Raw genomic sequence first — 57028 nt, 5'->3', positions numbered from 1 at the left:
GGATCTGTTCGGCGAGTTCGGTATGTTCCGTCTTTTCAAGCCGCTCCTGCCAGTTCCTGAAGTTCTGCACGACATCGAACAGCGCCTTGCGGGCCTTGGGCTTCAACTCGTCCGTTTCGACCATCTCGGCTGCGGCCTGCAGCATCGGAATGTCGCGGGCGCGTGCGGAATCGTGCAGGTAGCGCACGGTCGTGTCGCCAAGCCCGCGCTTCGGCGTGTTGATGATGCGCTCGAAGGCGAGATCGTCCGCCGGCTGGCAGACGAGGCGGAAATAGGCCATGGCGTCGCGAATTTCGAGCCGTTCGTAAAAGCGAGGGCCACCGATGACGCGGTAATTGAGGCCGAGCGTGACGAAGCGATCTTCGAACTCGCGCATCTGGAAAGACGCGCGCACGAGGATTGCCATGTCGTTCAAGGCGTGTCGCTTGCCGTCCCCATCGCCACGCTGCAGCCGCTCGATCTCTTCGCCGACGGCGCGGGCTTCCTCTTCGCTATCCCAGGCGGCGTGAACGATGACCTTTTCATCGTCCGGATCGACGCGATCGGTGAACAGCGTCTTGCCGAGCCTGCCTTCGTTATGAGCGATCAGATGGCCTGCTGCGCCCAAAATGTGTTCAGTGGAGCGATAGTTGCGTTCCAGCTTGATGACCTTGGCGCCTAGAAAATCCTTTTCGAAACGCAGGATGTTATCCACTTCCGCACCGCGCCAGCCATAGATCGACTGGTCGTCGTCGCCGACGCAGCAGACATTCTGCGGCACGCCCCGCGGGCGCTGGGCGAGCAGTCGCAGCCACATATATTGAGCCGTGTTGGTGTCCTGATACTCATCGACGAGAATGTAGCGGAATTTCTCGTGATATTCCTTGAGAAGGTCCGGCGTCTTGCGGAAGATCGCGATCGGATGCAGTAGGAGATCGCCGAAATCGCAGGCATTGAGTGTTCTCAGACGCGCCTGATAGGCGGCGTAGAGTTCGCGGCCCTTGCCGTTGGCAAATGCGCGCGCATCACCTTCCGGAATGTCGTGCGGCAGTAATCCCTTGTTCTTCCAGCCGTCGATCATGCCGGCAAACTGTTTTGCAGGCCAGCGCTTGTCGTCCAGACCTTCTGCCTGGATCAGCTGCTTGATAAGGCGCACGACATCATCGGTATCGAGAATCGTGAAGTCCGAGCGCAGGCCCACCAGTTCCGCGTGGCGTCGAAGGATCTTTACGCCGATCGAATGGAAGGTGCCGAGCCAGGGCATGCCTTCGACGGCGCCGCCGACGAGGACGCCGATACGTTCCTTCATCTCTCGCGCGGCCTTGTTGGTGAAGGTAACCGCAAGAATCTGGCTCGGCCAGGCGCGGCCGGTTTCCAGGATATGGGCAATACGGGTGGTGAGGACGCGGGTCTTGCCCGTTCCTGCCCCTGCCAGCACCAGAACCGGGCCGTCTACCGTTTCTACGGCTTCGCGCTGTTCCTGATTGAGGCCCGAAAGATATTCGGCGGCTTGTCTTGCGCCACCCCGCGCGGCAAGGGCGCGTGCCGCAATGCCCGAACCACCTGACGTCCCGCTCTGCTGGGGCGGCTGGCGATCGGATGGGACTTGCGGCTTGCGCGGCGCTGCTTCCGGTTCTTCGTCAAAGAACGGAATATCGTCGAAACTGTTACTCATGCGGCCAATGTAGTGATTCGAGGCGGAAAGGCCAGTCGATGTTCTCTTTTCATTCCCATGTTTGCGGAGGAAAGAGGTCTGCCATTCCGCAACGTAACGGATAACACGCGGAATTCATTCAGGTTGACGACAGGAACGGATGATTTTCGTTTTGCAACGGGCGGCGCGATTTCATTCTGACATAAGCGTGAAATCCCGTGATGTTACAAATCGGTAAGGCAGTGGCACGACCATTGCTTGTTGTTCGGGAAACGAGGATACTCCTCACACCCAAATCATACTTCATGAGGACTTGCATGCGGATCTGGAACCAGCTTCTCTTGTCGGCAGCGGTTTTGCTCGGAGGCCTCTGTTTCTGGGTGTATCTGTCGGCCGATGCTGGCCGAACGCTCATCTCCATGGGAGTGCCGGAAGCGATCGTTTCCGCCATCAATTCGAAAGCCGGTGAACCGGTATCCGCAACAATCGCCGGCAGCGGGCAACGCTCGCAAGAGGCAGGTAGCAACCGGCAGAATTCCGCGGGCGGGCAGGCCGTGCTTGTCGCTACCCGGCCGGTGGGAACAGGTATCGTAAACGATAGCCTGTCCGCTATCGGTGATGGCGAGGCGATCCAGTCGGTCATCGTGATGCCGCAGGCCGCGGGTACGATAAACGAAATCCTTGTGAAGTCAGGTGATCGTGTGAAGAAGGGGCAGATCCTTGCCCAGCTCGACGATGACGAACAGATCATTTTGCGCGACCAGGCGCAGGTGCTTTTGCGCAGCGCAACGGAAAAGTCGGACAGCTACAAGAACCTGAAAAGCTTCTCCCGGCTTGAAGTCCTTGATGCGCAGATTTCTGAAGAAACGGCGCAACTTGCGCTGACCAATGCGCAGCTTGCCCTGAAGCGGCGTTCGGTTGTGGCGCCAATCGATGGAATTGTCGGCATAGTCGCCGTCAATATCGGTGACAATGTCACGACGTCGAGCAATGTTGTGACGATCGACAACCGCTCCGAGTTGCTCGTCGACTTCTGGGCGCCGGAGCGGTTTGCGGTGCAGATAAAGACGGGAATGCCGGTAGAGGCGACGTCCATCTCGCGACCGGGGAGCACCTACAAGGGTTCGGTCGAAGCCGTCGATAACCGTGTCGATCCCGCCAGTCGCACAATTCGCATCCGCGCCAAAATTCCGAATGGTGACGATGAGTTGCGAGCCGGCATGTCTTTCGGCGTTACCATGCGTTTTCCGGGCGAGACCTATCCCTCTGTCGATCCGCTGGCGATCCAGTGGGACACGCAAGGTTCCTTCGTCTGGCGTATCGAGGACCACAAGTCGGTAAAGGCTCGGGTCAGGATTATTCAGCGCAACCCGGACGCCATTCTCGTCGCAGCGGAGCTTAATGAAGGCGATGCAATCGCGACGGAGGGCCTGCAGCGTGTTCGTGAAGGTGGCGCCGTCCGTATTGCCGGTGAAAAGCCACCGGAGGTTGCCAGCCGATGAGCGAGGATAAGAGCGGGCAGTCCAACGAGACGCAGCAGGGTGGGGCACAGGGACAATCCGGCAAGCAGGGCTTTACTGCGCTTTTCGTGCGTCGCCCCATCCTTGCCGCCGTCCTCAATACCTTGCTCGTCGTTGCCGGCCTTGCCGCTCTTGTGGGTGTCGAGGTGCGCGAATTGCCGGATGTCGATCAGCCGGTGATCAGCGTTCGCACGACTTATGACGGCGCCTCTGCGCAAACCATGGACCAGGAGGTGACCGATGTCATCGAAGGGGCGGTAGCGCGTGTCAGCGGCCTGAAGTCGATCTCGTCTATTTCCGATTTCGGCCAGAGCCGGGTTACGCTCGAATTCAACGATACTGCCGATCTGGCGGTTGCGGCAAATGATGTACGTGATGCGCTCGGCCGCGTCACAAACCAGCTGCCGGAAGATGCCGACGAGCCGCGGATCATCAAGGCGGACAGCGACAGCCAGCCGATCATGCGCCTCGCCGTCACCTCTTCCACCATGTCGATGGAGGAGTTGACGCTTCTCGTCGAAAATGAGGTTTCCGACAGGTTGGCGGCCGTCGATGGCGTTGCGGATGTCGAACTCTATGGCGACCAGGAAAAGATCTTTCGCGTCGATGTGAACCAGACGGCGCTCGCAAGCCGTGGCCTGACGATCGCGGATCTTTCGAATGCATTGTCCACGGCTGCGATGGACGTGCCGGCCGGGTCGCTGGAATCCTCTACACAGGATATTGTTGTCCGCGCCACCGCCAACCTCACCAAGCCCGAGGATTTCGAAAACGTCCTGATCAACGACAATGTCCGCATTCGCGATGTTGCCACCGTGATGCTTGGACCGGATGATGGAACGACAGCGCTTCGGTCGAACGGTGTTCAGGGCGTCGGTCTCGGCGTGCTTCGCCAGGCGCAGTCCAACACGCTCAGCATTTCCGAAGGCGTGCGTGCGGCCGTTGCAGACTTGTCGAAAAGCCTGCCGGAAGGCACGCGAATTGCGATCACCAGCGATGATGCGGTGTTCATTCAGGGAGCGCTTCACGAGGTGGAGATCGCATTGGCGCTCTCCGGTACGATCGTCGTGTTGGTGATCTTCCTGTTCCTGCGCGACTGGAAGGCAACGCTCATCCCTGCGCTGACCATGCCGGTCGCGCTGATCGGCACGCTGGTGGCGATCTATATGGTCGGTTTCTCGATCAATATCCTGACGCTGCTGGCTATCGTTCTGGCCACCGGCCTTGTCGTCGACGACGCAATTGTCGTGCTGGAAAATATCGTGCGACGAAGAGCCGAAGGCATGGGGCCGCGCGCCGCTGCCGTGATCGGTACGCAGGAAGTGTTCTTTGCCGTTCTTGCGACGACTGCCACGCTTGCGGCGGTCTTCATTCCGCTTTCCTTCCTTCCCGGCCAGATGGGTGGATTGTTTCGCGAATTCGGCTTCGTGCTCGCTTTTGCCGTCGGACTTTCTTCGATTACGGCGCTGACACTCTGCCCGATGCTCGCCTCGCGGATGCTCAATAAGCCGATCAAGGAAAAGCATGACGGGCTGCTCGGCAGGTTCGGTACGCTGTTTGCCAATTTCTACCGCACGACGCTGCATGCTTGCCTCAACGTGCCGGCCGCAGTCGTGGTTGTCGCCATTCTCTTCGGCGGTGCCGGCTATATGGCCTTCAAGACGATCAAGAGTGAGCTGACGCCACCGGAAGACCGGGCGATGGTTTTCCTTCGGGCTACCGCGCCTGAGGGCGTGAGCCTGAAATATATGCGCGACAAGCTGCAGCAGGTGGAAGAAAAGCTTCAGCCACTGGTCGATGCCGGCGAGATCCAGAATATATATTCGATCTCGGGGCAGGGGGGAGCCAAGAACAATGGCTTCATGGTTCTGACGCTCGCGCCCTGGTCGGAGCGTGACCGTAGTCAGGCTGAGATCGTCAAGGATATCAATGCTGCGACGGCGACCGTGCCGGCGCTCAGGGCCTTCGCCCAGCAGCAGAACAGTCTTCGTATTCGCGGCGCCGGCAACGGTCTGCAGATGGCGCTGGTCGGCACCAGCCATGAGCAGTTGACCGCGGCGGCAGCGAAGCTGGTGGATTCGCTGCGCGAGACCAATCTCTTCGATACGCCGCGACTGAACGACGAACCAAACCAGGCGCAGATTTTCGTCACCGTCAATCGCGAACGTGCGTCCGATCTCGGGATCAACATCAAGGATCTCGGTACGGCCGTGCAGTCGCTGCTCGAAGGGCGTTCTGTCGTTGACGTCTTCGTCGATGGCGAGGCGATCCCGGTCAAGCTCAAGTCGACGACGAGGCCGATCGATGATCCGACGGATCTCGAAAGCATCTTCCTGAAGACCAAGGATGGTCGGATGGTGCCGATGTCGACTGTCGCGACATTGGAGGAACGCGCTGTTTCGCCGACATTGCGGCGTGAGCAGCAGCTGGCCTCCGTATCCTTCTCCGCAGGCCTCAAGGATGGTGTGTCGCTCGGTCAGGCGGTTCAGGTCGCTACCGAACTGGCTCAGCCGCTGCTGCCGCAGGGATCGCGTCTGATCCCGCTTGCGGAGGCGGCGACGCTCAAGGAAAATTCCAGCGGCATGGCGCTGACCTTCGGCTTTGCCATCGCCATCATCTTCCTCGTTCTCGCTGCCCAGTTCGAAAGCGTTTTGTCTTCGGTCATCATCATGTCCACCGTGCCGCTGGGGCTTGCATGTGCTGCCTTTGCGCTGGTGCTGACGGGCTCCAGCCTCAATGTCTATTCTCAGATCGGCCTAGTGCTGCTTGTCGGGGTGATGGCCAAGAACGGCATTCTGATCGTCGAGTTCGCCAATCACCTGCGAAACGAAGGCGCCAATTGCCGTGAGGCGATCGAACGGGCCTGCAGCCTGCGTCTGCGGCCGGTGATGATGACAATGATCGCAACCGTGATCGGTGGCCTCCCGCTGGTTCTGGCGCAAGGCGCCGGTGCCGAAGCTCGTATCGCGCTCGGTTGGGTGATTGTCGGCGGTCTCGGGTTTGCCACGCTGGTGACGCTCTACATCACGCCGGTTGCCTATTTGCTGCTCGCCCGCTTCGCCAAGCCGCATGCGCATGAGGAAGCCCGTTTCCATGACGAGCTTGAGAATGCGAAAAAGGGCCGGGCGAATGACAGCAAGCAGCCACCTTTGATGGCGGCCGAATAGGAGCCGTCACGAAGGCCGTCTCCCGTACCGGGTTGACCGCCTTTCGGCTGGACAAACAAGGCACTGTCTCCTAACCAATTTCCTGCTCAGCATGCAGGAGAATTCGACATGGCAATTCGGGACGTTCAGTCTGGAGCGCGCAACGAGGACGGTATCAACACAGTTCTCGGGATTTTGAAGCAGGCGTTCGGGGATCGTTTCCAGACCGGCCAGTCGTTTCGTGAGCAGCATGCTCATACGACCACCTATCTGCCTGCGCAGCTTCCGGATGGTGTCGTTTTCGTCGAGACGAGCGAGGACGTGAAATCCGTCGTCAAGACCTGCGCGGAGCACCATGTTCCCGTCATCCCGTTTGGCGTCGGCTCTTCGCTGGAAGGCCAGGTGAATGCGCCGTCCGGCGGAATTTCGGTCGATTTTTCCCGGATGAACAAGGTGCTGCGCATCAGCCCCGAAGACCTCGATGTCACGGTCGAACCCGGCATTACCCGCGAAGAGCTTAACCGCGAACTGCGCGATACCGGTCTCTTCTTCCCGATCGATCCCGGCGCCAATGCCACGATCGGTGGCATGGCTTCGACGCGTGCGTCGGGAACGAATGCGGTGCGTTACGGCACGATGAAGGACAATGTCCTGGCGCTCACGGTGGTCACTGCAAATGGCGAGGAAATCCGTACCGCGCGCAGAGCGAGGAAGTCTTCGGCCGGATATGACCTGACGCGGCTTTTCGTCGGCGCTGAAGGCACGCTCGGCGTTATTACGTCCGTGACGCTCAAGCTGCAGGGCATCCCCGAAAAGATCGGCGGCGGCGTCTGCGCATTTCCGAGTGTCGAGGCTGCCTGCAATGCCGTCATCATGACGATCCAGATGGGCATTCCGGTGGCGCGTATCGAACTTCTGGATGATGTGCAGATCAAGGCCTGCAATGCCTATTCCAACCTCTCCTATCCGGAAAAACCGACGCTGTTTCTGGAATTCCATGGAACAGAGGATACGGTCCGCATCCAGTCGGAACAGTTTGCCGAAATCGCTGCCGACTGCGGCGGCGACGAATTTCAGTGGACCGCCAACGCCGAGGAGCGCACCAAGTTGTGGAATGCGCGGCACAATGCCTATTGGGCGGGGCGCGCCCTCGACCCGTCTCTGAACGGTTTGTCGACGGATGTCTGCGTGCCGATCTCAAGACTTGCTGAATGCGTTGCCGAAACCCAGGCTGACATTCAGAATTCCGGTCTTCTCGCGCCGATCGTCGGCCATGCAGGAGACGGCAATTTCCATGTTCTGGTGCTTTTCAACGACAAGGATCCGGCATCGGTCGCCAATGTCGAGGCATTCACCGAGCGGTTAAGCCGCCGCGCTCTGGCCATGGATGGCACCTGCACGGGCGAGCACGGCGTTGGGCAAGGCAAGATGTCCTATCTCGACGAAGAGCTAGGCGGCGCGCTCGATGTGATGCGGACGGTCAAGAAAGGGCTTGATCCCGAAAACATCTTCAATCCCGGCAAGATCTTCCGAATGGCGCAGGCGTGACTTGAACACGCTGGTCGATCGGTTAGTGTGAACAAAAAAGGAGAACCGGGACGGTGTTTGGACGCGTGATGGTAGCAATCGGCGGCTTGATCGTCGTGGTGCTTTTTGCCGCGCTGCTTGCGCCGTTTTTCCTCAACTGGTCCAGCTTTCGTGTCGAGTTCGAAGAGCAGGCGAGCCGCATGCTCGGCAAGAAGGTTTCGGTGCATGGTGATGTCGACGCCCGAATACTGCCGTTTCCGTCGATCACCATGCATGATGTTCGCGTCGGTCAGGATGTCGATGGAAAACCGCAGGCACAGATCGCCCGCTTTTCCATGGATATGGAGCTTGCGCCGTTTCTTTCCGGTGAAGCCCGGATTTTCGACATGCGTATCGAGGATCCGACAGTGCATGTCCGGGTCCTGAAGGACGGCACGCTCGACTGGATGCGCGGAAGCAGGCCGGCTATCCCCACCCGTGTCGTGGTGATCGAGGACGTTCATATCAGCAATGCGGCGGTCGCCGTCATTGATGAGCAGTCCGGGCGGTCCCGGAATATCACAGGGTTGACGGCTGAAATGTCGGCCGCGTCGCTTGCCGGTCCGTGGCGTGGCGATGGCAATGCTGTTCTGGACGGAGAGGAAGCCCGGTTCAGTCTTGTTACCGGTGCCGTCGACGTCCAGACAAAACGACTGCCGCTCAGGCTGCGGCTCTGGCCGGAGGAAGAACCTCTCGAAGTCAATCTCGACGGCGAACTGGCTCTGGCTGACAACGTGCCGACCTATAGCGGCAGCTTCACCGCGAATGTTTTGCAGGAAGAGGATGAAACGGAGCCGGTCACGCCGCCGCCGCCCGGGCCGCGTGTAAAAGGCGGTTTCGAAATCACCAATGACCGGATACGCGTCGCCGAATACCGGCTCGAGGTGGGCGCGCTCAACGAGCCTTATGTCGTGACCGGAGAGGCGACACTCGATACCGGCAGCAAGCCCGAATTCCTGCTGACTGCCGAAGGGCAGCAGATCGATGTGAACAAGCTCGGCCAGCAGGGAATGCGTGGCAAGACGGGTCGCGACGCGGCCGCTTCCGCGCAGCGCCGGCTGCAGGCTTTCGTGGATATGGCGGCCTCCATACCCATTCCGCAGGTTCCCGGCCGGGCCAGCCTCAAACTGCCCGCTGTCATTCTCAACGATACCACGATCCGCGATATCCAGCTCGACGTGCGCCCGGCGGATGGGGGATGGACGGTAGATCGTGCCATCGCGACCCTTCCGGGACGTACGCGGACGGAAGCAAAAGGCGTACTGGTTCTGGAAGGCAGCCCTTCATTCAAGGGCGACATGCTTTTTGCCTCAACTCAGCCGTCCGGACTGGCAGACTGGCTTTCCGGTCGTGTCGATCCTGCGATCCGGCAGCTTCGCACGGCCGGTTTTTCGGCAAAGGTTGACCTGACGACCGATATCCAGCGTTTCGACGATCTGGAACTTGCGATCGGGCCGGCGACGCTTAAAGGAAGCATGGAACGGCAGTCTCAGGGCACCCGTTCGTCTCGACTATCCGTCGATCTTGCGGGCGATGAAATCGATCTCGATGCGATGAGGGCGCTTGCCTCGCTGGTAACCGGTGAGGACGCCGGCCATAGCGTGCTGGACCATCGGCTGGATGCAAAGCTCAAGGCAGAGAAGTTTGTCGTGTCGGGTGTGGTCGCGGAGAATGTCGATACCGCCTTCACCATGGCGCGCGGTGTCCTGTCTCTTGGCCATCTTTCTGTCGGCGACATCGCCGGTGCGAAGCTCTCAGCTCAAGGGCAAGTGCAGGGCTCTCTGCTCGACTATCGCGGAAATGCGAAGGTTCATTTCCAGTCTTCGGATCCGACGGCATTCATGGCCATGCTGAAGCAGCAATTGCCTGCTCATCCGGTTCTCGATCGGCTGAGCGCCAATGCTTCTTTCTATTCCGACGCGGATTTGACCGCAGATCTCAGTATCGGTGAGCAGACAGATGGAGCATCGGTGAAGATTGCCGGGATCAGCAATGGCAGTAAGATCGAGGCCGATATCGAGCTGCCGACGCTGTTTAATCTGACAGGTGGAGACGCCATGACGATTGCGGCGTCGCTGGATAATCCCAGATCGGAAATTCTGCTCGGCCAGGCGGGGCTCGCTATTTTGCCCTTCGGCGGTGACGGGCAGGGCAGGCTGACACTCAATGTCCAGAAGTCTTCCGATCAACCCGCCCGCACGATGCTTGCTTTCACCACGGATCGGACGTCGCTTGCCGCCAGCGGCGATATTTCGCTGATGGCCGATGATTTCGCCGAAGGGCGAGGGCATGTCGAAGTGACGAGCCAGGACATCGAGCCCTATCTGCTTTTGAACGGTATCGGAATTCCGCAGTTCGGCGGCGGCTTGCCGATCGATCTCCAGGCTGATTTCGCGCTGACCGACACCTCGATCGATATTACGTCGCTGCGCGGGAATGCGGATGGTAACGTTGTTGAAGGCAGGCTTTCGGTCGATCGTGGCTCTCCCAAGCTGAAGGCCGATGGTGCGCTTTCTGTTGATACGCTGGATCTTGCCTGGCTTGGCGAAGCCGTCTTTGGTCCCGTGACTAATCCCGAAAATGGCGAGCTGCTGGCTGATCCGTTCTCGCTGCCTGTTTTCGGTGACAGCGAAGTTTCGCTGGACTTGAAGGCCAGGAATTTCCATGCGGGCGAGATCGGGAGCATAGCGAAATTCTCGACCAAGCTCATGCATCGGGGAGGCGGCATTTCTCTCGACGACGCTTCCGGCGAATGGCAGGGCGGAAAAATTGCAGGGAAAATGCTGATCTCGAATGGGAACGGCACCGGTATCCTGCAGACGAAACTGCATGTCGAAAATGCCGATCTGTCCTCCCTCATCTGGCGGAATGGCGATCGCCCGATTGCCCTCGGAAAGGTCAGCCTGGATGCATCGGCGGAAGCAAGTGGCGGCAATATGCGCGATCTCGCAGCCGCTCTCAGCGGATCGGGAGAGATTCAGCTTTCGGGCCTGACGGTTCACGGTATCAATCCCGACCTGCTCAAGCGCATGATGGCGTCAGCGGATGCCACTAAGGGAGAGTTGAAGGAAGCCAATGTCAGCAGGCAGGTAGCCGCGCTCGTGCATCAGGGCGATTTGGCTCTCGGGCAGGTGAATGTCCCATTCTCCATAAGTGGCGGCGAAATGCGCATTCAAGAGATCAGGCTTTCGTCTGCTGGTTTGAGCTTGGCGGCCGAAGGCAGTGCCGGTGTTTTCGAACACGATATGAACGCCTCGATCGCGCTGACCTATGATGCTGGTGATGAGGCTGTCGCCGGGGGAGATCCCACGGTTCGCCTGGTCTATTCGGCCGATCGGACTGAGCCGAGAAAACGGATCGATGTCGCCGCGCTTACGAATTTCCTGTCGATGCGCGCCTATGAACAGGAGCGGCGTCGCGTGGAAATGCTGCAATCCAGCGTGCTTGAAAAGCAGCGTCTGCGCCGCGAGGTCTCACTCTACAATTTCAATGCGACGGAGCGTGCGGCGGAAAAAGCCCGCGCCGAGGCCGAAGAATTGCAGCGTCAGGCGATGGTCGAAGCGGCGAGAGCTGCGGAAGAGGAGCGGAAGCGCAAGGCAAACGAACTTCAGCTCAGCGTGCCGCCGACCAATGAAAACCTGCAACCAGGCAATCAGGCTATCAGACCTTTTGGTGAGGGAAATCTGCCGAGCATCAGCCAGTAGAAACTAAGCGCGTGCTTTCGCTATATGCTCCACATCGCCCGGCATGTCGTTGCCGGTTTCGGGAGTGGTCCCCTTCAGATACCGCAGGACGTAAAGGCGCAGTGAGGAGGAAAGGTTGCCGAGACCGCCGCGCTGGTCGTCGATTTCGGTGATGAGGCCTGCGAGGCTCATGCCTCGTTCCTTGGCGATCGCCTTCAACTCGCACCAGAATTCATCCTCAAGGGAAAAACTCGTTCGGTGCCCGTGCAGGGTCGCGGAATGCTTGTGAATCAAGAGTGGCTCCGTGATCGTCATGACCAGAGGCCCCTATAAATTTGGCAGAACGGTGCGCGTCAAGCGACCCAAATAGGCACAGCTAACAGGCTCTTAATGTCCACTTAGTCTGGCTCTTTTCGGGGCTTTTCCAGCTTTCCCTGATTTAGAGCTGTCTCAGCTTTTTCATTGATCGCGCTCGTCAGCGACTTCTCAGCCTTGGTGCGGCCATGGCTGAGGCGGTTCTGTTCCGCACTCTTTTCTTTTTCCGAGCGCGCCTTGGCCTTCTTGAACTGCCGGAGATTGACGACGTCACCCATGGAACGGTCCTCCGCCGATCTGGCGCCTACTGTTTCTTTCTGAAGGAATCGAGCGATACGACCGACCCCTCCTTCTTTTCTTCACCCGTGTCCTTCGCGGGTTCGGAGGGTTTTGCAACGGCCTCGACCGGGATCGCTGTGATTTCCGCGGAGGATTCTTCTTCCTCGGTCAGCGGAACCTCGAATTCCAGTTCGAAATTCACGGAAGGGTCATAGAAGCCGCGAATGGCGTTGAAGGGAATGACCAGCCGTTCGGGCGTATCCGAGAAGGACAAGCCGATCTCGAACTGGGTATCGGTAATCTTCAGATCCCAGAACTGGTGCTGCACGACGATCGTCATCTGCTCGTTGTACTTCGCCTTCAGGTGCTGCGAGATGCGCACACCGGGAGCACCCGTCAGGAAGGTGATGAAGAAATGGTGGTCGCCGGGCAGGCGGCCCGTGGCCGCAACCTCTGTCAGAACCTTGCGAATGACGCCACGCAACGCATCCTGTGCCAGAATATCGTAACGGATATGATCCTGAGCCATGCGGTCCTGTCTTTCCCTTTTAACGTCTTTTAGTAAGACGCGTTATGCCATGCCATTTCAACGGGTGGAAGTGCCGATCCGTCGAGTCAGTTCTATGATTGTATTCCATGAGAAAGGGAAGGTGAAGGCTTCTGTTGCCAGGTGCCTTCGGACCCCGCCTTACGGGGCTAACCGTAAGGACTTAGAGCGGAATTCCCGCACCGCCATTAGGCAGCGAGAGCGTATTCCTTAGCGTTGTTGTCATTTGCAACTACACTTGTGACCCGATAACGGCGGTATCATGCCGAGCAAAAGTTCGATCTTTACGCCCTTGTCGATCCTATTTCGCCCCCATCATAAAGTGGCCGTCAGAGGCCAATTTGTGGTGGAGGCGCCGGGTACCGCCCCCGGGTCCAATAGGTTTATTACACCGACCGTTTATCGCCATATCCGGACCGAAGTCCGGCACCGCTGATATAGGTGTTTGTGAGCCCATTGAAAAGGGGGCTTGTCATATTGGTGTGACGATCGTGAAAAGCCGGGAAAAGCCGCAATGCGTCACCGGGAGGTGATTGGTGTCCGGTCGGCATGCTATTATGTAAGTCCGAAATTCAGGAATCGGCGGTAGCACCCATGAAACAGTATCTCGACCTTCTCCGGCATGTCATGGAAACCGGCAGCGACCGTGGTGATCGCACCGGCACCGGCACGCGTTCCGTTTTCGGATATCAGATGCGTTTCGATCTGTCGGAGGGCTTTCCGGTGCTGACGACGAAGAAACTGCACCTGAAGTCGATCATCCACGAACTTCTCTGGTTCCTGCAGGGCGACACCAATATTGCCTATCTGAAGGAAAACGGCGTCCGTATCTGGGACGAGTGGGCCGACGAGAACGGCGATCTCGGTCCGGTCTATGGCTATCAGTGGCGCTCCTGGCCAAAGCCGGATGGCGGCCATGTGGACCAGATCGCGCAGCTGATCGAGGGGTTGAAGACCAATCCCAATTCCCGCCGTCATATCGTTTCCGCCTGGAACCCCGCGCAGGTGGATGACATGGCGCTGCCGCCGTGCCACTGCCTGTTTCAGTTCTACGTCGCTGACGGAAAGCTGTCCTGCCAGCTTTATCAGCGTTCTGCAGATATTTTTCTCGGCGTGCCCTTCAATATCGCGTCCTACGCGCTGCTGACCATGATGGTGGCTCAGGTGGTGGGGCTGAAGCCGGGCGAATTCGTCCACACATTCGGTGACGCGCATATCTACGCCAATCATATGGAACAGGCGCGGCTGCAGATGACGCGCGATCCCAAGCCTTTGCCAACGATGAAGATCAATCCAGAGGTCAGGGATATATTCGGCTTCACGTTCGAGGATTTCGAACTGGAGAACTATGTCGCTGACGCGCATATCAAGGCGGCGGTGGCAGTCTGATGGCGCGGGTTCCGCTTGCCATAGTTGTTGCCGTTTCCCGCAACGGTGTGATTGGCCGGGATGGCGATATGCCATGGAAGCTTTCGACCGATCTCAAGCGCTTCAAGGCCATGACATTGGGCAAACCGATGATCGTCGGCCGCAAGACGCTCGATTCCTATGGCGGCAAGCCGTTGCCAGGCCGCCCCCATGTGGTGGTGACGCGAGATATGACGCGGCAAATCGAGGGCGTACAGATCGCTGGATCGTTGCATGAGGCGATCGACAAGGCTCGGGCGATTGCACTGGATATTGGTGCCGACGAAATCGGTATCCTCGGAGGAGGTCAAATCTACCGGCAGGCGATCGATGTCGCGGATGTGCTCTACATCACTCATGTCGAAGCCGACATTCCGGACGGCGACACGGTCTTTCCGGATATCGATTCCGAGATCTTCGAAAAAGTGTCCGAGGAAGCGGTTCCGGCCGGTGAGAAAGACAATTATCCTACCCGCTTTGCCATTTACCGCCGAAAAATTGCGGCAAACTGAAACATTTCGTTACCGTTGACTTGGAAGTTATTGAAGTCGCGTTGAAAGCTGGGCTTCTGATACCTATAACGGGCGGGAACCCTCGCTGCTCTTCGAAGAGTTGCGGCGCGAGGGAAGGGAGACACTTACAAAGAGGTTTTGATGCCCTGGAGCAATCAGAATGGCGGCGGCGGCCCATGGGGCGGCGGCGGCGGTGGCGGCAACAATCAAGGTCCATGGGGACAGGGACCAAACCGTCCGCGCGGTAACGGCGGCGGTGGCAATGGTGGCCCGCCCGATATCGAGGACATCATAAGGCGCAGTCAGGATCGGCTGAAGGGTATCGTACCCGGCGGCTTCAATGCTGGTGCGATGATTATCTTGCTGCTCGTCGTTGCAGCTTTCCTGGTCTTCCAGTCGATTTATACGGTGCAGCCGGATGAACGCGGCGTGGAACTCCGGTTCGGCAAGCCCAAGGAAGAAGTTTCCATGCCGGGCCTGCATTATCATTTCTGGCCGCTGGAAACCGTTGAGATCGTCAAGGTTACCGAGCAGCAGCAGAATATCGGCGCTCCTCGCGGATCAAATTCGAATGTCGGCTGGATGCTGACCGGCGACCAGAACATCGTCAATGTTCAGTTCTCTGTTCTGTTCACCGTCACCGATCCGAAGGCGTATCTGTTCAACCTCGAAACGCCGGCAGCAACGCTGCAGCAGGTGGCTGAAAGCGCCATGCGCGAAGTTGTCGGACGTCGCCCGGCGCAAGACATCTTCCGCGATAACCGCGAAGAGATCTCGACCGAGGTTCGCAACATCATCCAGGGCACGATGGATACCTATGGTTCTGGTATCGCAATCAACGCCGTGCCGATCGAAGATGCGGCACCGCCGCGTGAAGTGGCCGACGCGTTCGAAGAAGTGCAGCGCGCCGAGCAGGACGAAGACCGTTTCGTCGAAGAAGCCAACCAGTATGCCAACCAGAAGCTTGGTCAGGCCCGCGGTCAGGCGGCTCAGGTTCGGGAAGAGGCTGCGGCCTACAAGGATCGTGTCGTCAACGAGGCACAGGGTGAAGCCCAGCGCTTCGTCTCCATCTACAACGAATATGCGAATGCGCCGGACGTAACCCGCCGCCGTATCTTCCTTGAGACCATGGAAGCGGTCCTGAAGTCGTCCAACAAGATCATCATGGATGGTCAGCAGCAGGGCGCAGTTCCATATCTTCCGCTCAACGAGATGCTCCGCAATCCGGCCACGCAGCAGGGAGGCAGCCGATGAATTCCAACCGACTGCCAGCCATTCTCGTCGGCCTCGCCGTTATCCTTTTCCTCGTCTACTCGTCGGTATTCGTGGTCAATGAGCGCGAACAGGCCATCGTCGTCCGCTTCGGTGAAATCCAGGACGTGAAGCAGGAACCGGGGCTCTATTTCAAGCTGCCGTTCGCCTTCATGGATGCCGATCGCGTTCAATATGTCGAAGACCGCTCCTTGCGCTTCGATCTGGACAATATCCGTGTTCAGGTTCGTGGCGGTGCGTTCTATGAAGTCGATGCTTTCGTGGTCTATGCGATCTCGGATCCGCGTCGCTTCCGCGAAACGGTCTCGGGTGACCGGGAATCGGCAGAGTCCCGTCTCAGCACGCGTCTCGACGCTGCCTTGCGCCGGGTCTACGGTCTGCGCAATTTCAGCGCGGCGCTTTCTGACGAACGCGTCTCGATGATGCAGGAAGTTCGGGCTGACCTGAACAGTGCGGCCGAAAGCCTTGGTCTCACGATCCGCGACGTTCGTATTCGCCGTACCGACCTGACGCAGGAAGTCTCGCAGCAGACCTTCCAGCGCATGCGCGCAGAACGTCTGGCCGAGGCCGAATTGATCCGCGCTCGCGGTAACGAAGCCGGCCAGCGTCGCCGTGCTATCGCCGATCGTCAGGTTGTCGAGTTCGTTTCGGAAGCGCAGAGGGATTCGGAAATCCTTCGCGGTGAGGGCGATGCCGAGCGTAACCGGATCTTCGCGGAAGCGTTCCAGCGCGATCCGAGCTTCTTCGAGTTCTATCGCTCGATGCGGGCCTATGTTTCGGCTCTCGGTGACAGCAACACGACCATGGTGCTTTCGCCGGACTCGGACTTCTTCAAGTTCTTTGAAACACCGAATGGGGTAAGCGCCCCAAGGGCAGGAGCTGCGGCTCCGGCTCCGGCAAACTGAACCAACACAGAAGGGGCGGCATTTGCCGCCCCTTCTGCTTTTTGTGTGCAGCATTTGCGTGCCTCACGAAAAGGTAATTTCCCGCAAAGCCAATCCAACCTATTCTTTGCCGAAACTCTGCCCGATTCAGCCGTTCCTATGGGCGGTTCGACCAAGCCTCTGTTGGGGCATGAAGCAGACAAGTCAAAAAATGCGAGGAGGCCAGATGGCTGAGCAGGTTCTATCGTCCTGGAAGCGCTTTGCCGCAGGAGGCATGGCGCTGGCTGTCGCGGCCGCGCCGATGCCAGGCTGGGCGCAGACGCAGCCCAATGTCCAGACCCAGGCTCCGTCCGCGCCGTCGCAGCAACGGCCGAGCGCACCGGGCGGAATGCTGCCTGCGCCGGCTCCGCCATCGACCTCCTTCAATCCGCCGCCTTCTCCACCCGCGAATATGACGCCTGCCGGACCGGCATCGATTGCCGATCTTTCCGAAGGCCTGCTCGATGCAGTGGTCAATATTTCCACCTCGCAGAGTGTGAAGAGCACAGGCAACGGCCCGCAGCCGCCGCAAATCCAGGAAGGATCGCCTTTCCAGGAATTTTTCGACGACTTTTTCGATGGTGAGGGCGGGCAGCAGGGCAATAAAAAGGTTTCCTCGCTTGGCTCCGGTTTCGTCATCGACCCGGCCGGATATGTGGTGACGAACAACCACGTCATCGAAGGCGCCGACGATATCGAAGTCGTGTTCCCGAATGGCTCAAAGCTGAAGGCGACCTTGATCGGCACAGATACCAAGACCGATCTTTCCGTGCTGAAGGTCGAACCCAAGGCGCCGTTGAAGGCGGTTCCATTCGGAAATTCGCATCGTATGCGGATCGGCGACTGGGTCATGGCGATCGGCAACCCGTTCGGGCTTGGCGGATCGGTGACGCTCGGGATCATTTCCGCGCGCGGCCGCAATATCAACGCCGGTCCTTACGACAACTTCATCCAGACGGATGCGGCCATCAACAAGGGTAATTCCGGCGGCCCGCTGTTCAACATGCGCGGCGAAGTCATCGGCATCAACACCGCAATCATCTCGCCTTCGGGCGGTTCGATCGGCATCGGTTTCGCCGTGCCGACGGAGATTGCCGAGAATGTCGTGCGCCAGCTTATCGAGTTCGGTGAGACAAGGCGTGGATGGCTCGGTGTGCGCATCCAGCCGGTCACCGATGAAGTCTCCGAAAGCCTGGGGCTTGACCGGGCGAGAGGCGCACTCGTTTCGGGCATCATCAATGACGGGCCGATCAAGAATGGCGAGATCAAGGCCGGCGATGTGATCGTCAGCTTCGATGGCGAGCCGATCAACGAGATGCGGGATCTGCCGCGCATCGTTGCCGAAAGCCCGGTCGGAAAGGAAGTCGATGTCGTCATTCTTCGCGACGGCAAGGAACAGACGGTCAAGGTGACGCCGGGCCGGCTTGAAGACAGCGTCCAGTCGGCAGAGGACGACAGCGAGGATCCGCAGGCTGAAGGTTCGCCGGAAGCAGACGACGGCAGTGATCAGAGCGCTGAGCAAAGCAAGGAGCCGGTGCAGGCCTATGGCATGACGATCGCCGTACTCGACGAAGAGCGCCGCAAGAGTTTTGAAATCGCGGAAAGCGTCGAAGGCGTGGTGGTGACCGAGGTCGCAGCAGGGTCGCTTGCCGCCGAAAAGGGCGTGAAGCCGGGCGAGGTTATCGTCGAGGTGGCGCAGGATTTCGTCGAGCAGCCGAGCGACGTCACCAGTCGCATGGATGCACTCAAGGCGGAAGGGCGCAGGAACGCTCACATCATGATTGCCGACAAGGCCGGCAACCTGCGTTTCGTTGCGATCCCTCTCGACTGATCAGGTCAGGCAGGCCGATTGGCCTGCCATTCATCTCGCGAGACGGTATAGACGACATGCCGTTTCAGATGTGGGTGGGTGTCGGGAACGCGTGGGTGGTTGAAATCCCGATCCTGTTCTCTCCGCATGCCAAGCCGTTGCATTACATTGGTCGAACGTTGGTTGGCCGCCACCGCGAAGGAGACCACTTCATCAATATCCGGGCGGGAGAATGCCTTGTCCAAAAGTGCTCCCGCCGCTTCGTTGATATAGCCGTTTCCCCAAAAACGGGTCGCCAGACGCCAACCGATCTCGATTGCCTCGTTCGGAAATATGCCGGGTAAGTTCGGATGGGAGAGGCCGCAAAACCCGATGGGTTCATCGGTGTCCTTGAGGACCACAGCGTAAAATCCCAGCCCGTCGCTGGTCATCATCCCATTCAGTTTGCCAAGGAAGGCGTCGGCTTCCTCATGGCTTCGCCGGAAGGGAAAAAATTCCATCACCTTGGGGTCGGCATTGATTTCGCGAAAGAGGTCGCGGTCGCTTTGCAGCCATGTGCCAAGGATCAGGCGTGGCGTCTCGGCGATCGTGACCCGTTCCATCATTCGCTGACGAAGTCGCTTTTCCGATAGCCCTGGATATAAAGCAGGGCGGTCAGGTCGGCATGATCGATGCGCATCTTTGCCTGTTCCGCCACCGTCGGTTTGGCATGGAGGGCAACGCCCGAGCCGGCGATCCCCAGCATCCCGAGATCGTTGGCGCCATCGCCAACCGCGATCACGTCGTCCGCCGTAATGCTGAGCTTGGTCGAGATCTCTTCCAGCGCATCGACCTTCGCCTGCTTGCCGAGGATCGGTTCGGCAACCTCACCGGTCAGAATGCCGTCCTTTTCGATCAGGATGTTGGCGCGGTTTTCGTCAAAGCCGAGCATGGCGGCGATCCGGCTGGTGAAGACGGTGAAGCCGCCGGAGACGAGGGCAGCGTAATGTCCCTTCGATTTCATCGTGGCGATCAGTTCGCGGCCGCCGGAGGTCAGCGTGATGCGTTTTGCAATCACGTCGTCGACGACCGTGATCGGAAGTCCCTTGAGCAGGGCGACGCGTTCACGCAAGGCAGGCTCGAAGGCGATCTCGCCGTTCATGGCGCGGGCGGTGATCGTCGCCACCTTGTCCTTCAGGCCGACGACATCTGCGAGTTCGTCGATGCATTCCTGACCGATCATGGTGGAATCCATATCGGCGATCAGAAACTGCTTGCGTCGCGTTTCCGCCTGCTGGACGACGACATCGATCGGCGCACCTGCTATCAGCGTGCGAAGTCTGGATTCTACGGTTGCAATCTCTTCATCGTCATGAAGGGCAATGTCGCAGGCAATGCCATCGGCAAGCCAGTAGAGGCCCGATGATTTGACGACTTCGGCTGCCTGCTCTGCGAAGGCGGATGTCAGAACCGGATTTGACGGATGGGCAATGAGCGTGGCAACGAAAGCCATATGGAAAACCTTGTGCAAGACATCGACGCGATCCTGATAACCGGGCCGACGGCCAGCGGCAAGTCGGCACTGGCCGTGCGGCTGGCTCAAGCGCGAAATGGTGTTGTCATCAACACGGACAGCATGCAGGTCTATGACACGCTGCGCCTGCTGACAGCGCGGCCATCGGACGACGAGATGGAGGGGATACCACATCATCTTTACGGTCATGTGGCTGCGACGAAAGCTTATTCGACGGGAGAGTGGCTGAGGGATGTCGGTTCGCTGCTCACTGAGATTCGCGCCCGCGGCCAGATGCCGGTCTTTGTCGGTGGCACAGGCCTCTATTTCAAGGCGCTGACCGGCGGGCTTTCCGACATGCCGGAAATCCCGCAGGAAATCCGCTGCGAGGTTCGGTTGAGGCTGAAGCAGGAAGGTCCCGAACCGCTTCACGCCGAGTTGGCGCAGAAGGATGCAGCGGTCGCCGAGACCCTGGAGGTGCGGGACGGACAGAGGATTGTTCGTGCGCTGGAAGTGCTTCAAGCGACCGGCCGCTCGATTCTGGCGTTTCAGGGCAAGCAGGGGCCGATGATCATTGATCCGGTAAGGGCGCAGAAATTCGTCGTTCTGCCCGAGAGGTCCATTCTTCATGATCGCATCAACCGGCGCTTCGAGAAGATGCTCGATCACGGGGCGGTCGATGAGGTCCAGGCACTGCTCAAGCAGCAGCCATCCGCCGATCTGCCGGTGATGAAGGCGATCGGGGTTCGCGAGATCGCCGAGATGCTGGATGGAATAATGTCGCGAGACGAAGTGATCGAGCGCAGTTCCGCTCTGACTCGTCAGTATGCAAAACGGCAGATGACCTGGTTCCGCAATCAGATGGACGACAGCTGGAACCGCATTGACGGCTCGCCTGCTTCCGTTCAGTCCTTGTCGTAAAGGCTGGTCAGCGGCTTCTTCAGCAGGCTTTCACGGAACGAGCCTTCCCGCTTCACGAACGGGTTGGGTCTGGCAACCGGTTCTGAAGGGGCTGCGGGACGTTCACGCCACGCGGCTCTGTTCTCCGGTGGAGGAGCAGGCTCAGTTCTGATCTGCCTGGGCAGCATGTCCGGGCGATAGGGTTCGGCAGACGGATTTGGTTTTGTTTCCGCTAGGCCAGTAGGCCCGATTTCCCGTTTCCAGCGATCAAGCTCGGCATCGCTTGCCGGAGGAAAGTCGCCATTGCTGCCCGGGATGAAAGGTGCTGCAGGCATTGCGCCGGCAGCTTCGGCGGCGAGATAGCTTTGCTGGAAGGTGCCGATATCCGGTCCGCCGCTGATCGAGCGCATGCGCGACACGATGGTGCGTAGATCAACAGTATCCGGCGTTTCTTCCTGATTTTTATCGACGATACCATGGGCTTTGGGCAGGTGACGGGCATCGACATGGCTGAATTGCATTCGCATCGGTACCGCGATCGCTTCGCCGAATGCAATTGCTTCGCCATTGCCGATCGAAGACAGGAAGCTGGTGGTCGATATCGACGAATTCGGGATCGCCGAACGGATGATCTCCTGGTCGCGATCATTTGCCAGGCGCATGGCAAACAGCGTCGAGCACTGCGAGAGAATCGTCTGGTCAAGCTCGCCAGGGCGTTGGGTGATGACGCCAAGCGAGACGCCGTATTTCCGGCCTTCTTTGGCAATTCGGGCAATTGCCTGACGGGTCGGGATGAAGCCGAGGCTAGGGTCGGCCGGGACGTAACGGTGCGCCTCTTCACAAACCACCAGCATATGGATTGCGCCATTGCTCCATAGGGCGATTTCAAAGGCCATCCGGCACAGGATAGAAGCGACCGAATTTACGACTTCCGAGGGGATGCCAGCAAGCTGGAATGTCGAAATCGGGCGGTCGTCTCCCGGAATGCGGAAAATATGCGCGATGGTCTCCATGATCGTATCGTGGATCGTGTTGTTGGAGAACATGAAGTGATAGCGCGGGTCGTTGATGGCAGAGACGATGCGCATCTTCAACGACCGGAGAAACGGTTTGTCGGTGCGACCTTCGAGACGACCTATGCGATCATCGATCAGGGCGAGCAGGTCGGCCATGCGATAGGGAACCGGCGTGTCGGCCGTGACCGAGCTTTTTTCTGCGGTTCGCTTCGTCAGGCTGGAATCGCTGCCGCGGAATGCTCGCTTGGCTTCCGGGATGAGGTCGCGCAGCATGTCCATTTCTTCAGGTACCGCAGGGCGTCCGCGGAACACGACCTCGGCAAACTCTTCGAGCCGCATCAGCCAGAAGGGCAGGTCCAGAGTGTCAGTATCGATCGTTACCGAATGTTCGGGAAAGGCGGCGGCAAATTCGTTATGCGGATCAAGGATCAGGACCCTGAGCTTCGGATCGGCCTCGATGGCCTTGTGCAGAAGCAGCGATACGGCTGTGGACTTGCCGACGCCGGTGGAGCCGACTACGGCAAAATGTTTGGACAGCATTGTCGGCACATGGATCGATGCATCAATGCTTTCGTCCTGTGTCAGCTTTCCGATGACGCATGTCTCGCTTTTGCCGGGGTCGTAGATCTTTACGAGATCCGCCGCGCGTATCCGGTGCGCCACAGCGCCGAGATAGGGATATCTCGATATGCCTCTGGAGAACTGTTCACGTCCATCCGGGTCGACACGGACCTCGCCTAAAAGTTCGGCTTCGATCTGGAATTTTGTGTCTTCGTTTTCGGACCAGTCACGCACACCGGTCTGCATAGAATAGGCCAATGCCACGACGCGGTTCTTGCCGACGTCAATGGAAATGAGCCGGCCGACGGACCATAATTCGGTGAGTTCGGTTTCCCCGCGCTCTGCAACTGCTGCGATGGTCGCGTGAGCGCCGTTGCATGAAACGACACGCCCGAGAAAGCGGTTTCCCGGCTTCATAGGGTCTCGACGATCGTGCTCTCCATTTGCGGGAGGGCGATGAGTGTCGTCATTTAACAAAACAGGGCCCCTGTCATTGGGGTAAAAAGATCAGTGTCCGTCTGGCGTACTGAAAATGCAAATTATGGCGTGCGGCTTAACAACTGGTGTAGGTTCTGCCGATGAAGCTGTCAGGCGAACCTGAAAATAGGACTTGGGCGGTTTTTTTGGCCAAACGCCGCGTTGACGAATGTGCATTATGCGGCTAACACTCAGCCCCATGAAAAATTCGATCGCTCTTATTGTGGTGGGAACGCGCATGGGCAGGATGGTGTAACCATCCGGCGATAGCCACCCATGCGCGGCAAGACAGGCTCCTCAAAGGGGCCTTTTTTTATGCCTTGTTTTCGGTCGAACATCTCACTTCAAAGGACCGGACACAAAATCTCCAGCAGCAATCCCGGCCATTGCAGATATAAAAGGCCAGACATCAGGAGGACAGGACATGACGGACACGGCGGATAACGGCAACCGGATGACAGGTGCCGAAATCGTGCTTCGCGCCTTGAAGGACAATGGCGTCGAGCATCTCTTTGGTTACCCGGGCGGCGCCGTGCTTCCGATCTATGACGAGATTTTTCAGCAGGATGATATCCAGCACATTCTCGTCCGTCATGAACAGGGCGCCGGCCATGCGGCTGAAGGTTATGCCCGTTCCACCGGCAAGGTCGGCGTCATGCTGGTCACGTCCGGCCCCGGCGCCACCAATGCGGTCACGCCGCTGCAGGACGCGCTGATGGACAGCATTCCGCTGGTTTGCCTGACCGGACAGGTGCCGACCACGCTGATCGGCTCCGATGCGTTTCAGGAAGCCGATACGGTCGGTATTACACGCCCCTGCACCAAGCATAACTGGCTGGTAAAGCACGTCGATGATCTCGCAGGGATCATTCATGAAGCCTTCCGTATCGCCCAGACCGGCCGTCCCGGCCCGGTTGTCGTCGATATCCCGAAGGACGTACAGTTCGCCACCGGCACCTATGTTCCGCCTTCGGAAACGCTCGCAGCCAAGAGCTATAAGCCGAAGGTAAACGGTGATCTGAAGGCCATCCAGGCGGCTGTTGAGCTGATGGCGACAGCCCGTCGTCCAATCCTCTATACCGGCGGTGGCGTCATCAATGCCGGCCCGGAAGCCTCCAAGCTGCTGCGCGAACTGGTGGAGTTGACCAATTTTCCGATCACTTCGACCCTGATGGGCTTGGGCGCTTATCCGGCATCGGGCAAGAACTGGCTCGGAATGCTTGGCATGCACGGTTCCTACGAAGCCAATATGGCCATGCATGACTGTGATGTCATGGTCTGCATCGGTGCCCGTTTCGATGACCGTATCACCGGCCGCCTGAATGCGTTTTCACCGAATTCGCGCAAGGTTCATATCGATATCGACCCGTCTTCGATCAACAAGAATGTCCGCGTCGATATTCCGATCATCGGCGATGTCGGTCATGTTCTGGAAGACATGGTTCGCCTGTGGCGCGCATTGCCGAAGAAGCCGGAAAAGACGCAGGCTGCCGAATGGTGGTCGTCGATCGAAACCTGGCGAGCAAGAAAGTCGTTCTCCTACAAGAATTCGAACGACGTCATCATGCCCCAATATGCTTTGGAGCGTCTTGCTGCGGCGACAAAGGGGCGGGACACGTTCATCACCACCGAAGTCGGCCAGCACCAGATGTGGGCAGCACAATTCTTCGGCTTCGAGGAACCGAACCACTGGATGACCTCGGGTGGTCTCGGGACGATGGGCTACGGCCTGCCGGCAGCGCTCGGCGTACAGGTTGCGCATCCGGATGCGCTGGTCATCGACATTGCCGGTGACGCATCGATCCAGATGTGCATTCAGGAAATGTCCTGCGCCATCCAGCATAACCTGCCGGTCAAGATCTTCATCCTCAACAACCAGTACATGGGCATGGTGCGCCAGTGGCAGCAGTTGCTGCATGGCAACCGCCTGTCCAATTCCTATACCGAAGCGATGCCGGATTTCGTCAAGCTGGCGGAAGCCTATGGCGCGGTCGGCATGTATTGTGACGATCCGAAGGAGCTCGACGACAAGATCGCCGAGATGATCGCCGTGAAGGCGCCGGTGATCTTCGATTGCCGCGTCGCCAATCTCGCCAACTGCTTCCCGATGATCCCGTCGGGCAAGGCGCATAACGAGATGCTGTTGCCGGACGAGGCTTCCGACGAAGCCGTCGCGACCGCGATCGATGCAAAGGGCCGCCAGCTCGTCTAAGGCGAGCCGGCATTCCTGACGAAACTCCAAGGAAAATGGACCCAAGATCATGAACGCACATCAGCAGCCGACCGGTTCCGCCTATTTCATCAGCCCGGAGACAGCCAAGGTCGAAAGCCATACGCTATCGGTTCTAGTCACCAACGAACCGGGCGTTCTCGCCCGCGTCATCGGCCTGTTTTCAGGTCGCGGCTACAATATCGAAAGTCTCACTGTTTCGGAGACGGAACACGAGTCCCACCTATCGCGCATTACGATCGTCACCAACGGCACGCCGACTGTGCTTGAGCAGATCAAGGCGCAGCTTGAGCGGATCGTGCCGGTACACCGCGTCGTCGATCTCACTGTGCGCGCCGGCCAGCTTGGTCAGGAGCGCCCGATCGAGCGTGAAGTGGCGCTGATCAAGGTGGCCGGGACGGGCGAAAGTCGCGCCGAAGTGCTGCGCCTCGCCGACGCCTTCCAGGCGAAGGTCGTGGATGCGACGGTTGGTCATTTCATCTTCGAAATCACCGGGAAATCTTCGAAAATTGACCAGTTCGTCGGCGTTGTGAAGCCGCTCGGGCTGATCGAGGTCTGCCGCACCGGCATCGCCGCGATGAACCGCGGCCCGCAGGGCATGTAACGGGATTGGACAAAGTCGGCCGTCCAGAGTAGGCGATAGTTACTCGCCTCAAACCTGGACGGTCGTTGCCTTGAAATATGATGATCCCGGCAAGATCGGGGGAAAGCCCTGGCTTGCCCCGGTCGGAACGTCGCTCGGAGCCATGCGCTGGCTTCGCAAGGATATGCCGTGGGTCAAGGACTATCTCGGACTGCCGGAGATGCAGACCTGTCTTGCCCCCGGTATCGGCGGAACTATCGCCTGGGGCGGACGCATCGTCGCGAAAATGACTGAGACGATCGCCACCGTGCGCCGCCTGCCGCATTGGCGGCTTGAGGATGGATTTCTCCGCTCCGTACAGCTCGGAAAATCAGGCGTTCTGCCGTTCTCCATCGTTGCCGACGATCTGGCCCTGTCAACCGACGCGTCCAAGGCGTCCCGCCTGGAGAGGCTTATCGCTGAGATGTCGGACGATGGCGGTCAGGAGGCGAGGGATGTGCGCGATGCTCTCGTTCTGCACGGTCTCTCCAAATATAACCATCTTCCCCATCGGGAGCCGAAATTCGAGCAGAGCGGCAAGCGAAGAATTCTTCTTATCGATCAGGTGAAGGGGGACGTATCCGTGCCGCTCTCTCTGGGGTCGTCGGCATCCTTTGCATCCATGCTCGATGATGCGCTTGCAAGCGGCGCGCAGTGCATTGTCCGCACGCATCCCGATGTCGTTGCCGGTTATCGGAAGGGCTATCTCACCGAGATGGCCGCGGGCAGGGCGGGTGTCACGCTCTCAGCAGAACCAGTATCGGCCGCGTCGATCCTGAAGGTCGTCGATGAAGTGTGGACCGTTGCGAGCCAGTTCGGTTTCGACGCTCTCCTGCGCGGCGTTCCGGTGCGCTGTTATGCTGCGCCTTTTTATGCCGGCTGGGGGCTGACCGAGGACCATATGAGCACGCAAGCCCGGGAAACCGTCTCAAGGCGTCGTAGCATGACGCGCGGTATCGACCAACTTGTCGCTGCGTCCTTCATTCACTATCCGATCTATCGTGATCCAGAGACGCGGAAGGCGTCGGATGTGTTTCAGGCGATTGATGCGATCGTCGCCGGGCAGCAGCGTCTCTAGATTACAGCATTTCCAACGGGCGCTTGCGCAGTGGAGGAGGGAATACCTTATCCAAGGCTGCCCAGTCCTCTTTGCTGATCTCCAACCCGATCGCTCCCGCATTCTCCTCCACCCGGTGAGGATCGCTGGATTTCGGGATTGCGATCGTGTTTGGCGATCTCATGACAAAGGCGAGGGCAATTTGCGCGGGCGTTGCCTGATAGGCCTTGGCGATACGGATCAGTTCCGCATTGCGTAAAATTCGGCCCTGTTCGATCGGGGAATAGGCCATGATCGGGATGCCACGTTTCTGACACCAGGGCAGGAGGTCGTATTCGATACCCCGGCGGGAGAGATTATAGAGGACCTGATTGGCCGCACAGTTCTTTCCATCTTCTACATCCATCAGGTCCTGCATGTCCTCGACATCGAAGTTGGACACGCCCCATTCGCGGATCTTGCCCGATCTGCGCAAGGTTTCTAAACCTGCCACTGTCTCTTCGAGGTCGTGTTCGCCGCGCCAGTGAAGAAGGTAGAGGTCCAGCCGGTCGGTATTCAGGCGTCGAAGGCTCGCTTCACAGGCATCAATGACGCCTTGGTAACTGGCATTGTAGGGATAGACCTTGCTGACGAGAAAGACCTCGTCGCGGCGTCCTTCCATCGCCCTTCCGGTGATGATTTCGGCACCGCCTTCTCCATATATTTCGGCCGTATCGATCAGCGTCATGCCGAGATCGAGCCCGCGCTTCAGGCTCTCGACCTCCTGTTCTGCTGTCCGGGCATTCTCGCCCATCTTCCAGGTTCCAAGTCCGAGCGAGGGTATTTTTGTTCCGGAGGGCAAGGTAGCGTGTGGGATGGCTGGCATAATCTTTGACCTCAAGCTGGCATCAGGCATCAATCTAAGGGTTTTTAGCTGCATGCCAAGCTGTCACCTTTTCGCATTCGCGCGCGGCCCGTGCCCACGGATAACAGAGATTCTCTGTCGTATCCCCGGCTTTGATTCATCTTTCGTTCTTTTCTGTTGCGCTTTCATCGAGAATCCTGCCAAGTCCCGGACATGCAATTCGCACCGCAACAGGATGAGGCCCTAAAGGCTGTTTCGCGCTGGCTGAAAGACGGGCGTAGCCAGGTTTTTCGGCTGTTCGGTTATGCCGGCACGGGCAAGACGACGCTTGCCAAGCATTTTGCCGAGCATGTGGATGGAGACGTTCTGTTTGCGGCCTTTACCGGCAAGGCCGCACAGGTGCTGCGTTCCAGAGGTGCCCGTAACGCCAAGACCATTCATTCGCTGATCTATCGCCCGCGTGGTGAAGAGGCGGTTGAGGACGAGGAAACAGGCAAGACCTCGATCGCACCGATGTTTGCCATCAACCGGCAGAGCCCGGTCGCCAAGGCTGCTCTCATCGTCATCGACGAATGCTCGATGGTCGACGAGGCACTCGGCAAGGATCTGATGAGCTTTGGTACGCCGATCCTGGTTCTTGGTGATCCCGGCCAGTTGCCGCCGGTTTCTGGAGGCGGTTTCTTCACGGAGCAGGAGCCTGACTATCTGCTGACGGAAATCCATCGCCAGGCGCAGGACAATCCGATTATCCAGCTCGCCATGCAGGTGCGTGAGGGCCGCGAGATCATGTATGGCGATTACGGCAAGGCACAGGTCATTTCTCGCGATGAGGTGACCCAGGATCTGGTTCTCAACGCCGACCAGGTTCTTGTCGGCACGAACCGCACACGCAAGCGCTATAACCAGAGACTGCGCGAACTCAAAGGTTTTACCGCCGATTACCCGCAATCGGGCGACAAGCTGGTTTGCCTTCGGAACGATCAGGTCAAGGGCCTGCTCAACGGCTCGCTCTGGCAGGTGATGAGCGCCTCGCGCGAAACGGTGAAGCCCGGCATAAATCTGATGATCCGGCCGGAAGACGATGACATGGATCGCGGTGCGGCGAAGATCAAGCTTCTCAAGGCCGCATTCGAGAGCGAGGAAGAAATTCCGTGGTCGATGCGCAAGCGTTATGACGAGTTCGATTACGGTTACGCGCTGACCTGCCACAAGGCTCAGGGCTCGCAGTGGAACAATGTCGTCTTGTTTGACGAGAGTTTTGCATTTCGCGATACGCGCGAGCGCTGGCTCTACACGGCAATCACCCGTGCGGCCGAGACGTTGACGATCGTAAGGTGAGGGGCGAGAGACTTGTCGTGCCTGCTCTTGTTCTGTGGTCACGGTGGTCGTTGACAATGAAACGGGGACACGGCAAAAGCGTTGGTACCGCAATGCCACGATATCGTTGAATTGGTGGGTGGTATTTTCAGGCAGATAGGATGTCTGAATTGCGGACGGATTTATGGGGTTGGTGAACTCATGGCTGCTAAGATTTATCGTCCTGCGAAAACTGCGATGCAGTCCGGCAAGGCCAAGACCCGTCTGTGGGTTCTTGAGTTCGATCCTGAAACGCCGCGTAGTATCGACCCGATCCTGGGCTACACATCGTCCGGCGACATGAAGCAGCAGCTTCGGCTGACATTCGAGACGCAGGAACTGGCGGAAGCCTATGCGCAGCGCGAAGGCATCGAATACCGGGTGATCCTGCCGAAAGACGCAAACCGGCAATCGTTGTCCTACACGGACAATTTTCGCTTCAACCGCCAGCAGCCCTGGACACATTGATTTTCAGCGGCATTTATTGCCGCCTAAAGGCCCCTTAGCTCAACTGGATAGAGCAACTGCCTTCTAAGCAGTAGGTCGCAGGTTCGAGTCCTGCAGGGGTCGCCACTCTCTCTCGTCCATACCGAAAACATAGGTAACAGGTGCCTGCGGCAGCAGCCCTGCGCCCAAGAGGCATGCCGTCATGTGATGCTTCGCTATGATCGGCCGATGTTCATCGTATGCGCGTTGGATTGCCGAACAGGGGAACCGGATAAACGTAGTCCCCTTTGACCGAGAAGCCCTTGCGGTAAAGGCAAGCCCTGAGCGCAGTCTGATTGTAGAAATTGCCCGCAAACGGATGGCCTCGTGGCGGTGTGGAAGCCTCCAGGGTACAAGATTCTCTTGCAATCAAGAATCGATCTTCGACATCGGTGCCTTTCACGATGCCCACGCTGCCATAGGTTATCGAGGCAGCGGAAGCGCTGCCAATGAACGCTGTAGAAAAGGCGATCAAAAACGTCGGCAAAAATGTGAGCTTCATCGTGCTGTCTCCCTCAGATCGGCGGACGGCAACGGCTTAATGTTGATTTTGTTCCCGGCATGACGAATTTTTACCCGCGCTTGTTCGCATATGCGAAAGAGCTTTTGGAATTTCGCTGCAGCGCATTTTGAGATATCATATTTTTCATCGGTTCCGTTGCGTCACGCAGGGGAAGGTAGATTTGGCGCTGGGAGCAGGAGTTCCCGGTTTGGCGCCTTCATTACACTGAAATGGTTTTTCACGGGCCGCACGCGGTGGCCCGGACCTTTGCATTGTTTTTGAGCCTTCGAGTGGGGATACATATGAACAGAGATTTTCTCGCTGTCATAAGCGGGGTTTCGCTCGCGGTCCTCTTTTCAAGTGCGAGTTGGGCGGATGAGCGCCCACTGATCTGGCAGCCCATCAAAAACTCCGACACAAGTTATTCCGTCAAGCTGGGTTTGCGATTGCCGGTCCGCCTCGAAACGGAGGCTGGCTTTAATGTTGGTGTCGATTCAACGAAGACCGGCGAGGTGGTGAATACGCCGCTCAAGTTCTGGAGCAGGATCAGGACGGCCGATACAAAACGGTCTGCATACCGGATGAGCCGCGATATCCGGGTCAATATGGATGGGAATGCGGGCAATGCCGCCATCAGCATGAATTACTACGAAAAGCAGATCGCCACGCCGACATTCAATATGGAACGCGAAGCCACCTATGTGGTTCGCTACGATGGCGTTCAGAAAAACTGGACTGGGCTGGATACTAGCCAAACCATCAAACTGAGGCAGCGCGAAACCGGCACCGCGTTCGTGGCCGTTGCCAATGGTTCGGCGAATTTTTCAGCGGTCGGTGCCAGTTTCGGGATAGAGCAACCTGTTGGAGAGAACATTACTCTTAGCGGTCATGTGAACCGGAACTTCACGGACGCGGTGACCGTGTCCACCGTGAACGCCAGATATTCTTACAAGTGGTGAAACGACAAAGGGCGCCTCAGGCGCCCTTTGCATAGTCTGCTCCAGCTATCTTTTAGTGCAGGATCTGGCTGAGGAACAGTTTGGTGCGCTCATGCTGCGGATTGTCGAAGAATTCCTGCGGCGAATTCTGTTCGACGATCTGGCCCTGGTCCATGAAGATGACGCGGTTGGCGACCTGGCGGGCAAAGCCCATTTCATGGGTGACGCAGAGCATGGTCATGCCTTCTTCGGCAAGGCTTACCATCGTGTCGAGCACTTCCTTGACCATTTCCGGGTCGAGCGCCGAGGTCGGCTCATCGAACAGCATGATCTTCGGCTTCATGCAGAGCGAACGGGCAATCGCCACGCGCTGCTGCTGGCCGCCTGAAAGCTGGCCCGGATATTTGTTGGCCTGCTCCGGGATTTTCACGCGCTTGAGGTAGTGCATCGCCACTTCCTCGGCTTCCTTCTTCGGCATCTTGCGAACCCAGATCGGCGCCAGCGTGCAGTTTTCCAGGATCGTCAGATGCGGGAAGAGGTTGAAGTGCTGGAACACCATGCCAACTTCGCGGCGCACTTCGTCGATCTTCTTCAGATCGTTGGTCAGCTCGATATTGTCGACGAGGATGTTGCCCGACTGATGTTCTTCCAGGCGGTTGATGCAGCGGATCATCGTCGACTTGCCGGAACCGGACGGTCCGGCGATGACGATGCGCTCGCCCTTCATCACCTTCAGATTGATGTCGCGCAGCACGTGGAAATCACCGTACCACTTGTTCATGCCGATGATTTCGACCGCGACGTCGGTGGAGGAGACGGTCAGTTTTTTGGTTAGGGCTTCAGCCATTGTTTTCCCCTTTAAGTCTTGTTGCGGCTAGTGCTTGTGGCCGGTGTCGAGATGCCGTTCCATGAAGGCGGAATAGCGCGACATGCCGAAGCAGAAAAGCCAAAATACGAAACCGGCAAAGATGTAACCCGTCACCGGCGTCACCGGTGTCGCCCAGTTCGCGTCCGACTGGTTGAGCGTCACGATGCCGAGAAGGTCGAACATGCCGATGATCGAGACGAGCGACGTGTCCTTGAACAGGCCGATGAAGGTGTTGACGATGCTTGGAATGACCAGCTTGATTGCCTGCGGCAGGATGATCAGCCGTGTTTTCTGCCAGTAGCTCAGCCCGAGTGAATCTGCGCCTTCGAACTGGCCTTTCGGAATGGCCTGCAGGCCGCCGCGAATGACCTCCGCCATATAGGCGGACGCGAAGATGGAGACACCGATCAGGGCGCGCAACAGCTTGTCGAAGGTCCAGCCATCGGGCAGGAACAGCGGCAGCATGACACTTGCCATGAACAGAACGGTGACAAGCGGAATGCCGCGGATTACTTCGATGAAGACGACGCAAAGCGTCTTGATCACCGGCATCTGCGAGCGACGACCGAGTGCCAGGATGATGCCTAGCGGCAGTGAAACGGTGATGCCGAAGAATGACAGGATCAGTGTCACCATCAGGCCGCCCCAGAGCTGGGTTTCGACATGCGGAAGACCGAAGCCGCCGATCAGCAGGAAAAACGAAACGAAGGGAAGGATGATGAACAGCGCAAGCGCGTTCCATCCCTTGTGCGGAGCCTTCGGGATCAGCATCGGAACGAGCAGGATGACGAAGAGGACCGCGACGAGAATTGGTCGCCAGCGTTCATCGGCCGGATATCGTCCGAACATGAATTGCTGGAATTTTGCCTCGACGAAGGCCCAGCAGGCGCCGGACTGACCATCAGGCAGCACGCCGCCCTGAATGACGGTGGCACAGGCCGTACGGTCCGAGCCGGTCCAGACGGCATCGATGAACAGCCAGTTGATTATGCCCGGCACGGTGTAGGCGAGCAGGGCAAGCGCAAGAATGGTCAGCAGCGTGTCCTTCGGCGTTGCGAAGAGCTTGGTGCGGAACCAGTGCGAGGCACCGCTTGCGCCGAGCGGTGCCGGTTGAGGCGCCAGCATGTCCTGGCGCACGAAAGTAGCAGAGTTACTCGCCATGTTTATCTCTCCACCAGCGCCATTTTAGCATTGAACCAGTTCATGAATATCGCCGTGGTTATGGAGATGGACAGATAGATGGCAAGGAAGAGGGCGACGATCTCGACGGCCTGACCGGTCTGGTTGAGCATCGTTCCGCCAACCGCATAGATGTCCGCAAACCCGCAGGCGACCGCGAGGGAGGAGTTCTTGGTGAGGTTGAGATACTGGCTTGTCAAAGGCGGGATAATGATGCGCAGTGCCTGAGGCAACACGATCAGCCGGGTAATGGCGTTCGAGCGCAGGCCAAGAGCGTTGGCGGCTTCAGTCTGGCCTTTCGGCACGGCCTTGATGCCCGAACGTACAATCTCGGCGATGAAGGACGCGGTGTAGAAGGACAGCGCCAGATAGAGCGAGATGAATTCCGGGCCTAAAACCGCGCCGCCGGTAAGGTTGAAACGACCGGCTACCGGATAGTCGAACGTGATCGGTGAGCCGAGCGCAAGGAAGGTGAGAAGCGGCAGGCCGAAGATCAGGCCAATACCTGTCCATATCGTATGGAACGGTTGGCCAGTGCGCATCTGTCGCTGTTTTGCCCAACGTGCCACGAGCACGGTCGCTGCGATGCCAACCAGAAACGCCACCGCGATTGCCCACGAACCGTCACCGAAGATCGGCTTGGGCACGAAGAGGCCGCGGTTGTTGAGATAGGTCTGGAAGGGCAGGTTGAAGGATTCACGCGCCTGCGGCAGCACGGCGATGACGCCCTTGTACCAAAACAGGATAACCAGCAGCGGCGGGATATTGCGGAAAAACTCCACATAGACCTGCGCCAGCTTGGCAATCAGCCAGTTCCGTGACAGGCGGGCGATACCGACAATGAAGCCGATAATCGAAGCGGTAATGATGCCGAGGACGGCGACCTGCAGCGTGTTCAGGATGCCAACGAGCAGAGCGCGGCCATAGGTCGAATCGCTGGTATAGGCGATCAACGACTGGCCGATGTCGAAGCCGGCGCGTCCTTGAAGGAAACCGAAGCCGGAGGCAATGTTTGCCTTCTGCAGATTGTTGATCGTGTTCTGGGTGACCGTCCACACGAAGAGGACGAGAAGCGCCAATGTCAGGACCTGATAAAAAATCCCGCGTACTTTCGGGTCATTGATCAGGGAGGAAGTCCGCTTGCTGGTGCCAGGTGTTTCGGAATTGAGGGCCATACCGGCCATAAACGCATCCCCTTGGTTTATATGTCTCCTTTTGGAGACTTTTTTTGCCCTTGCGGGAATTTCGGATGCATGGAGGTGGATATATCCACCCCCATGCCTATGCTGGATGCCGGCCGATTAACGGATCGGCGGAGCGTACTGAAGGCCGCCCTTGGTCCAGAGGGCGTTCAGGCCGCGCTCGATCTTGAGCGGAGTGTTCGGGCCGACGGTGCGGTCGAAGACTTCACCGTAATTGCCGACCAGCTTGACGACGTTGTAGGCCCATTCGTTGGTCAGACCGAGGTCGGTACCGATCTTGCCGCCTTCTTCGGAGCCCAGCATACGCTTGACGTCCGGGCTGCCGCTGGTCTTCATCTCGTCGACATTCTTCGAGGTGATGCCGAGTTCTTCAGCGTTGACCATGGCGTAGTGAACCCACGACACGATGTCGAACCACTTGTCGTCACCCTGGCGAACGGCCGGGCCAAGCGGCTCCTTGGAGATGACTTCCGGCAGAACCATGTTCTCGTCCGGGTTCTTCATCTTCAGGCGGATAGCATAGAGGCCAGACTGGTCGGTCGTGTAGACGTCGCAACGGCCGGAATCGTAGGCCGTGGTGGCGTCAGCTTCCTTTTCGAAGACGACCGGGTTGTACTGAAGGTTGTTGGCCTTGAAGTAGTCGGCGAGGTTGAGCTCGGTCGTGGTGCCGGTCTGAACGCAGACGGCAGCGCCGGACAGCTCGAGCGCGGACTTTACGTTGAGGCTCTTCTTCACGATGAAGCCCTGGCCGTCATAGTAGTTGACGGTACGGAAGTTGAAGCCGAGCGACGAGTCGCGGCTGATCGTCCAGGTGGTGTTACGGGTCAGAACGTCGACTTCGCCGGACTGCAGTGCCGGGAAACGGTCCTTACTGGACAGCGCAACGAACTTGGTCTTGCTGGCATCGCCAAAAACGGCTGCGGCAATGCCGCGGCAATAGTCGACGTCGATACCCGACCAGTCGCCCTTGTCGTCAGGGTTAGAGAACCCCGGAATACCCTGGCTCACGCCGCATGTTACAACTCCCTTCGCCTTAACGTCATCGAGCGTGGCCGCAGAAGCTGCCGAGGCCAAGCCAAGGACTGCAGCGCCAATCGCGGTTGACAGAAGCGTCTTTTTCATTTTCCCAACCTTTTTGTTTGTAGTTTTATGTTTCGGTGACACCGAACCGCTCCCCTAGATATCTTTCGAACACGGCCGGCCGCACGCTAGCCTAAAATGGGACGTGCGTTACCATCTCATTCGCAAAATCTTTGAGGGTCAAGTCTCACCAGCATGAATTGCGTTTGAAATGAGGTAAAATTAATTTTTTTGCTTATATTTCCGGCGTTTGATTACTGGTTGTGCATTTATTGCTGAAAACTGCGGCTTTTTCTCTACCTCTGATCTATGCTCAGCTTTTCGTGCGGATGCCCTGCGCACTTGACCTATTTCACCTGCGGCGCGACAAGAGTGCTTTCCCGCCTCAGAGAGTTTTTCTACGAAATGGCCAAGAAATCTTCCTTGCTCGGTGCCGCCGGCGCCAACACGCGTCTTGCACATATTGGTAACAATCCCAGAGATTATCACGGGTTCGTCAATCCTCCGGTCGTTCATGGTTCGACCGTATTGTTTCCTGATGCCGAGGCGATGGAAAAGCGTACGCAGCCATACACTTACGGAACGCGTGCTACCCCGACTACCGATGCTTTATGTGCTGCATTCGATGAGCTTGAAGGGTCTGCCGGCACGATCCTGGTGCCGTCGGGACTGGCCGCCATTTCGATACCGTTTCTCACTTATCTGTCTGCCGGCGACCACGCGCTGATTGTCGATTCGGTCTACACGCCGTGCCGCAATTTCTGCAATACGATGCTGAAGCGCCTTGGCGTCGAGGTTGAATATTATGACCCGGAAATCGGTGCGGGTATCGAGGCACTGATCAAGCCGAATACCAAGCTCGTCCATACGGAAGCGCCGGGGTCAAACACGTTCGAGATGCAGGATATCCGTGCGATTGCCGATGCGGCACACAAGCATGACTGCGTCGTCACGATGGACAATACCTGGGCAACACCGCTTTATTTCCGTCCGCTCGATTTCGGCGTGGATGTGTCGATCCATGCAACGACGAAATATCCGTCGGGCCATTCCGACATCGTCATGGGCTCGGTATCTGCCAATGCCAAATGGTGGCCGCAACTGGAAGAAGCGCGCATCCTCATGGGTATCTGCGGTGCTCCGGATGATTCCTACATGATCCTGCGTGGCCTGAGGACTATGGGTGTTCGTCTTGAGCATCATCAGAAAAGCGCGCTCGCCATTGCTCAGTGGCTGGAGGGGCGTGATGACGTGGCGCGTGTCCTGCATCCGGCATTGCCGAGCTTTCCCGGACACGACATCTGGAAGCGCGATTTCAAAGGCTCTACCGGCATATTCTCCTTCGTACTCAAGGCTGACGCAGCAAACGCCAAGGCGAAAGCGCATGCGTTCCTCGATGCATTGAGCTATTTCGGTCTCGGCTATTCCTGGGGCGGGTTCGAAAGCCTGGCTCTTCAGGTCAATCTGTCCGATCGCACAATCCGTAAGCAACCGGCAGAGGGGCCGGTCATTCGTCTGCAGATCGGCCTGGAAGATGTCGCCGACCTGCAGAAGGATCTCGAACAGGGATTTCTTGCTGCCCGCGCCGTCTGATCAGTCGACGCGGTAGCCGTAAAGCCAATCCAGATCCGCCGCGAGTGATTGCGGCGGACGCAGGGACAAGACGATATCACGGCCGATGCGGATTGAACCGCGGGCGTGATAGGCGAAGCGGTTGAAGTTGCCGCGCGACTTGACCTTGCCGGCGCGTTTCACCCGCAGGCTTTCGAAGTTCGCCAGGGCCTCGGGGAGGGTGGAAGCCTTCTTTACCTCGTTGGCCAGAACATAGCCGTCTTCAATTGCCATGACAGCGCCCTGGGCGGAGAAGGGCATCATCGCGTGAGCGGCGTCGCCAATGAGTGCTAGATCGCGGCCGTTATGCCATTTCCCGGATGTTACTTCATGCAACGGCCAGAATGTCGGCCGAGGCGTTTGGGTAAGGAGTTGGATAATATTCGGATGCCAACCGGAAAATTGCTGGATGAGCATGTCGCGCTGGGTTTCGCTCGCCTGGGCTTCCCAAGTTTCACCTGGGCTTATTCCGGCCGCAATCGCCACGATGTTAAAGGCTCCCATTTCAGAGAGTGGGTAGGCGACAAGATGGGTCGACGGTCCCAGAACCGCCGTGACACAATTTCTCGGGAGCCAGTCGGGTGCTTGGTCTAGGGGAACTGTAAAGCGCCAGGCTATATTGCGAGAGAAATCCGGCTGCGGGGCGTTGTCGATGGATGCCCTTGCATTCGACCAGACGCCATCTGCGCCAATGATCAGCGGATAGGTGTTCCCGGTGAGATCCTTGAGCGAACGGGGCAGGCTTCCGCGAATGGGGGTTGCGAGAGTGACGGTGCAAAGCGGGTTCCGCTCGACAGCCGCGAGTAGCGTGTTCTGCAATGTCGCCCGGTGCAGCACGCCGTAGGGAGCCCCCCAGCGTTCTCTGGCGAAGCGCCCCATCGGAACATGAGCCAGTTTCTTCAGCGTACCCCCTGAGACGAGGCGGATTTGTTCCGGCTCGGTCCAGATATTCTCCAGTTCATCAAGTACGCCGAGTTCACGAAGGATTGCCGATGCGTTCGGGGATATTTGCAGGCCCGCGCCTACCTCCACGAGTTCGCTTGCCTCTTCGAAAACATCGCAAGCCATGCCGAGGCGGGAAAAACTCAATGCTGCCGCAAGGCCGGCCATGCCGGCGCCCACAATCGCTATCCTGTCGAGATGCATTGGCCTACTGCCTGAAACGCGCGCTTACGCTGCCTTGACCTGAAAAACGCAGCCCGGCGGGTCCGTCTGTTCGGCCTTCAGGCCGGGGTTGTAACGATAAAGCGTCGAGCAATAGGAGCAGACCTTTTCGCTGTCATCGCCGAGGTCAATGAAAATATGCGGGTGGTCGAAGGGGACCGAGGCGCCGGTGCACATGAACTCCTTCACGCCAATCTGGATAACCGGATATCCGCCATCGTTTTGAAAGTGAGGAATGCTGTGGCCAGCCATGATCGTCTCCCTGCCTTTTGATTTCGGCGGACATTATCTTCCTAAGTCTCGAATGTGTAGGGGGGAAACGCTGGCATTTTTTGCCCAGGCGGGTTCTTTGGTGGTCGTCGATCCATTATAGAGCGGGCAAAACAAAGGATCGCCCGATGAATTTGAATGCGCCCGCCTTCTCGTCTTTCGTTCATGACGGAATCAATCTTCGCTATTTTGATGAGGGTGAGCCGTCCGGTGAGCCGGTGCTTCTCATTCATGGCTTTGCATCGAGCGCGCTCGTCAATTGGGTGCATCCCGGTTGGCTTAAGACGCTCGGAGATGCTGGCTATAGGGTCATCGCTCTCGATAATCGCGGGCATGGCGGAAGCGACAAGCCGCTGGATGCCGAGGCCTATCGCCCGTGGGTGATGGCAGACGACGCAGTGGCGCTGCTTGATCATCTGCGTATTCCCGAAGCCCATCTGTTCGGATATTCGATGGGGGCAAGAATTTCCGTTTTTGCTGCTCTTGCCCATCCCGAGCGGGTTCGTTCACTGGTGCTGGGTGGTCTCGGCATCGGCATGACAGATGGCGTCGGCGACTGGGACCCGATTGCAGACGCCTTGCTTGCGCCGGATGCCGACGCAATCACGCATGAGCGCGGCAAGATGTTCCGCGCCTTCGCGGATCAGACGAAAAGCGACAGACAAGCGCTTGCGGCCTGTATCCGAGGCTCGCGCGATCTGGTCGCTCGATCCGATATGGCACGGATAGAGGCGCCCACGCTGATCGGCGTCGGGACGAAGGATGATATTGCCGGCTCGGCGCAGGAACTGGCCGACCTGATGCCGGATGCCCGAGCGCTTGATATTCCGAACCGTGACCATATGCTGGCCGTCGGCGACAGGGTGTTTAAGAAGGCCGTGCTAGAATTTTACGCGGAACTGGCCGGAGAGTAGCAACTTCTCTGATGTCTTCGATCAACGGAATGCGATTTTGCTCGCATTGGCGTTCAGACAATCTTGTTCTATATAATAGGCTGACAAGGCCTGCAGGTGACTATGGAGTGAGGCATGCCCTCAAGAGTGGATATTCGCATCAAGGAGCCCGTGGCGACGGTCGATCCCATCTGGGATACGTTGCAGCAGGAAGCCCGGCTTGCCATCGAGCAGGATCCGCTTCTTGCTGCCTTCCTGTATTCCACAGTGCTGAACCATCGTTCGCTGGAAGAATGTGTCGTTCACCGGATTTGCGAGCGTCTCGATCATCCTGATCTGCAGGCGGTTCTGCTGCGCCAGACATTCATGGAAATGCTGGATGACTGGCCGGAATGGGGTTCCATCCTGCGGGTCGATATCCAGGCGTTTTATGATCGCGATCCGGCATGCCTGCGCTTCCTGGAGCCGGTGCTCTATTTCAAGGGTTTTCACGCGATCCAGACGCATCGGCTCGCCAACTGGCTTTATGCTCGTGGACGCCGTGATTTTGCGCTCTATCTGCAGAGCCGTTCTTCCAGTGTCTTCCAGACGGACATCAATCCGGCAGCAAGGATCGGCAAGGGAATTTTCCTCGATCACGCAACCGGTCTCGTCGTCGGCGAGACTGCGGTCGTCGGCGACAATGTCTCGATCCTGCATGGTGTGACGCTGGGCGGTACGGGCAAGGAAGGTGCAGATCGCCATCCGAAGATCGGCAATGGCGTGCTTATCGGCGCGGGCGCGAAGATACTCGGCAATATCGAGATCGGGTCCTGCTCGCGTGTCGCTGCCGGCTCGGTTGTTCTGAAACAGGTTCCGCCGAAGTCCACGGTTGCCGGTGTGCCGGCGAAGGTGGTCGGGGAGGCTGGCTGTTCGGAGCCGGCGCGGGTGATGGACCAGTTGCTGATGTCCGAGGACTGAACTCCTGCCGGTGAGATAAACGCTGGTGGAATACATATCGAAGCCGGGAAGCCCAAGGCTTGTCGGCTTTACTTTTGCCGCGGTCGCATGCAACAAGCCCAGCAACGTGAATAGAAAACGGAGATTGTCGTGAAGCCCGACGAAATCAAAAAGATCGACGCTTATTTCAAGCGCCTTCTGAACCCGCAGATCGTCGTCAAGGCACGGCCGCGCAAGGACGATTCGGCTGAAGTCTATCTGGGCGAAGAGTTTCTCGGTGTCGTCTATGTCGATGACGAAGATGACGAGCGTTCCTACAATTTCTCGATGGCCATCCTCGACGTCGATCTCGACTGAGCATTCGTGCCACAAGCATTCCGGCGGGCCGCTTTGGCCCGCTTTTTGTTTCTGCCTTTGGAAAAGCCGTTCTCGCATTCGCCTCTTGTAACGTGGTGATCGCGATCCCATTAATAAGGAGCGGCCTTATCCGGTCGTCTCTGTGAGATTAACCCCACACCGCGATTTCATGCCTTCGTCACTGACAATCGTCAGGTGCGGTTGCTTGGCGTTTGCATCCGATGGGCTGATGGGTGTTAATTTTTGCAGGTTGGAGGGGTCTCTGGCGGAATAGTGATTGCGCCGCCGCAAAGGGGGCTTAAAATCCGTGTCCAATGGACTAAGTTAGTAAGACTGGAGTCCGGCAGGCCACAATGTTCAAAATGGTCGTCGGCACCTGGGGATGATGAATGATGATCGCACTGCCGATCTCGATGGAAAAAGAAAAAGATGGTGACGGGGATAACGCCAACCGCGGAACCTCGGTCATCACGCGTACGAAGCCCAAGACGAAACGTCCGAACCTGTATCGCGTACTCCTTTTGAATGACGACTACACCCCGATGGACTTCGTCATCCACATACTGGAGCGGTTCTTTCAGAAGGACAGGGAGGCTGCCACGCTTATCATGCTCCACGTTCATAACCATGGAGTGGGTGAATGCGGCATTTATACCTACGAAGTAGCGGAAACGAAGGTGAGCCAGGTCATGGATTTCGCCCGCCAGCATCAGCATCCGCTGCAGTGTGTCATGGAAAAGAAGTGAGGAACCCGACGTGCCCACATTTTCGCCTAGTCTTGAAAAGGCGCTGCATCAGGCACTGACCTTCGCCAACGAGCGGCATCACGAATATGCCACGCTCGAACATCTGCTTCTCGCGTTGATTGATGACGCGGATGCGGCGGCGGTCATGGGCGCTTGTAACGTCAACCTTGAAAACCTGCGCAAGACCGTTGCCGACTATGTCGATAACGAACTTGCCAACCTCGTGACCGGCTATGACGAAGACTCGAAGCCTACCTCCGGCTTTCAGCGTGTCATCCAGCGGGCCGTCATCCATGTCCAGTCTTCCGGTCGTGAAGAAGTAACTGGTGCCAATGTGCTCGTGGCGATCTTCGCCGAGCGCGAAAGTCATGCCGCATTCTTCCTGCAGGAGCAGGAAATGACCCGTTACGACGCGGTCAACTATATCTCCCACGGTATAGGCAAGCGCCCGGGCTCCTCCCAGTCCCGTACGCCGCGCGGTTCCGAAGAGCCGGATTCCGAGGCCAAGCCATCGCGTGGCGGCGGAGATCAGGACGAGGGTGCAGCCAAGAAACCTCAGGATGCGCTCAAGGCCTATTGCGTCAATCTGAACGACAAGGCCAAGGACGGTCGCATCGATCCGCTGATCGGGCGTCATTCCGAGGTCAACCGTACCATCCAGGTCCTGTGCCGTCGCTCCAAGAACAACCCGCTCTATGTGGGTGATCCGGGCGTGGGCAAGACTGCGATCGCCGAAGGTCTCGCCAAGCGGATCGTCGAAGGCAAGGTGCCGGAAGCGCTCGCCGATGCGACGATCTTCTCGCTCGATATGGGTACGCTGCTTGCCGGCACCCGTTATCGCGGCGACTTCGAGGAGCGCCTGAAGCAGGTCGTCAAGGAACTGGAAGATTTTCCGGGTGCGGTTCTGTTTATCGACGAGATCCACACCGTTATCGGTGCGGGTGCAACGTCGGGCGGGGCGATGGATGCGTCCAACCTGTTGAAGCCGGCTCTGTCCTCCGGGCAGATCCGCTGCATCGGTTCGACCACCTACAAGGAATATCGCCAGTTCTTCGAAAAGGATCGGGCGCTGGTCCGTCGCTTCCAGAAGATCGACGTCAACGAGCCGTCGATTGTCGACGCGATCGAGATCATGAAGGGCCTGAAGCCCTATTTCGAGGACTACCACAAGCTTCGCTATACCAACGAGGCGATCAAGTCGGCCGTCGAACTGTCGGCCCGCTACATCTCCGACCGCAAGCTGCCGGACAAGGCGATCGACGTGATCGACGAGACCGGTGCGGCGCAGATGCTGCTGCCGGCCTCCAAGCGCCGCAAGCTGATCACCGAGAAGGAAATCGAGGCAACCATCGCGACGATGGCGCGGATACCGCCGAAAACCGTTTCCAAGGATGACGAGGCTGTTCTCGCCAATCTGGAAAAGGAATTGCGGTCCGTCGTCTACGGTCAGGATGCCGCGATCGAAGCGCTTTCGACGGCGATCAAGCTGGCGCGTGCAGGCCTGCGCGAGCCGAACAAGCCGATCGGCTCCTACGTCTTCTCCGGCCCGACAGGCGTCGGCAAGACGGAAGTTGCCAAGCAGCTTGCAGCCTCGCTCGGCGTGGAACTGCTGCGGTTCGACATGTCGGAATATATGGAACGCCACACGGTCTCCAGACTGCTCGGCGCACCTCCCGGCTATGTCGGGTTCGATCAGGGCGGTCTTCTGACCGATCAGGTCGATCAGCATCCGCACAGCGTGCTGCTTCTCGACGAAATCGAGAAGGCGCATCCGGATATCTACAATATCCTGCTGCAGGTCATGGACCACGGTTCGCTGACCGACCACAACGGCAAGAAGATCGACTTCCGCAACGTCATCCTGATCATGACGACCAATGCGGGCGCTTCGGAAATGGCCAAGGCCGCCTTCGGCTTCGGCTCCTCCAAGCGCACCGGCGAAGACGAAGAGGCATTGAACCGCCTGTTCACGCCGGAATTCCGCAACCGTCTCGACGCGACGATCCCGTTCGCGCCGCTGCCGACGGCCGTCATCCATCAGGTCGTGCAGAAGTTCGTCATGCAGTTGGAAACCCAGCTGTCCGAACGCAATGTCACGTTCGACCTGCACGAGGACGCGATCGCCTGGCTGGCCGACAAGGGTTACGACGAGAAGATGGGCGCCCGCCCGCTTTCCCGTGTGATCCAGGAATACATCAAGAAGCCGCTTGCCAACGAGATCCTGTTCGGGGCTTTGCGCAAGGGTGGTGTGGTTCGCGTCACTGTCGGCAAGGACGAGAATGGCAAGGATAAACTGGTGCTCGATTCCATTCCGGAAGCCGTGCCGGTGAAGCCGAAGCCTGAAGCAGAAGTGGAAGAGGCTGCCGAAGAGGCAAAGGCCAAGGTTGCAAAGCCGAAGGCGGCCAAGAAGTCGTCCCCCAAGGGCAAGGATGGCGGCAAGGGCGCAGCAGCCAAGGCCAAGGCGGACGACGACGGTGACGTGATCGCCGAAGACGCGCCGAAGCCGCGCAAGGGCAGCACCGTTCCGCGGGTGCCGAAAGCGAAGTAATCGCTCTCATATCGATTGAATAAAAGATGCCGGGCTTGTCCCGGCATCTTTGTGTTTGTAGGCATGTTTGATCAACAGCAAATGGAATGCCTATGTCTGCAGAGCAGCGCGATGAGCCCGGCAACTTGAGATGGTTCCTGACGGGCATGCGCGGCGTCATCTCGCTTCCCGCGATCATTCTGATGACGTCCTATGTCGGGTTTGCCGCATTCGCACTGCAGGCGGGGCTGACGCGCTCTGAAGCCGTGGTCATGACGCTCGGTGTCTGGGCCCTGCCGTCGCAGATGATCCTTGTCGGCTCGATGCTCGGTGGGGCGAATATAGTTGCGTCGTTTCTTGCCGTCACCCTGTCCGCCATCCGGATGATGCCGATGGTGGCTTCGATCGTTCCGGAGATGCGGACGCAGAAGACGCCGGTATGGCTGCTTCTATTCCTGTCGCATTTCATTGCGATCACGTCCTGGGTGTTTGCCTCGACGCATTTGCGTGACGTGCCCCGCCAGAACCGGGTCGCCTTTTTCGCCGGTTTCGGCCTGACGCTCACCTGCACCAATGCGGCGATCGTCGGCATCAGCTACGGCATCGTTTCGCAATTCCCGCCGGTCGTCGCGGGTGCGCTCTTCATGCTGACGCCGGTCTATTTCATCTCGTCGATCTGGGCGAGTTCCAGGCAGTTCGTGGTGAAGCTCGCCTTTATCATCGGCATTGTCGCAGGACCGCTCTTGGCGCTTGTTGTCCCGCAATTCGATGTGCTGATTGCCGGCCTCGGCGGAGGAACGGTTGCCTATCTGATCGATCGATACCGGCGACAGCGTCGGCGTGCCGTTGAGGAGGCCGCGTGATGCTGGAGGAGTACTGGACCTATATCCTGATCATCGTTGCAGGCTTCATCGCAACGGATTTCTGGCGCTGGCTCGGCGTACTGGCCGGCAACAGGCTGAATGAGGAATCCGAGGCGCTCAACTGGGTGAGGGCGGTTGCGACTGCGCTCGTCATGGCCGTCACCGCCAAGCTGATCGTCTTTCCGACGGGAGTATTGGCCGATTCGCCGCTCTGGCTTCGGCTTTCTGCCGCGGGTATCGGCTTTTGCGTTTTTCTGGCGACAGGCAAGAAGGTGGCGGTCGGCGTCATCGTGCCGATCGCCATTCTCGTCGCCGGTCTGTTTCTGCTCGAAACCTGATCAGGCACCGAGTGCGTCGACAACCTTCTTGGCGTTGGCGGCGAGCACGCCATGGTCTTCCATCTGGCCGGTATGCGGCTTCAGGCTGGCGCCTTCGTAGCGCGGGATGATGTGGAAATGCAGATGATAGACGGTCTGGCCGGCGGCCGGTTCGTTGAACTGCGTGACTGTGATGCCATCGGCGTCAAAGGCTTCCTTGGCCGCATTGGCAAGCTTCTGCACGATCGGGATCACCTTGGACAGGGTGGCCGGATCGGCGTCGAGAATGTTTCGCGACGGCGTCTTCGGTATCACCAGCAGGTGACCCGGCGATTGCGGCATGACATCCATGAAGGCCAGTGTGTCGGCATCCTCATACACGCGGTGGCAGGGGATTTCGCCGCGCAGGATTTTTGCGAAGATGTTGCTGTCGTCGTAGCTCATGGAAGTCCTCTCCTAACTTTAAAATCAATCGTCCTGCTGCCGCTCGCCCTTGCGGAACGGGCTATGCTCGGACAGGTATTCGTTCATGCCGTTCACCTCCTGCCGCTCGCGCTCCAGATAGTCGGCAATGGCGCGGCGCAGGCTCGGATGGGCGATGTAATGCATGGAATGGGTGGTGACGGGAAGATAGCCGCGAGCGAGCTTGTGTTCGCCCTGCGCGCCGGCTTCGACGCGCTTCAGCCCCTTGGCAAGCGCGAAGTCGATGGCCTGATGGTAGCAGACTTCGAAATGCAGGAAGGGATGATCCTCGATACAGCCCCAGTGGCGGCCGTAAAGCGTATCGCCACCGATGAAGTTGATCGCGCCGGCGATATAACGACCATCGCGCTTTGCCATGACCAGCAGGATGTCATCGGCCATGTGGCTGCCGATCAGCGAATAGAAGCTGCGGGTGAGATAGGGCCTGCCCCATTTACGGCCACCGGTGTCCATGTAGAAGGCGAAGAACTGGTCCCAGATATCCTCGGTCAGGTCGGCGCCGGTCAGCCAGTCGATCGAGATTCCGTTCTCCAGCGCAGCACGACGCTCCTTTTTCAGCGCCTTGCGTTTGCGTGACGCCAGTGTTTCGAGGAATGCGTCGTGATCGGCATAGCCTTCGTTGATGAAATGAAATTGCTGGTCGGTCCGGTGGAGGTAGTCGGCCTCTTCGAATGCCTCGATCTCGTTTTCCGGCACGAAGGTGACATGTGCCGACGATATTCCGAGTTGCCGTGTCACCTCCTGGAGACCAGCCGCAAGCGACGCCTGCATCGTCTCGCGATCATAGTTGGAAGCGACCAGCAGGCGAGGGCCAGTGGCTGGTGTGAAGGGGATGGCGCATTGCAGTTTCGGATAGTAGCGCCCACCGGCCCGCTCGAAGGCGTCGGCCCAGCCGTGGTCGAAGACATATTCACCCTGGCTATGGCTTTTCAGATAGGCGGGGATTGCGCCGATCAGCGTGCCTTCTTCTGTCTCGAGTAGAAGGTGATGCCCATGCCACCCGGTCTTGGCCGTGGCTGAGCCGGATTGTTCCAGCGACGAAAGGAAGGCATGCGACAGAAACGGGTTGTAGGGAACCTCTGCGGAGGAGCTTTCCCGTGAGGCACCCGAAAGCCGCGACCAGCTTTCAGGGCTGATCGCGGCAAAGGATTGTTCGATGCGGATCGTGAGGCTTGCGGTCATTCCTGAATATTCATGGCTTCCCAAGACGCCCCGCAGGAGGCGGGACGTATAACTTCAACGCTTACGCACATTTGCCATCGAAGATCATGTCGACCGTAAATGGGTTTCGCTAGCGTGCGGTAACCTCACGCGGCTCGAACCCCTCGAAGGTTATCTGATCGCCATGAAGATAGCTATGCGTGAGCGCGTTTTCATCCCTGACCGTCCATGTAATCACCGGAGTTCCGGCACGTCTCTGAGCGGTGATGAAGGAGTTCGGGAGATGTGGCCAGTGGTAGGAAATGAAGTCCAGGCCAAGCTGCATGGCTTCGTCATGCTGGAAGAATTCCTCGGGCTTGTCGCCCATGGCGGTGAGGCCGAGCGGGTAGGGCGCCCCGGCCTTCTTGAGATCACGCAGGATATGATGGTCGAAGCTCATCAGGGCGACCTTGCCCTGATAGCCTTCCAGTACGTCCAGCACGTCCTCGACAAAGCCGTTGTCCTCTTCCGCTGTGCGTCCCTTGATCTCGATGACGAGAGGCACGCGACCGGCAACGAGATCGAGCATCTGCTTCAGGGTCGGAATCTTGTCGGCCGTACCGCCGACCGCGAGAAGGCCAAGCTCGGAAGCTGTTCGCTCCCGCACGTCGCCCTGGATACCGCAAACGCGTTCAAGTTTGTCGTCGTGAAAAACCATGGGAATGCTGTCGGCGGAGAGCTGGAGGTCGCATTCAATTGCAAAACCCGCGTCCACGGCTCGGGAAAAGGCGGAGAGCGTGTTTTCCCACACAGTCTTGTTCATGTCGTGATAGCCGCGATGAGCTACGGCTAAGTCCTTGATCCAGGATGCGGAGGTCATGCTTCGATCTCGATGACGGCTTCAATTTCAACGGCAGCATTGAGCGGCAGCGCGGCCATGCCGACGGCGGCACGGGCGTGTTTGCCGGCTTCGCCAAGAACGTTGGCAATCAGGTTCGACGCGCCGTTGGTGACGATATGCTGATCGGTGAAGCCGGGAGCGGAGGCGACGAAGCTCGACAGCTTGATGACGCGCTTGATCTTACCGAGGTCGCCGCCGAGTGCGGCCTTCGCCTGCGACAGGATGTTGATGGCACAAAGTTCGGCTGCGCGGCTCGCTGTTGTCACATCGACGTCGCTGCCGACCAAGCCCTTGATCTCAAGCTTGCCATTTTCGGTCGGCAACTGTCCGGAGATGTAAAGCATGTTGCCGCTGATGACGTAGGACACGTAGTTGGCGGCAGGTGCCGCTGCCACGGGGAGGGTGATTCCAAGTTCCTTCAGGCGGCTTTCAATGGCATCGGACATTTCGGTCTCCGGTTTGTTGTCAAGCGTACAAAAATCCTTCATCAAGGTCATAACCTTGGCTGATGGCGTTCTTATAACACCCGCGCCCGAGTCCAACAGGAGAATATGAATGCTGCGCACGAGCCTCGCGCTGTTCCTCGTCACCAGTGCCGGTGTCGCCTCCGCTGCGCCGATCAGCGCCGATAGTGCTGCGCGCCTGCTTATTCCTCACCGGGCGGTCTACGACCTCAAGCTCAAGGATGCGTCAGAGCGTTCGGGTATCGAGGGCATGTTTGGCCGTATGGTCTATGAATTCAACGGCTCTGCCTGCACCGGATTCACGACCAATTTCCGGTTGGTCACCAAGATCAGCACGGGCGAAGAGACCCGCGTCAGCGACCAGCAGACCAAGACGTTCGAGGATCTTTCCGCAAAGCAGTTTCATTTCGAGACCAAATCCTACACGGATGAACAGCTCGACAAGAGCGTGACCGGCGATGCGAGCGAAGGTGAGGGGGGCGTCAAGGTCGAGCTGCAGGGCTCAGGCAGTAGGGAAGTCGATCTGCCGGCGAGCGCCTTTCCGACCAGCCACATGCTCGACATCATCCAACAGGCCAAGGACAACAAACGCATTTTCGAGACGCGTGTCTTCGACGGTTCGGAGAATGGCGATCAGTCGCTTCTGACCTCTACCGTGATCGGCAAGGCGGAGACGCCGCAAAAGGGCGATGCGGAAGCTGGTGCAGCCGGCGAGTTCGCCAAGGCGCCCTATTGGCCGGTGACAATCGCCTATTTCAACGACGGAGCCGCCGGCGATCCGATGCCGGTCTACAACATGTCGTTCAAGCTCTACGAAAACGGCATCACCCGTGATCTGACCATGGATTACGGTGATTTTTCGCTGGAAGGCAGTTTGGTGAAGCTGGAACTCCTGAAGACACAACAGGATCCGTGCCCCGCCGTTCCGCGCTAGACGAAAGCTTTCCCTCAGCCTGCCACATGCGGTCGCAGTGCCAGATGTGCGTGCTGCAATACTCGACACCCTGTTAGATTCGTGTCTGTAGTTGCGCCGCAATAAGGAGTGATTCATGGCATTGATCGGATTTAAGAATACCCACAATCAGGAGGTCTACATCAATCCGGCGCAGATCCTTTACGTGATGCCCTTCGAGGAAGGGGTGACGATCGTCACGTTTGCTGCGGTCAACGGCGCAGGGCAACCGCATACGGTCTATATTCGTGGCAGTGTCGAGCAAGTCCGCCAGAGGCTCGGGGCGAAAGCCTGACGGATTTTGGACGCGTCGTGCGGCGAAAGCTGCACAGCAGCGCTTGCAATTTTCTACAATCGCCTGTATGGGCACCCGCATTCCACACGTAAGGCATGGGATCGTCCGGGAGAAATCCGGGCTTTTCCGCCGGTGGCATTCCTCAAGAGAGGGTTGCTGTTCGCCTTGCGGAGGTTCAACCGGAAAAGGATAACTAGGCATGGCATTGCCCGATTTCTCTATGCGCCAGCTTCTCGAAGCAGGCATCCACTTCGGCCACCAGACGCACCGCTGGAACCCGAAGATGAAGCCGTACATCTTCGGCGACCGTAACAACATCCACATCATCGATCTGGCTCAGACCGTTCCGATGCTGTCGCGCGCCCTTCAGGTCGTGTCCGACACCGTTGCTCGTGGCGGCCGCGTTCTGTTCGTTGGCACCAAGCGTCAGGCTTCCGAGCTGATCGCTGATTCGGCCAAGCGTTCTGCCCAGTACTACGTCAACTCCCGCTGGCTCGGCGGCATGATGACCAACTGGAAGACCATTTCGAACTCGATCCAGCGTCTGCGCAAGCTCGACGAGATCCTGTCTTCGGAACAGTCCGGCTACTCCAAGAAGGAGCGTCTGAACCTTGAGCGCGAACGCGAGAAGCTGGACAAGGCTCTCGGCGGTATCCGCGACATGGGCGGCGTTCCGGACCTGATGTTCATCATCGACACCAACAAGGAAAAGATCGCGATCGACGAAGCCAAGCGTCTCGGCATCCCGGTCGTTGCCATCATCGACTCGAACTGCGATCCGGACCTCATCGACTTCCCGATCCCGGGTAACGACGACGCTTCGCGCGCCATCGCTCTCTACTGCGACCTGATCGCACGCGCTGCCATTGACGGCATCGCTCGCCAGCAGGGCGCTTCGGGTCGTGACCTCGGCGCTTCCGCTGAAGCTCCGATCGAGCCGGCTCTCGAAGGCGAAGCTGAAGCCTAAGGCCAAGGTCGGGACGGTTCATCCGTTCCTGCTTTTCCAATTCGACCGAGGCCAGAGAGACGATCCCTGGCCTCGGTTTGTTTAAAAGTCCTGTTCGCCCACGCTCCATCGGATCGCGGTTGAAGAGCAGGCCGGCGGTGATCTTCATCACCCTGTCATACTTCCGGGTACATTCGTTCCCAAAACCTTGAGTTCGCCGAGGTTTTTTCGGCGGCACGCAACAAACCGACAAGAGGCTCACAATGGCTGAAATCACCGCTGCACTGGTGAAGGAACTGCGCGAAAAGTCTGGCGCAGGCATGATGGACTGCAAGAAGGCGCTGATCGAAAACAACGGCGACATCGAAGCGGCAATCGACTGGCTGCGCGCCAAGGGCATCGCCAAGGCCGACAAGAAGTCTGGCCGCACCGCTGCCGAAGGCCTGATCGGCGTTGCTTCTGCCGGCACCAAGGCTGTTGTCGTTGAAGTCAACTCCGAAACCGACTTCGTTGCCCGTAACGATGCCTTCCAGGCCATGGTTCGCGGCATTGCAGACGTTGCCCTTTCCACCGACGGCACCGTTGAAGCCGTTGGCGCAGCCATCTACCCTGAGACCGGCAAGTCGGTCGTCGACACGATCAAGGACGCTGTCGGCACGATCGGTGAAAACATGAACCTGCGCCGTTCGGCTGCTCTCGAAGTGGAAGATGGCGTTGTTTCCACCTACATCCACAATGCTGCTGCCGACCGTCTCGGCAAGCTCGGTGTTCTGGTTGCCCTGAAGTCGACCGGCAACAAGGAAGCGCTCAACGCAATCGGCCGTCAGGTTGCCATGCACATTGCTGCAACGGCTCCGCTCGCTGTCCGCGCTGAAGAAGTTGATGCCGCCGTCGCCGAGCGCGAACGTCACGTCTTCATCGAGCAGGCTCGCGAATCCGGCAAGCCGGAAGCCATCATCGAGAAGATGGTTGAAGGCCGCATGCGCAAGTTCTTCGAAGAAGTTGCCCTGCTTTCGCAGGCTTTCGTCATCAACCCCGACCTGACTGTCGGCGAAGCCGTCAAGGCTGCCGAAAAGGAAGTCGGCGCGCCGATCGAAGTGACCGGCATGGCCCGTCTTCTTCTCGGCGAAGGCGTTGAAAAGGAAGAGACCGACTTCGCTGCAGAAGTCGCTGCCGCTGCAAAGGGCTGATTTCGTCGCCTAATCCAGTGAAAACTCCAAGGGCACCGGTGACAAGCCGGTGCCCTTCGTGTATCCGCAAGCCGTTTGATCTCTCCGTTCCGTCTTGCTTTTTTCAAGGAGCCGTCATGTCGTCTCAGCCCATATACAAGCGCGTTTTGCTCAAAGCCTCCGGTGAGGCTCTGATGGGCAGTCAGGGTTTTGGCATCGATGTCACGGTCGTCGACCGTATCGCTTCCGACATTGCCGAAGCGCGTCGCATAGGTGTCGAAGTCGGCGTCGTTGTCGGCGGTGGCAACATCTTTCGCGGTGTTGCTGTGGCCTCCAAGGGTGGCGACCGTGTGACCGGCGACCACATGGGCATGCTCGCCACCGTCATCAACGCACTGGCGCTCGCAACATCACTACGCAAGCTCGACATCGATACGGTGGTGCTTTCGGCCATTGCCATGCCGGAAATTTGCGAAAGCTTCTCGCAGCGCCAGGCGCTTCACCACATGGCGCAGGGGCGCGTGGTGATTTTTGCAGGCGGCACCGGCAATCCGTTCTTCACGACCGATTCGGCTGCAGCGTTGCGCGCCGCCGAAATCGGCGCCGAAGCGATCTTCAAGGGCACGCAGGTCGATGGCATCTATTCCGCCGACCCGAAGAAGCAGCCCGATGCAACCCGCTTCGATACGCTGACCCATAGTGAGGTTCTTGAAAAGGGCCTGGCTGTCATGGATGTTGCAGCAGTCGCGCTTGCTCGTGAAAACCACATTCCGATCGTCGTCTTCTCTATCCACGAGGCAGGCGGCTTCACCCAAATCTTGACCGGCGGTGGCCGCAAGACCATCGTATCCGACAACTGATAAACGATCGCGGCCTGCTTCAAGACAGGGCTGGTCCGCCAAGAACAAGACGGGAGTTCCAACCATGAGTGGATCAGTCGATCTCAACGACATCAAGCGCCGCATGGATGGCGCCATCAACGCGTTCAAGAGCGATATCGCTTCCTTGAGAACCGGCCGTGCTTCGGCAAACGTTCTCGATCCTGTGATGGTCGAAGCTTATGGTTCGCGCGTGCCTCTGAACCAGGTCGCGAACATCACTGTGCCGGAACCCCGCATGCTCGGCGTCTCCATCTGGGACAAGTCGATGGTTGCTGCCGTTGAGCGCGGTATTCGTGAATCTAACCTCGGTCTCAACCCGATCGTTGATGGCCAGAACCTGCGTATCCCTCTGCCGGAACTCAACGAAGAGCGCCGCAAGTCGCTGGTCAAGGTTGCCCACGATTACGCGGAAAAGGCAAAGGTCGCTGCTCGCCATGTTCGCCGTGATGGTATGGAAGGCCTGAAAAAAGCCGAAAAGGATGGCGTAATCGGTCAGGACGACAGTCGTTCGCAGTCGGAAAAGGTCCAGAAGATGACCGACGATACGATTTCTGAAGTCGACCGCTTGCTTGCGGATAAGGAAAAGGAAATCATGCAGGTCTAGGTTGGGAAACTTTTTTTCCTCCCTTGGCCGTTGAAGGAATTGCATAGGACATGCTGACGCCAGATATTGCGATCATTCCGCAGCACGTTGCCATCATCATGGACGGCAATGGCCGGTGGGCTAACAAGCGTGGCCTTGCCCGGACGATGGGGCACAACAAGGGTGTCGAGGCGGTCAAGGAGACCGTCAGGGCGGCGGGTGAACTTGGCATCCGCTATCTCACCCTGTTTGCGTTCTCGTCCGAAAATTGGAACAGGCCGGAAGCCGAGGTCAGCGACCTTCTCGGCCTGCTACGCCGTTTTATTCGTCGCGATCTGGCCGAGCTTCATCGCGAAAACGTGCGCATCAAGGTTATCGGCGAGCGCGAAAGGCTGCGTGGGGATATTCTTCCGCTTCTTCTGGAAGCCGAGGAAACAACGCGCAACAATACCGCCCTTACGGTCGTGATCGCATTCAACTACGGTTCCCGAGACGAGATCGCGCGGGCAACCACGCTGATTGCACAGAAGGTCAAGGCAGGTCTGCTGGATCCGGCGGCGATCACTCCCGAGATGATTAGCGATCATCTCGATACTGCGGGAATACCTGATCCGGACCTCATCATCCGCACCAGCGGCGAGGAGCGCCTTTCGAATTTCCTGCTCTGGCAGGCGGCCTATTCCGAGTTCGTGTTCCTGCCTGACTATTGGCCGGACTTCAATCGCGGGCTTTTCGTCGAGGCACTCAAGATTTATGCGGCGCGAGACCGGCGCTTTGGCGGCTTGTCTGCGAGACCTGCGGCGGTCGTCGGCTAATGGCAAGCGAGCTCAAGCTTCGGATCATATCCGCGATCGTGCTTGCCGTGGTTGTTCTGGCTGCGACCTGGATGGGCGGCTGGGCGTTCAATCTTGTGGCCGCGGTGATCGCTCCGCTGATCTACTATGAATGGTCGACGATGACCCGTCTCGCCGAGCGGGACTTCAAGGCAAACGCCTTTGGCTGGTTGATCGTCCTGCTCATTGCTCTCGATATAGCGGTGGGGGGAGGTGATCTCTCCATGCCGCTGCTCTGCGGCGGTGCAATCACGGCAGCGATCCTGGTTCTGCCCGGTCGAGGTCCTTGGTGGATCCCGGGCGGTATCGTCTATGCGGGTCTGAGCGGCATTTCTCTTGCGGCGATCCGTGGGGACAATCAGGCCGGGTTCGTGGCGATGCTCTTCATTTTCGCCGTTGTCTGGGGGACTGACATCCTGGCATATTTCGTCGGTCGTGCTATCGGCGGACCTAAGCTTGCGCCGCGAATTTCTCCCGGCAAGACATGGTCCGGTGCGATCGGCGGAACAGTGGCGGGTGTAGCTGCAAGCGGACTTCTGACGCTCGGCGTGTTCTCGCGGGTTTCCCTGTGGACGATGGCGCTTGCCTTTCTCCTGTCTGTCGCCAGTCAGCTTGGCGATCTGTTCGAATCCTTCATCAAGCGTCGCTTCGGCGTCAAGGACAGCAGTCATTTGATTCCCGGACACGGTGGCGTGATGGACAGGGTAGACGGCTTGGTTTTTGCCTCTTTTGCCGTATTTCTGTTGACGCTTGTGGACACGGCCATGAAGGGCCATGTTAGCAATTCTGTCGCAGCCTTCATCTTCGGTCTGTAAGAGCGGCGACCAGCCTTGGTATTGTGAAGCGGAAACATTGATGGCCATCCTTGGTTTCATAACGGGCTATATCATCCCGTTTATCCTCGTTCTTTCCCTGCTCGTCTTCGTCCACGAGATGGGGCACTATCTTGTGGGGCGGTGGAGCGGGATCCGGGTAACCGCCTTTTCGGTCGGCTTCGGTCCGGAATTGGTCGGTTATACCGATAGCCACGGGACACGCTGGAAACTGTCGGCCATTCCGCTTGGCGGCTATGTGAAGTTCTTCGGCGACGAGGATGCGTCGAGTCTTCCTGACGCCTCGAGTGTTGCGCATATGAGCGAGGCCGACAGGGCTCAGACGCTCGCAGGGGCAAAGCTTTGGAAGCGCGCGGCCACCGTTGCGGCGGGTCCAATCGCGAACTTCATATTGGCGATTGCCATTTTTGCGGTCCTGTTTTCCGTTTACGGGAAAATGATTGCCGATCCGGTTGTCGCAGAGGTGCGTCCAGACAGCGCGGCTGCTGAAGCCGGGGTTCAGCCGGGCGATCGGCTTGTTGCGCTTGATGGATCCAAGGTCTCCACCTTCGACGAGGTGCGTCGCTATGTGAGTGTGAGGCCTGAAACTTCGATCGTCGTCACGGTTGAGCGTAACGGCCAGGACCTCGATCTGCCGATGGTGCCGAAGCGCACTGAGATCGACGATCAGTTCGGCAACAAGGTGGAACTCGGCCTGATCGGCATCGTCACCAATGAGGAGCGCGGCAACTTCCGGCTTGTAACCTTCTCTCCGCTGGAGGCGGTCGGTGAGGGCGTGAAGGAGACCGGCAATATCATCACCGGCACATTCCGCTATCTCGGCAACCTGGTGACGGGCAAGATGAGGGCCGACCAGCTGGGTGGCCCGGTTCGTGTTGCGCAGGCCTCCGGGCAGATGGCGACACTGGGCTTTGCGGCCGTCATTCAGCTTGCCGCCGTCCTGTCTGTTTCTATTGGACTTTTGAACTTAATGCCGGTTCCAGTGCTTGACGGCGGCCATTTGGTTTTCTACGCAATAGAAGCTGTGAGGGGGAAGCCCCTGGGTGCCGGAGCCCAGGAGATCGCATTCCGTATCGGTCTTGCGATGGTACTCAGTCTGATGGTGTTTGCCACCTTCAACGATATCACCAACCTTATTGGCTAAGCGAGCTGCGGGTGAATAAACCGATTATTCACCATGTTTACAATGTTGCGTGGCCTCAGAGCCACGCTTCAAAAGGAAGTAAATAGAAATTAACGCGATAGCTTGCTTGTAGGGCAAAAGAAGGTAAAACGACACACGTGGCCGGAGTCGGGCTCCACCCGCCGAGGGACAACGGGAAAAGGTAAGAATTGAAAATGAAGGCTGGTTCAAAGTTTTTGAACGCGGTTTCGGCGTTTGCGCTGTCTGCTAGTGTTGTCGCGTCGGGTTCTGGCGTTATGGTGCTCGCAAGTGCTGCGAGTGCTGAGGCTGCTGTCATCCGCAGCGTTCAGGTGCGTGGCGCGCAGCGCGCCGGCGAAGAAGCTGTTCGCTCCAACCTCACGATCCAGCCTGGTGTTTCCTTTTCCGGTGCTGACATTGATGAGTCGGTCAAGCGTCTCTACGCAACCGGCTACTTCTCTGATGTAAAGATCAGCGTCTCCGGCAGCTCGCTTGTCGTGACTGTCGCCGAGAACGAACTGGTCAATCAGGTTGTTTTCAACGGCAACCGCAAGATCAAGGACGACAAGCTTTCCGGCGTCGTCCAGACGCAGCCGCTCGGCCCGTACAGCCAGGCGATCGTGAATGCTGATATCGAGCGCATTCGTACCGCCTATTCGCAGATCGGTCGCAGCGACGTCGAAATCACCACCCAGACCGTCAATGTCGGACAGGGCCGCGTCAACGTTGCCTTCGTTATCAACGAAGGTGATCGTACGAAGATCGCCGATATCAATTTTGTCGGTAATCAGGCTTATGGCGATGGTCGTCTCAAGGCGGTTATCGTCACGAAGGAATCCGGTCCGCTGTCGTTCCTGACCCGTAAGGACGTTTATAGCCCGGACAAGTTGCGCGCTGATGAAGATGCGCTGCGCCAGTTCTACTACAATCACGGTTACCCGGATTTCCGCATCATTTCGTCCGATGCGCAGCTCGATGCGGCAACCAACAAGTACACGATCAACTTCACCGTTGAAGAAGGTCCGCGCTATCAGTTCGGCGATATCAATGTCGAGTCGAGCGTTGAAGGCGTTTCCGGCGAAGAGTTGCAGGGTCTCGTCGAGACCAAGCCGGGCGCTGTTTACGACAGCCGTGAGATCCAGAAGTCGATGGAGGCTATCTCCAAGCAGGTTGCTTCGAAGGGCTATCCTTTCGCACGTGTGACCCCGCGCGGTGATCGCAACCTGCAGACCAATACGATCGGCGTTTCCTATATGGTCGATCAGGGCGAGCGCGCCTATGTCGAGCGCATCGAAAT

53 protein-coding genes, 1 tRNA gene and 1 other RNA gene (2 of these 55 cut by a window edge) are annotated in these 57028 nt (G+C 58.3%); 35 read left to right on the top strand and 20 right to left on the bottom strand.

Annotation, left to right across the window (positions count from 1 at the left end; translation table 11 throughout):
• Nucleotides 1–1654, bottom strand: partial view of an ATP-dependent helicase gene (locus JNB91_RS07255; protein ID WP_220324845.1) — the 5' portion only. Its footprint begins 860 nt before the window's first position; 1654 of the gene's 2514 nt are visible here — the first part of the coding sequence; it begins with the start codon at nt 1652–1654; the stop codon falls past the left edge of the window.
• Nucleotides 1655–1950: 296 nt separating this feature from the next.
• On the opposite strand from JNB91_RS07255, the gene JNB91_RS07250 reads away from it, so the two are divergent.
• From JNB91_RS07250 to JNB91_RS07235, 4 genes are all read left to right on the top strand, one after another.
• Nucleotides 1951–3135, top strand: a complete 1185-nt coding sequence (locus JNB91_RS07250) for an efflux RND transporter periplasmic adaptor subunit (RefSeq protein WP_220324844.1) — start codon at nt 1951–1953, stop codon at nt 3133–3135.
• Nucleotides 3132–6320 (top strand): efflux RND transporter permease subunit, encoded by a 3189-nt coding sequence (locus tag JNB91_RS07245; protein WP_220324843.1) that lies wholly within the window; start codon nt 3132–3134, stop codon nt 6318–6320. The genes JNB91_RS07250 and JNB91_RS07245 overlap by 4 nt, the downstream gene beginning before the upstream one ends.
• Before the next feature lie 108 nt (nt 6321–6428).
• Nucleotides 6429–7847 carry an FAD-binding oxidoreductase gene (locus tag JNB91_RS07240; RefSeq protein ID WP_220324842.1) on the top strand — a complete coding sequence of 473 codons (1419 nt, stop codon included), beginning with the start codon at nt 6429–6431 and terminating at the stop codon, nt 7845–7847.
• Between the two features lie 53 nt (nt 7848–7900).
• On the top strand, nt 7901–11569 hold the full coding sequence (locus JNB91_RS07235; protein WP_220324841.1) for an AsmA family protein: 3669 nt from the start codon (nt 7901–7903) through the stop codon (nt 11567–11569).
• Between the two features lie 3 nt (nt 11570–11572).
• Here the strand turns inward: JNB91_RS07235 and JNB91_RS07230 are convergent, their stop codons facing one another.
• The 4 genes from JNB91_RS07230 to ssrA all read right to left on the bottom strand — a co-directional run bounded on the left by JNB91_RS07230 (nt 11573) and on the right by ssrA (nt 13156).
• The gene (locus JNB91_RS07230; protein ID WP_220324840.1) at nt 11573–11863 is read right to left on the bottom strand and encodes a ribbon-helix-helix domain-containing protein; all 291 of its coding nucleotides are present in this window, start codon (nt 11861–11863) and stop codon (nt 11573–11575) included.
• Nucleotides 11864–11946: 83 nt separating this feature from the next.
• Entirely contained in the window at nt 11947–12141 is a 195-nt protein-coding gene (locus JNB91_RS07225; protein ID WP_220324839.1) for a DUF4169 family protein, read from the bottom strand.
• Nucleotides 12142–12167: 26 nt separating this feature from the next.
• Nucleotides 12168–12671 (bottom strand): SspB family protein, encoded by a 504-nt coding sequence (locus JNB91_RS07220; protein ID WP_220324838.1) that lies wholly within the window; start codon nt 12669–12671, stop codon nt 12168–12170.
• A gap of 120 nt (nt 12672–12791) precedes the next feature.
• Nucleotides 12792–13156, bottom strand: a transfer-messenger RNA (tmRNA) gene (gene ssrA, locus JNB91_RS07215).
• 127 nt (nt 13157–13283) lie between these two features.
• Between ssrA and JNB91_RS07210 the strand changes: the two genes are divergently transcribed.
• The 5 genes from JNB91_RS07210 to JNB91_RS07190 all read left to right on the top strand — a co-directional run bounded on the left by JNB91_RS07210 (nt 13284) and on the right by JNB91_RS07190 (nt 18634).
• Entirely contained in the window at nt 13284–14078 is a 795-nt protein-coding gene (locus tag JNB91_RS07210) for a thymidylate synthase (protein ID WP_220324837.1), read from the top strand.
• Entirely contained in the window at nt 14078–14608 is a 531-nt protein-coding gene (locus JNB91_RS07205; RefSeq protein ID WP_220324836.1) for a dihydrofolate reductase, read from the top strand. Before JNB91_RS07210 ends, JNB91_RS07205 begins: the two co-directional genes overlap by 1 nt.
• Nucleotides 14609–14749: 141 nt before the next feature.
• Complete coding sequence (hflK, locus tag JNB91_RS07200) at nt 14750–15862, top strand: FtsH protease activity modulator HflK (protein ID WP_220324835.1); 1113 nt, start codon at nt 14750–14752, stop codon at nt 15860–15862.
• A complete protein-coding gene (gene hflC / locus JNB91_RS07195) occupies nt 15859–16785 on the top strand; it encodes a protease modulator HflC (RefSeq protein WP_220324834.1) in 927 nt (308 codons plus the stop codon). Before hflK ends, hflC begins: the two co-directional genes overlap by 4 nt.
• Nucleotides 16786–16990: 205 nt before the next feature.
• A complete protein-coding gene (locus JNB91_RS07190; RefSeq protein WP_220324833.1) occupies nt 16991–18634 on the top strand; it encodes a Do family serine endopeptidase in 1644 nt (547 codons plus the stop codon).
• 5 nt (nt 18635–18639) lie between these two features.
• Here the strand turns inward: JNB91_RS07190 and JNB91_RS07185 are convergent, their stop codons facing one another.
• Both JNB91_RS07185 and serB read right to left on the bottom strand, forming a co-directional pair.
• Entirely contained in the window at nt 18640–19218 is a 579-nt protein-coding gene (locus JNB91_RS07185; protein WP_223218082.1) for a GNAT family N-acetyltransferase, read from the bottom strand.
• Entirely contained in the window at nt 19215–20105 is an 891-nt protein-coding gene (serB, locus tag JNB91_RS07180; protein ID WP_220324832.1) for a phosphoserine phosphatase SerB, read from the bottom strand. The genes JNB91_RS07185 and serB overlap by 4 nt, the downstream gene beginning before the upstream one ends.
• On the opposite strand from serB, the gene miaA reads away from it, so the two are divergent.
• The gene (gene miaA, locus JNB91_RS07175; protein ID WP_220324831.1) at nt 20106–21026 is read left to right on the top strand and encodes a tRNA (adenosine(37)-N6)-dimethylallyltransferase MiaA; all 921 of its coding nucleotides are present in this window, start codon (nt 20106–20108) and stop codon (nt 21024–21026) included. It begins immediately after the preceding gene.
• Here the strand turns inward: miaA and JNB91_RS07170 are convergent.
• Nucleotides 21011–23059: an ATP-binding protein gene (locus JNB91_RS07170; protein WP_223218081.1), complete on the bottom strand. Its 2049-nt coding sequence runs from the start codon at nt 23057–23059 to the stop codon at nt 21011–21013. The two genes, miaA and JNB91_RS07170, sit on opposite strands and share 16 nt — an antisense overlap.
• Before the next feature lie 424 nt (nt 23060–23483).
• On the opposite strand from JNB91_RS07170, the gene JNB91_RS07165 reads away from it, so the two are divergent.
• From JNB91_RS07165 to JNB91_RS07155, 3 genes are all read left to right on the top strand, one after another.
• The gene (locus JNB91_RS07165) at nt 23484–25271 is read left to right on the top strand and encodes an acetolactate synthase 3 large subunit (protein ID WP_220324829.1); all 1788 of its coding nucleotides are present in this window, start codon (nt 23484–23486) and stop codon (nt 25269–25271) included.
• A gap of 49 nt (nt 25272–25320) precedes the next feature.
• Nucleotides 25321–25893, top strand: coding sequence for an acetolactate synthase small subunit (gene ilvN / locus JNB91_RS07160; RefSeq protein WP_220324828.1), 573 nt, complete (start codon nt 25321–25323; stop codon nt 25891–25893).
• Between the two features lie 70 nt (nt 25894–25963).
• Nucleotides 25964–26989, top strand: coding sequence for a capsular polysaccharide export protein, LipB/KpsS family (locus JNB91_RS07155; protein ID WP_223218080.1), 1026 nt, complete (start codon nt 25964–25966; stop codon nt 26987–26989).
• 1 nt (nt 26990) lies between these two features.
• Here the strand turns inward: JNB91_RS07155 and JNB91_RS07150 are convergent, their stop codons facing one another.
• The gene (locus JNB91_RS07150; protein ID WP_220324827.1) at nt 26991–27833 is read right to left on the bottom strand and encodes an aldo/keto reductase; all 843 of its coding nucleotides are present in this window, start codon (nt 27831–27833) and stop codon (nt 26991–26993) included.
• 192 nt (nt 27834–28025) lie between these two features.
• On the opposite strand from JNB91_RS07150, the gene JNB91_RS07145 reads away from it, so the two are divergent.
• From JNB91_RS07145 to JNB91_RS07135, 3 genes are all read left to right on the top strand, one after another.
• A complete protein-coding gene (locus JNB91_RS07145) occupies nt 28026–29150 on the top strand; it encodes an ATP-dependent DNA helicase (protein ID WP_220324826.1) in 1125 nt (374 codons plus the stop codon).
• A gap of 180 nt (nt 29151–29330) precedes the next feature.
• Nucleotides 29331–29636, top strand: coding sequence for an ETC complex I subunit (locus JNB91_RS07140; protein WP_220324825.1), 306 nt, complete (start codon nt 29331–29333; stop codon nt 29634–29636).
• Between the two features lie 28 nt (nt 29637–29664).
• Nucleotides 29665–29741 (top strand) — tRNA-Arg (locus JNB91_RS07135).
• Nucleotides 29742–29847: 106 nt separating this feature from the next.
• On the opposite strand, the gene JNB91_RS07130 is transcribed toward JNB91_RS07135, so the two are convergent.
• Nucleotides 29848–30156 (bottom strand): hypothetical protein, encoded by a 309-nt coding sequence (locus JNB91_RS07130; RefSeq protein WP_220324824.1) that lies wholly within the window; start codon nt 30154–30156, stop codon nt 29848–29850.
• Nucleotides 30157–30458: 302 nt separating this feature from the next.
• On the opposite strand from JNB91_RS07130, the gene JNB91_RS07125 reads away from it, so the two are divergent.
• Nucleotides 30459–31115, top strand: a complete 657-nt coding sequence (locus tag JNB91_RS07125) for a hypothetical protein (protein WP_220324823.1) — start codon at nt 30459–30461, stop codon at nt 31113–31115.
• A gap of 52 nt (nt 31116–31167) precedes the next feature.
• Here the strand turns inward: JNB91_RS07125 and JNB91_RS07120 are convergent, their stop codons facing one another.
• The 4 genes from JNB91_RS07120 to JNB91_RS07105 all read right to left on the bottom strand — a co-directional run bounded on the left by JNB91_RS07120 (nt 31168) and on the right by JNB91_RS07105 (nt 35465).
• Nucleotides 31168–31941 (bottom strand): amino acid ABC transporter ATP-binding protein, encoded by a 774-nt coding sequence (locus JNB91_RS07120; RefSeq protein WP_220324822.1) that lies wholly within the window; start codon nt 31939–31941, stop codon nt 31168–31170.
• Between the two features lie 27 nt (nt 31942–31968).
• Complete coding sequence (locus tag JNB91_RS07115; protein ID WP_220324821.1) at nt 31969–33123, bottom strand: amino acid ABC transporter permease; 1155 nt, start codon at nt 33121–33123, stop codon at nt 31969–31971.
• Nucleotides 33124–33125: 2 nt separating this feature from the next.
• A complete protein-coding gene (locus tag JNB91_RS07110; protein WP_220324820.1) occupies nt 33126–34325 on the bottom strand; it encodes an amino acid ABC transporter permease in 1200 nt (399 codons plus the stop codon).
• Nucleotides 34326–34442: 117 nt separating this feature from the next.
• Nucleotides 34443–35465 carry an amino acid ABC transporter substrate-binding protein gene (locus tag JNB91_RS07105; protein ID WP_220324819.1) on the bottom strand — a complete coding sequence of 341 codons (1023 nt, stop codon included), beginning with the start codon at nt 35463–35465 and terminating at the stop codon, nt 34443–34445.
• A gap of 363 nt (nt 35466–35828) precedes the next feature.
• On the opposite strand from JNB91_RS07105, the gene JNB91_RS07100 reads away from it, so the two are divergent.
• Nucleotides 35829–37016, top strand: a complete 1188-nt coding sequence (locus JNB91_RS07100) for a cystathionine beta-lyase (RefSeq protein WP_220324916.1) — start codon at nt 35829–35831, stop codon at nt 37014–37016.
• Here the strand turns inward: JNB91_RS07100 and JNB91_RS07095 are convergent, their stop codons facing one another.
• Together JNB91_RS07095 and JNB91_RS07090 are read right to left on the bottom strand one after the other, a co-directional pair.
• Nucleotides 37017–38180 (bottom strand): FAD-dependent monooxygenase, encoded by a 1164-nt coding sequence (locus JNB91_RS07095; RefSeq protein ID WP_220324818.1) that lies wholly within the window; start codon nt 38178–38180, stop codon nt 37017–37019.
• A 24-nt stretch (nt 38181–38204) separates the two neighbouring features.
• Nucleotides 38205–38450 carry a zinc-finger domain-containing protein gene (locus tag JNB91_RS07090; RefSeq protein WP_220324817.1) on the bottom strand — a complete coding sequence of 82 codons (246 nt, stop codon included), beginning with the start codon at nt 38448–38450 and terminating at the stop codon, nt 38205–38207.
• A gap of 146 nt (nt 38451–38596) precedes the next feature.
• Between JNB91_RS07090 and JNB91_RS07085 the strand changes: the two genes are divergently transcribed.
• From JNB91_RS07085 to JNB91_RS07055, 7 genes are all read left to right on the top strand, one after another.
• On the top strand, nt 38597–39382 hold the full coding sequence (locus tag JNB91_RS07085) for an alpha/beta fold hydrolase (protein ID WP_220324816.1): 786 nt from the start codon (nt 38597–38599) through the stop codon (nt 39380–39382).
• A gap of 114 nt (nt 39383–39496) precedes the next feature.
• Nucleotides 39497–40321, top strand: a complete 825-nt coding sequence (gene cysE, locus JNB91_RS07080; protein ID WP_220324815.1) for a serine O-acetyltransferase — start codon at nt 39497–39499, stop codon at nt 40319–40321.
• A gap of 129 nt (nt 40322–40450) precedes the next feature.
• Nucleotides 40451–40657 (top strand): DUF3126 family protein, encoded by a 207-nt coding sequence (locus JNB91_RS07075; RefSeq protein ID WP_112457769.1) that lies wholly within the window; start codon nt 40451–40453, stop codon nt 40655–40657.
• 392 nt (nt 40658–41049) lie between these two features.
• Nucleotides 41050–41403 (top strand): ATP-dependent Clp protease adapter ClpS, encoded by a 354-nt coding sequence (clpS, locus tag JNB91_RS07070; protein WP_112503791.1) that lies wholly within the window; start codon nt 41050–41052, stop codon nt 41401–41403.
• A gap of 10 nt (nt 41404–41413) precedes the next feature.
• Nucleotides 41414–43951: an ATP-dependent Clp protease ATP-binding subunit ClpA gene (gene clpA / locus JNB91_RS07065; RefSeq protein WP_220324814.1), complete on the top strand. Its 2538-nt coding sequence runs from the start codon at nt 41414–41416 to the stop codon at nt 43949–43951.
• A 92-nt stretch (nt 43952–44043) separates the two neighbouring features.
• Nucleotides 44044–44793 carry an AzlC family ABC transporter permease gene (locus JNB91_RS07060; RefSeq protein WP_220324813.1) on the top strand — a complete coding sequence of 250 codons (750 nt, stop codon included), beginning with the start codon at nt 44044–44046 and terminating at the stop codon, nt 44791–44793.
• Nucleotides 44793–45131 carry an AzlD domain-containing protein gene (locus JNB91_RS07055; protein ID WP_220324812.1) on the top strand — a complete coding sequence of 113 codons (339 nt, stop codon included), beginning with the start codon at nt 44793–44795 and terminating at the stop codon, nt 45129–45131. The genes JNB91_RS07060 and JNB91_RS07055 overlap by 1 nt, the downstream gene beginning before the upstream one ends.
• Here the strand turns inward: JNB91_RS07055 and JNB91_RS07050 are convergent, their stop codons facing one another.
• From JNB91_RS07050 to JNB91_RS07035, 4 genes are all read right to left on the bottom strand, one after another.
• Nucleotides 45132–45554 carry an HIT family protein gene (locus tag JNB91_RS07050; RefSeq protein WP_220324811.1) on the bottom strand — a complete coding sequence of 141 codons (423 nt, stop codon included), beginning with the start codon at nt 45552–45554 and terminating at the stop codon, nt 45132–45134.
• 24 nt (nt 45555–45578) lie between these two features.
• Entirely contained in the window at nt 45579–46775 is a 1197-nt protein-coding gene (locus JNB91_RS07045; RefSeq protein WP_220324810.1) for a GNAT family N-acetyltransferase, read from the bottom strand.
• 109 nt (nt 46776–46884) lie between these two features.
• Nucleotides 46885–47613, bottom strand: a complete 729-nt coding sequence (locus JNB91_RS07040) for a glycerophosphodiester phosphodiesterase (protein ID WP_220324809.1) — start codon at nt 47611–47613, stop codon at nt 46885–46887.
• Nucleotides 47610–48080 (bottom strand): RidA family protein, encoded by a 471-nt coding sequence (locus JNB91_RS07035; protein WP_220324808.1) that lies wholly within the window; start codon nt 48078–48080, stop codon nt 47610–47612. Before JNB91_RS07035 ends, JNB91_RS07040 begins: the two co-directional genes overlap by 4 nt.
• 109 nt (nt 48081–48189) lie before the next feature.
• On the opposite strand from JNB91_RS07035, the gene JNB91_RS07030 reads away from it, so the two are divergent.
• The 10 genes from JNB91_RS07030 to bamA form a co-directional block, all read left to right on the top strand.
• Entirely contained in the window at nt 48190–49032 is an 843-nt protein-coding gene (locus JNB91_RS07030; protein ID WP_220324807.1) for a cell envelope integrity EipB family protein, read from the top strand.
• Between the two features lie 115 nt (nt 49033–49147).
• On the top strand, nt 49148–49345 hold the full coding sequence (locus JNB91_RS07025; RefSeq protein ID WP_220324806.1) for a hypothetical protein: 198 nt from the start codon (nt 49148–49150) through the stop codon (nt 49343–49345).
• Nucleotides 49346–49544: 199 nt separating this feature from the next.
• Nucleotides 49545–50312 carry a 30S ribosomal protein S2 gene (rpsB, locus tag JNB91_RS07020; protein WP_220324805.1) on the top strand — a complete coding sequence of 256 codons (768 nt, stop codon included), beginning with the start codon at nt 49545–49547 and terminating at the stop codon, nt 50310–50312.
• A gap of 242 nt (nt 50313–50554) precedes the next feature.
• The gene (gene tsf / locus JNB91_RS07015; protein ID WP_220324804.1) at nt 50555–51481 is read left to right on the top strand and encodes a translation elongation factor Ts; all 927 of its coding nucleotides are present in this window, start codon (nt 50555–50557) and stop codon (nt 51479–51481) included.
• A 116-nt stretch (nt 51482–51597) separates the two neighbouring features.
• Complete coding sequence (gene pyrH, locus JNB91_RS07010) at nt 51598–52320, top strand: UMP kinase (protein ID WP_220324803.1); 723 nt, start codon at nt 51598–51600, stop codon at nt 52318–52320.
• Nucleotides 52321–52384: 64 nt separating this feature from the next.
• Nucleotides 52385–52945, top strand: a complete 561-nt coding sequence (frr, locus tag JNB91_RS07005; RefSeq protein ID WP_220324802.1) for a ribosome recycling factor — start codon at nt 52385–52387, stop codon at nt 52943–52945.
• A gap of 50 nt (nt 52946–52995) precedes the next feature.
• Complete coding sequence (locus JNB91_RS07000; protein WP_220324801.1) at nt 52996–53739, top strand: isoprenyl transferase; 744 nt, start codon at nt 52996–52998, stop codon at nt 53737–53739.
• Complete coding sequence (locus tag JNB91_RS06995; RefSeq protein ID WP_220324800.1) at nt 53739–54572, top strand: phosphatidate cytidylyltransferase; 834 nt, start codon at nt 53739–53741, stop codon at nt 54570–54572. Before JNB91_RS07000 ends, JNB91_RS06995 begins: the two co-directional genes overlap by 1 nt.
• A 40-nt stretch (nt 54573–54612) precedes the next feature.
• Nucleotides 54613–55734: an RIP metalloprotease RseP gene (gene rseP / locus JNB91_RS06990; RefSeq protein ID WP_220324799.1), complete on the top strand. Its 1122-nt coding sequence runs from the start codon at nt 54613–54615 to the stop codon at nt 55732–55734.
• A gap of 194 nt (nt 55735–55928) precedes the next feature.
• Nucleotides 55929–57028: the 5' end (the start) of an outer membrane protein assembly factor BamA gene (gene bamA / locus JNB91_RS06985; protein WP_220324798.1), read on the top strand. The gene runs 1237 nt beyond the window's last position; the window shows 1100 of its 2337 coding nt (coding positions 1–1100); it begins with the start codon at nt 55929–55931; the stop codon falls past the right edge of the window.

Origin of the sequence: Aliirhizobium wenxiniae, from assembly GCF_019511445.1 — a bacterium.
Taxonomy (GTDB): Bacteria; Pseudomonadota; Alphaproteobacteria; order Rhizobiales; family Rhizobiaceae; genus Neorhizobium; species Neorhizobium wenxiniae_A.
This window is presented reverse-complemented; position numbering and strand designations above follow the sequence as displayed.

Excerpts from the sequence above, each read along its gene's own strand:
- hflC (WP_220324834.1), top strand. The coding sequence starts at position 15,859 with ATGAATTCCAACCGACTGCCAGCCATTCTCGTCGGCCTCGCCGTTATC.
- JNB91_RS07035 (WP_220324808.1), bottom strand. The coding sequence starts at position 48,080 with ATGTCCGATGCCATTGAAAGCCGCCTGAAGGAACTTGGAATCACCCTC.
- JNB91_RS07090 (WP_220324817.1), bottom strand. The coding sequence starts at position 38,450 with ATGGCTGGCCACAGCATTCCTCACTTTCAAAACGATGGCGGATATCCG.
- JNB91_RS07125 (WP_220324823.1), top strand. The coding sequence starts at position 30,459 with ATGAACAGAGATTTTCTCGCTGTCATAAGCGGGGTTTCGCTCGCGGTC.
- cysE (WP_220324815.1), top strand. The coding sequence starts at position 39,497 with ATGCCCTCAAGAGTGGATATTCGCATCAAGGAGCCCGTGGCGACGGTC.
- JNB91_RS07130 (WP_220324824.1), bottom strand. The coding sequence starts at position 30,156 with ATGAAGCTCACATTTTTGCCGACGTTTTTGATCGCCTTTTCTACAGCG.
- ilvN (WP_220324828.1), top strand. The coding sequence starts at position 25,321 with ATGAACGCACATCAGCAGCCGACCGGTTCCGCCTATTTCATCAGCCCG.
- serB (WP_220324832.1), bottom strand. The coding sequence starts at position 20,105 with ATGGCTTTCGTTGCCACGCTCATTGCCCATCCGTCAAATCCGGTTCTG.
- JNB91_RS07220 (WP_220324838.1), bottom strand. The coding sequence starts at position 12,671 with ATGGCTCAGGATCATATCCGTTACGATATTCTGGCACAGGATGCGTTG.
- JNB91_RS07025 (WP_220324806.1), top strand. The coding sequence starts at position 49,148 with ATGGCATTGATCGGATTTAAGAATACCCACAATCAGGAGGTCTACATC.
- JNB91_RS07245 (WP_220324843.1), top strand. The coding sequence starts at position 3,132 with ATGAGCGAGGATAAGAGCGGGCAGTCCAACGAGACGCAGCAGGGTGGG.
- JNB91_RS07210 (WP_220324837.1), top strand. The coding sequence starts at position 13,284 with ATGAAACAGTATCTCGACCTTCTCCGGCATGTCATGGAAACCGGCAGC.
- pyrH (WP_220324803.1), top strand. The coding sequence starts at position 51,598 with ATGTCGTCTCAGCCCATATACAAGCGCGTTTTGCTCAAAGCCTCCGGT.
- JNB91_RS07115 (WP_220324821.1), bottom strand. The coding sequence starts at position 33,123 with ATGGCGAGTAACTCTGCTACTTTCGTGCGCCAGGACATGCTGGCGCCT.
- JNB91_RS07250 (WP_220324844.1), top strand. The coding sequence starts at position 1,951 with ATGCGGATCTGGAACCAGCTTCTCTTGTCGGCAGCGGTTTTGCTCGGA.
- JNB91_RS07040 (WP_220324809.1), bottom strand. The coding sequence starts at position 47,613 with ATGACCTCCGCATCCTGGATCAAGGACTTAGCCGTAGCTCATCGCGGC.
- JNB91_RS07140 (WP_220324825.1), top strand. The coding sequence starts at position 29,331 with ATGGCTGCTAAGATTTATCGTCCTGCGAAAACTGCGATGCAGTCCGGC.
- JNB91_RS07230 (WP_220324840.1), bottom strand. The coding sequence starts at position 11,863 with ATGACGATCACGGAGCCACTCTTGATTCACAAGCATTCCGCGACCCTG.
- JNB91_RS07240 (WP_220324842.1), top strand. The coding sequence starts at position 6,429 with ATGGCAATTCGGGACGTTCAGTCTGGAGCGCGCAACGAGGACGGTATC.
- JNB91_RS07120 (WP_220324822.1), bottom strand. The coding sequence starts at position 31,941 with ATGGCTGAAGCCCTAACCAAAAAACTGACCGTCTCCTCCACCGACGTC.
- JNB91_RS06995 (WP_220324800.1), top strand. The coding sequence starts at position 53,739 with ATGGCAAGCGAGCTCAAGCTTCGGATCATATCCGCGATCGTGCTTGCC.
- JNB91_RS07060 (WP_220324813.1), top strand. The coding sequence starts at position 44,044 with ATGTCTGCAGAGCAGCGCGATGAGCCCGGCAACTTGAGATGGTTCCTG.
- JNB91_RS07225 (WP_220324839.1), bottom strand. The coding sequence starts at position 12,141 with ATGGGTGACGTCGTCAATCTCCGGCAGTTCAAGAAGGCCAAGGCGCGC.
- JNB91_RS07045 (WP_220324810.1), bottom strand. The coding sequence starts at position 46,775 with ATGACCGCAAGCCTCACGATCCGCATCGAACAATCCTTTGCCGCGATC.
- tsf (WP_220324804.1), top strand. The coding sequence starts at position 50,555 with ATGGCTGAAATCACCGCTGCACTGGTGAAGGAACTGCGCGAAAAGTCT.
- JNB91_RS07100 (WP_220324916.1), top strand. The coding sequence starts at position 35,829 with ATGGCCAAGAAATCTTCCTTGCTCGGTGCCGCCGGCGCCAACACGCGT.
- clpS (WP_112503791.1), top strand. The coding sequence starts at position 41,050 with ATGATCGCACTGCCGATCTCGATGGAAAAAGAAAAAGATGGTGACGGG.
- hflK (WP_220324835.1), top strand. The coding sequence starts at position 14,750 with ATGCCCTGGAGCAATCAGAATGGCGGCGGCGGCCCATGGGGCGGCGGC.
- JNB91_RS07110 (WP_220324820.1), bottom strand. The coding sequence starts at position 34,325 with ATGGCCGGTATGGCCCTCAATTCCGAAACACCTGGCACCAGCAAGCGG.
- JNB91_RS07050 (WP_220324811.1), bottom strand. The coding sequence starts at position 45,554 with ATGAGCTACGACGACAGCAACATCTTCGCAAAAATCCTGCGCGGCGAA.
- JNB91_RS07185 (WP_223218082.1), bottom strand. The coding sequence starts at position 19,218 with ATGATGGAACGGGTCACGATCGCCGAGACGCCACGCCTGATCCTTGGC.
- JNB91_RS07055 (WP_220324812.1), top strand. The coding sequence starts at position 44,793 with ATGCTGGAGGAGTACTGGACCTATATCCTGATCATCGTTGCAGGCTTC.
- miaA (WP_220324831.1), top strand. The coding sequence starts at position 20,106 with ATGGAAAACCTTGTGCAAGACATCGACGCGATCCTGATAACCGGGCCG.
- frr (WP_220324802.1), top strand. The coding sequence starts at position 52,385 with ATGAGTGGATCAGTCGATCTCAACGACATCAAGCGCCGCATGGATGGC.
- JNB91_RS07105 (WP_220324819.1), bottom strand. The coding sequence starts at position 35,465 with ATGAAAAAGACGCTTCTGTCAACCGCGATTGGCGCTGCAGTCCTTGGC.
- rseP (WP_220324799.1), top strand. The coding sequence starts at position 54,613 with ATGGCCATCCTTGGTTTCATAACGGGCTATATCATCCCGTTTATCCTC.
- rpsB (WP_220324805.1), top strand. The coding sequence starts at position 49,545 with ATGGCATTGCCCGATTTCTCTATGCGCCAGCTTCTCGAAGCAGGCATC.
- JNB91_RS07085 (WP_220324816.1), top strand. The coding sequence starts at position 38,597 with ATGAATTTGAATGCGCCCGCCTTCTCGTCTTTCGTTCATGACGGAATC.
- JNB91_RS07205 (WP_220324836.1), top strand. The coding sequence starts at position 14,078 with ATGGCGCGGGTTCCGCTTGCCATAGTTGTTGCCGTTTCCCGCAACGGT.
- JNB91_RS07150 (WP_220324827.1), bottom strand. The coding sequence starts at position 27,833 with ATGCCAGCCATCCCACACGCTACCTTGCCCTCCGGAACAAAAATACCC.
- JNB91_RS07190 (WP_220324833.1), top strand. The coding sequence starts at position 16,991 with ATGGCTGAGCAGGTTCTATCGTCCTGGAAGCGCTTTGCCGCAGGAGGC.
- JNB91_RS07000 (WP_220324801.1), top strand. The coding sequence starts at position 52,996 with ATGCTGACGCCAGATATTGCGATCATTCCGCAGCACGTTGCCATCATC.
- JNB91_RS07030 (WP_220324807.1), top strand. The coding sequence starts at position 48,190 with ATGCTGCGCACGAGCCTCGCGCTGTTCCTCGTCACCAGTGCCGGTGTC.
- JNB91_RS07165 (WP_220324829.1), top strand. The coding sequence starts at position 23,484 with ATGACGGACACGGCGGATAACGGCAACCGGATGACAGGTGCCGAAATC.
- JNB91_RS07145 (WP_220324826.1), top strand. The coding sequence starts at position 28,026 with ATGCAATTCGCACCGCAACAGGATGAGGCCCTAAAGGCTGTTTCGCGC.
- JNB91_RS07095 (WP_220324818.1), bottom strand. The coding sequence starts at position 38,180 with ATGCATCTCGACAGGATAGCGATTGTGGGCGCCGGCATGGCCGGCCTT.